We start from the raw sequence: 45,327 nt of genomic DNA, 5'->3' as shown, positions 1-45,327 counted from the left end.
GTTTATTTTTACCTTCTTCATGGCAGATCCTAACTCTTCAAAAACCGCCCTCTTCGGGGGCATTGCGGCCAACGTCGGCATTGCCATTTGCAAGTTCGTGGCGGCCTTTTTCACCGGCTCCTCGGCCATGCTTTCCGAGGGCATCCACTCCCTGGTCGACAGCGGCAACGGCGTGCTGCTGCTCTACGGCCTCAAGCAAAGCCAGAAGCCCGCCGACAAGCGCCACCCCTTCGGGCGCAGCAAGGAGCAGTATTTCTGGGGCCTAATTGTGGCCGTGCTCATCTTCGCCATCGGCGGGGGCATGTCGTTCTACGAGGGCATCAAGCACATCCTGGACCCTGAGCCCCTCACCGACGCGCGCTGGAACTACATTGTGCTCGGCGTGGCCATCCTGTTTGAGGGCTGGGCGTTCTGGCTGGCCGCCAAGGCCCTGACGGCGGGGGCCGGCGCCGGCGGACAAGGCTTCTGGGGGCAGCTGCGCACCAGCAAGGACCCGGCAGTGTTTGCCTCGGTGCTCGAAAACCTGGCCGCCCTGGTCGGGTTGCTGCTGGCTTTGCTGGGCGTGTACTTCGGTCACGCCCTGAACAATCCTTACTTCGACGGCGGCGCCTCGGTGGCCATCGGGCTGCTGCTGATGCTGGTGGCCGTGTTTCTGGTCAGCCGCACCCGCAGCCTGCTCGTGGGCACCGGCGTCGACGATGCCACCATCGACAGCGTGATGAGCATCGTGAGCCGGCAGCCGGGCGTGGAGCAGACCCGCCCGCCCCTGACCATGTACCTGGGCCCCGAAGACGTGGTGCTGGCCCTCGACGTGGACTTTCACGACCACCTCTCGGCCGTGGAGGTGGAAGTGGCCGTGGCTGCTTTGCAGGACGCGCTGCGCGTATCCCACCCCGAGTTCAAGCGGATTTTTGTTGAGGCCAAAAGCCTGACCGACAAGGACCGGGACACCCAGTTGCCCACCAACCAGGTGTCGCCGCAGATCTAGTCTCGGCCCCACCCGAGCCAACCTAATAGCTCGTTTGCGGGTACAAAGAGCGGTGGCGGCCTTTCAGCAAGGGCCGGCTGCCGCTCTTTTTTTGCTTACCAACCTTCTTGCTCATGGCCTCTAACGCTACTGCATCGAACCCTTTCCGCTCGTTTTGGATGGGGGGCTACGAATGCACGGACCAGCTCAATGCCTTTGGCAACCGGGTGGACTTTCTGACCCTGACCGGCCACCTGCAGCTCATCGACCAGGACTACCAGGACCTGGCGCCCTTCCAGGTGCGCACCGTGCGCGAGGGCATTCGGTGGAGCCAGGTCGAGAAAACCGCCTACCACTACGACTGGAGCACGGTGCAGGTGCTGCTCGACGCGGGCCGGCGCCACGGCATCCAGCAGGTCTGGGATTTGTGCCACTTCGGCTACCCCGACGACCTGACGCCCCTGCACCCGATGTTTGCCCGCCGCTTTGCCCACCTCTGCCGGGCTTTCGTGGCTTTCTACCGCAGCCAGCGCCCCGACGAGGAGCTGATTGTAACGCCCATCAACGAGGTCAGCTTTATGAGCTGGCTGGGCGGCGACGTGCGCGGCACTTCCCCCTACTGCGTGGGCCAGGGCTGGGAGGTGAAGCGCGGACTGATGCGGGCCTACATTGAGGGCGTAGCCGCCCTGCGCGAAGCCGACCCCGGCATCCGCATCCTGACCACTGAGCCGCTGATTCACATTGTGCCCGCCCACCACGCCACCCGCGGGCAGCGGGCCCGGGCCCGGGAATTCGACAACAACCAGTTTCAGGCCGTGGACATGCTGGCCGGCCGCCTCTGCCCCGAGCTTGGGGGGCGGGAAGAGTACCTCGACCTGCTGGGCTTCAATTACTACTACGACAACCAGTGGCAGCTCGAGCCCCACACCACCCTGCGCTGGGCCAATGAAGACCACGACCCGCGCCTGCAGCCCCTGAGCTTTCTGCTCAAGCGCGCTTGGCAGCGCTACGACCGGCCCGTGGTGCTTACCGAAACCAGCCACCCCGGCATCGACCGGCCCGCCTGGATGGACATGATTGGGCGGGAATGCGCCGCGGCCCTGCGCGCCGGCGTGCCGCTGTTTGGCGCCTGCCTCTACCCCATCATCGACCGGCCCGACTGGGACCACCTCGACAACTGGCACCGCGCTGGCCTCTGGGATGCGGATCTGGAAGCCGATGCCCTGCCCCGGCGGGTGCTGTACGAGCCCTATGCCGAGGCCCTACGCCGGGCCCAGCGGGAGGTGCAGCAAGCCCAGCCGGCTACGGTTCAGTTAGCGGAGCTTTCCCTACTTTAGCCCCATGCCCCAACCTACCGCCGCCGACTCCGCCGCCCTGCTTCGCCACTTTGAGCGCTCCTTCGCCGACGCCACTCTTTCCGCAGCTGAAGCCCAGGAATTGCGCCGCCGCCTGGCCGAGCACGGCCAGCAGGGCGCGGCCCTCGAGCAACTCCGCCACCAGCTGTTCAACCTGGCCCGGGAACGGTTCAACTCGTTTCAGGACAAGTCGGTGATTCAGTGGCTGGAAGCGGCCAGTGCCCTGCTGCTGCCCATGGTGGTGCCCTCCGGGGAGCAGGGTGCCATTCCGCACACCGAAGTCTTCTTCAGCCCCGGCGACGCCTGCGTGGACGCCATCCGGCAGTTTATCGGGCGCGCCGCGCACCGGCTCGACATCTGCGTCTTTACCATCTCCGATGACCGGATTACGGCGGCTTTGCTAGAGGCCCACCGGCGCGGCATTGCCATTCGCCTGCTCACCGACAACGACAAGCTCCACGACAAGGGCTCCGACATCAAGCAGCTGCAGGCCAGCGGCATCACCATCCGCACCGACCTGACCGACGACCACATGCACCACAAGTTTGCCGTGGCCGACAACCGGCGGGTGCTGACTGGCAGCTACAACTGGACCCGCTCGGCCTCGCTTTACAACATGGAAAACCTGCTCATCAGCGACGACCGGGCCGTGGTGCGGCGCTACACCGAGGAGTTTGAGCGCCTCTGGGGCCAGATGGCCGATTTCCGCTGAACCGAGCACAGGGTTGGCTCATAACGATGCCGCCTGATCCGCAGCGCCCGAAGGCAGCGCGGGTCAGGCGGCATCGTTATGGCTGGCCGGGTCAGGGCCAACAAACTTACTTGGTGGGTTCCTGCACGGCCGGGGCCTCCGCCGAGGGGCGGCGAATAAGCAGGGACTGTTTGGTAGTAGTAGCCCCCACGGTCAGGTTCAGGTTGTAGTCGCCGGCGGGCAGGCTGGAAAAGTCCAGCGTCTGGTGGTGCTGGCCCGAGGTCTGGCGGCGGTAGTCCGACACTTTTACGGCAATACCGCGCTGGTCGTATAGCACCCAGCCCAGGGGCATGTCCTGGTTAAGCTGGTAGGCCATCTGGAGCACGCCGGTACTGGGGTTCGGATACACACTCATCTTGTTGACGCCAATGGCGGGTACGTTGCCCATGGCGGCCGTCAGCTGCGGGGTGCTTTCCACGACCGGCGTGAGCTTCCACTGCTGGTTTTCCTTGCCCGAGTAGCGCCACTGCTGCAGGCCGCCGTCGATTGAGTCCTTGTAGGTCAGGCCCTTGCGGCTGTGCTTGGCAATGAGCTTGACGTAGCCGTCACCGACGTCTTCAATCTGCCAAATCTGGTTGTTGCCGCTGTAGTAGGGCCACAGTTCCAGCTGAGCGCCGTTGGAGGTGGAGCTGCCCAGCACTTCCAGCACCTTATTACCGCCGGGCACCATCAGGCGGAAGTTGCCGCTGCCCGCATTTTCGATGCGCCACTGCGCGGCCACCCGGGGCCCCGCCTGCTGGCCGGGAATGCGGCCCGTGCGGGTGTCGTCCACCACTTCCAGGGTCTTGCCGTTGGAGCGGGCCGTGAGCGTGTAGAGGCCGGGCGTGACGGTTACCGGCGGGGCGGGCTCGGGCTTGGGAGCTGGCTCCGGCTTGGGCGCGGGGACCGGCTTCACTTTCTTGGCTTTCGCGGCGGGCTCTACCATGGCAACGGCCGGCGCGGGGGCTGGTTTCGCAGCGGCTTTCGGGGCCGGAGTGGCGGGTTTGGGAGCCGGCGCGGCCTTGGGGGCCGCAGGTGCCCCGGCCACTACCGGGTCGGGGGTCATGGGAGAGCCTACGGGGTAGAGGTGCTCGGAAGGAATAATCTGAGCCGCCTGACCCGGCGGAATCCACTGGAGCTCCACGCGGGCGTCGCCTTCCTCGTCGTAATATTCCAGCTTGATGGTCGTCTTTTCGCCCGCGGCTAGGTTCACGCTGCCGCCCACGTTGTTGCCGCCGCCGTTGCCGTCCCAGGTATCGATAACCTTCTTACCGTTCACCCACAGGCGCAGCCCGTCATTGGACAAAATGGAGAAGCTGTAGCGGCCCGTAGCCGGAGCCGACAGCAGGCCTTCCCAGCGGACGGAGAAGTTGTCGACTGGCAGACCGGGCGCCGGGGAGCTCAGTCCCCACTGAAAGTCGACGGTGGAATCGAGGCGCTTAAGCGTGGGCGCGCCAGCCAGGCTGCCGTTGCTGAAATACAGGGCCGTCAGGCCGGTGCCGGCGCTAACCACTGGTGCCACCACTTTGCCAGCAGGCTGAGCAGCAGGCCCGTTCCCGGAGCCGGGAGCAGCCGAAGCGGGGGAGCCCGCCAGCATCCCGCCAGCTAGGCCGAGGCCAAATACAGAGCAGAGTAGAAGGTGTCGCACGGGATACAAAAGGTTGAATGAACGAATCAGGCGAAAGTTACGACAGTTCGGCGCGTGTTGGCGCGGAATTGCCGCAGCAATTCCAACTGTTGGGCGTGCCGATACCCGGACAATATAACTCATTCCGGCCGCATCTGCCGCACGGCGGCCGGGCATCGGGAAGGTGTTGCCCCCCTAACGGCGGGGCCAGGCTCCGGGTTTTTCGGCCAGCCGGTGGCCAAGCCGGCACTTCGTTGCATCTTTGAACAAGATTTTTGCCTGCCCATGTCCGACGCCGCCATTGCCATCCTTCCCTCCGCCCTGGGCCCCATCGAGTTGCGCGGCACCGACGCCGGCCTGAGTGCCGTCAGTTTCCTGGAGGCGGCCGTGCCGGCCACGCCCGCGGCGGCCGTGCCCGCGTGCCTGCGCGAGGCCCGCGCCCAAGTGCTGGCTTACTTCGGGCGGGAGCTGCGCACTTTTGAGCTGCGCACCCACGTGGAGCGCGGCACCGCGTTTCAGCGGCAGGTGTGGGCGGCGCTACTGGGCGTAGACTACGGCCGCACGGCTTCCTACCTAGACCTGGCCCGGCAGCTCGGCAACCCCGGCGCGGTGCGGGCCGTGGGCGCGGCCAACGGGCAGAATCCGCTGGGGCTGGTTTGGCCCTGCCACCGCGTCATTGGCGCCAACGGCACGCTGACGGGCTACGCCGGCGGGCTCTGGCGCAAGAAGTGGCTGCTGGCCTTTGAGCAACCCGCCGCCCAAACCGAGCTGTTCTAGCCCGCCACCGGCGCCCCGACCAGTTTCAGCAGCTCCCGATAAATGATGTTGTGCTGCCAATAGAGCTGCAACACCATCGGGATGTGCTTCTTGCCGGGCAGTACCGTGAACTTGGGCTCCCGGCCCAGCGCCCGCAGCCGCTGCCGAAACTTCTCGCTGCTGCTGCTAATCGAGGGGTAAGTTTCGCCGCCCACAAACAGCAGAAACGGTGGGCTGCCGGCCCCCACATGGTACATCGGCGACACGTCTTTCCACACGGCGGGCTCCCGACCGAAGGGCACCAGGTACTGCTCGTCGCCGGGGTACTGCATCTTTTGCAGATAGTCGTACATGTCGAGGCCGGCGGGGTCATCGAGGATGGCGCCGCGCACGGGGTTGCGGGCCAGGCCGCGGCGGCTGAACAGGCGGTTGTCGGTGGCCAGCAGCGCTGCCAGCCCGCCCCCGGCCGAGTGCCCCATTACAAACAGGCGGTTGGGGTCGCCGCCGTAGTCGGCAATGTGCTGCACCACCCACCCCGCGGCCCGGGCACAGTCGTCGGCCATGGCGGGCACCTGCACAGTGGGCGCCAGGCGGTAGTTGATGATAACGGCCACCACGCCCTGCTTGGCCAGGCGGCGGCCGATAAAGGAGTACAGGTTTTTGCTGCCGCTGTTCCAGCTGCCCCCGTGAATGAATATAACCACCGGCCGGGGCGCCGCGGCGGCTTGGCGCGGGGCGTACACGTCGAGCACGTGGCGGGCGGGGTCGAAGTCGGGGTCGGAGGCGGGCACGTAGGCCACGTCGGTGGTGCGGCGGCTGGGCCGGGCCACGGCATACTCGGTGGCGGCCAGCACCAGCAGCACAACGGCCAGCGCGGCGGGCAGCAGCAGCAAACGAAAGAAGGACATAGCAAAAAAGTCAGGTCGACGGCCGGGCAACAATCCGCCGGCCCGGCATATACCGCCCCGGGGCCCCGCGCGGATTGCCGGGGCTGGGACAAAGGCGGAGTTTTTCGCCAACGCCCCGCCGCAGACTAGGTTGCCGCGGCCGGCGTTATATTTGCCAATACCCGGCCCTGCGTCGGCGCGACTGTTCCTTCTTTTCTTCGTCTTTTTCCCGTTTCATGAAATATTACGTGTTGCTGCTGGCCGTGCTGCTGAGCGTTGGCACCGGGTCGGCCCAGGCCCAGCGCAAGAGCAAGGTCAAAATCAAGAACGGCGGGGCGCCGGTCAGTGCCGCCAACCGCCTGCAGCCGCTCTTCGGCGGAATCAGCGTGGCCCAGGCCGAAGCCCTGGTGGGCGCAGCTTTCCTGGCCGACATTGACCGCAGCTTCTCCTCGCGCCCCGAAGCCAGCAAGTTTTTCTCTACCAAGGGCTACGAGTACTTCACCGAGGGCAAGATTGACACGGCCCGCTACCGCTTCAACCTGGCCTGGCTGCTCGACCAGAAAAACCCCGATGCCTACCGCGGCCTGGGCGTTATCAGCAGCAGCAACCCCACGCCCGACGAGTCCATCAGCCTGCTCATCCAGGGCCTGACCGTGGACCCCAACAACGCGCTGATGCTCAGCGACCTGGGCGCCAGCTACCTCATCCGCTACCAGCAGACTCAGAAGAAGAAGGACTTGGAGCAGGCCATGACCTACCTACAGCAGGCCACCACGGCCGCGCCCACCAACGCCCAGACCTGGCAGGACTTGGCCCGCGGCTATTATTACCAGGGCGAGTATCCCAAAGCCTGGGAAGCCGTACACAAAGGGCAAAATCTGAACATAGCCAGCGTCGACATCGAGTTTATCGGGGAGCTGCAGGCCAAGCTGCCCGATCCGCAGGGCATGTTCAAATAATCCGCGGGCGGCCTCCGTTACGTAGCGGGAGGGCCGTTGCCAGTTCTGGCCCCGCGTTTCACCCCTAGAAGCCTGCCCGTGAAGTATAGTCCCGTTTTGCTCAGCACGCTGCTGCTGGCCTCCTTTTCCGCCCACACTGCCCTGGCCCAGGAAACGGCGGAGCGCCGCAAGCGCCACTACACCGCCCAGGCCCGTCCCTACTACCGCGGCCCGGTTCGGTTCACGCTCGGCGCGGGCGTGGGGCTCTACAACGGCGACCTGGCCGAGAATCTGACCAATAACCTGCCTGGCCCCAGCATCAGTCTGGGCGCGCTCTACATGATGCGCCCCCACTTGGTCGTCGGCGGCGAGTTCACCTATTTTCAACTCGGCGCCAAGGACCAGATACCCGAGCGCGGCATTGCCTTCCAGGGCCGCAACGAGTCGTTGGTGGGCTTCATCCGCTACGAATTCCTGCACGACGAAGGCGAGTTTGCCGGCGCCCGCAGCCCGGCGGCCCTGATTAAGCCCTACCTGAAGGCGGGTGCGGGCTTTCTGCTCTACAACCCCAAATCGTACCGGGGCACCGACCGGCCCCTGCCCACTACCGAATACCTGCCCCCGGAAGTGAACGACTACCCGGCCATGGCGCTGGTGGCCCCGGTCGGGCTGGGGCTGGTGTTCCGCCTTACCCCGCAAATCAATGCCACGGCGGAAGCCGCGTACTACTTCACCTCCACCGACCGCCTCGACGACGTGAGTCAGCGCGGCAACCCCAGCCTGAAAGACGGTTACGGATTGGTCGAGCTAAAGCTCGAATACGCGCCCTGGGGCCGGTAAGCCAAGCGGCCGCACTTACCTCAACCGGCCGACGCAGAACTGCTAAAACGCAAAAAAGGCCCGTCTTACGACGGGCCTTTTCTAGTTGGCGGAGGTAGCCGAAGCTATTCCTTGATGAAGCGCTGGTGGAATACTTTCTGGCCGTCGCTGACGGTCAGCAGGTACATTCCTTTGGCCAGGCCGGCAATGTTGACTTGACCGTTGCCTTCGTAGCGGGCTCCCACCGTGGCGGCGCCGCGGGCATCAAGCACTTGTACCGATACGGCCTCGGCGTTGCCGGGCAGGCTCAGGTGCAGCACGTTGGTGGCGGGGTTAGGATACAGGTTCAGCACCTTGGCCTGCTCGTTGCCGATGGCCGTGCCGCCGGTCAGCGTGTTGGTGCCCGTGATGCCAGCCAGGGCGGCACCGCCAGTGATGTTGACGGTGTAGTCTTCCGTTTCGCCGTAGCTGTAGGAGTTGCAGCTCGTGGTAGCCGAAGCGTCGCTCATAATTACGCGCATCCGGGTGTTGCCGTTCTTGGCCGTGGTCGGAACCGTGAAGGTGCCCGACAGCGTGGCGCTGCTGCTGCTCGAACCGCTTACGACCAGTTCACCGGCGTCGGTGAACACGCCGTTCTGGTTGTAGTCAATGTAGACTTTCCAGTATTCGGTGTAAGCCGTACCGGCGTAGCCAGCCGAGAAGCTAACCGTCTGCGAGGTGCCGGCGCCAATGCTCGGAGCAGCCAGGGCCGTACCGTTGTAGTAGCCACCGTCGGCAGCCGAAGTGCGGGCCAAGGTGCCCAACTTCACGTAGTCGATGTACTCGTAGGCCACGCTGGTGCCTTTCGAAGCGCAATACGTTACGCCGCCGGTTGGCGGAGGAGTGGTGCCGCCGTACGCAGCGCCCACGCCTACGGCGTACCAAGCGTTGGTTACCGTCTGCACCTGGGCCGAGCCAGCCCCGTAGAGGTCGGTGGCAGCTTGGATGGAAGCCGTGCGGGCCGAAGCGAAGGTCGACGAAGCCGTCAGGTACGTGCTTTCGGTGCGGTAAGCAATTTTAGCCGCCGCGTCGATGGTGATGCCGGTCACGTTGAAGGCGCTGCCGATGTCGTTGGTGCCGCTGCCGCCAACGCTTACCAGGTAGAACCAGTAGTTGAGTACGCCCGAGTTGGTGTGTACTCCGCCGTAGTCGTTAGCCGAGGTGGGCGAGGTGGTCGTAGCTCTCCAGTAGGTGCCTTTGTAGGTGTCGGGCTGGCCCTGGGAGTTGGGGTTGCTCATGGAGCGCAGGCCGGGCTGCTGCTTGTCGATGTCTTCGCCAATGAGCCAGGTCGACTTGGTCAGGCCCAGCTTGGCCGCGGTGTACTGCTCGATGGCGGCACCCCAGATGTCGGAGAAGCCTTCGTTCATAGCGCCCGACTCGTTCTGGTAGGTCAGGTTAGCCGTTTTCTCGCACACGGCGTGGCCGATTTCGTGGCCGCACACGTCGAGGGCGGTCAGGGGGCGGAAGCGGGAGGCGCCGTCGCCGTAGGTCATTACCGAGCCGTTCCAGTAGGCGTTTTCGAAGCCCACCCCGTCGCCGGGGGTGTCGTCGAAGTGCACGTAGCTCTTAATTTTGGCGTTGGCGTTGTCGTAGGAGCTGCGGCCGTGCACCAGTTTCCAGTAGTCGAACGTGGCTTGAGCGCCGAAGTGGGCGTCGCCGGCCACGTTGTCGAAGTTGGCGTTGTTGTACTCGGTCCAGCTGTTGTCGGCGTCGGTGAAGTCGACGGCGGCGGTGTAGCTGTTGCCTTTCTTGGCGTTGTAGGTTTCAATGCCTAGGCCGCGGGTGTACTCGCGCAGGCGGTACTGTCCGGCCACGACGGTTTCATTTTCCAACGAGCGGGTGCCGCTGTAAGCCGTGGCGAAGGTAGCGGTGGCGGCCGTGTGCTTGATGATGGCGTCCTGCATTACCACCTGACCGTTTTGGGCGTCCACGTACACATAGGCGCGGCTCAGGGGCTGCTGGGCGTAGATGTTGAACTTCCAGGCCAGCGTGGGCTTGCCGGTTTCGAGGGCATTAACGATAACCAGCTCACCCTGGGGCTTGTAGGTTGCCGCTGGGTTGTCTTCCATCACTTTCAGGCCGGCTTCCTCGCGGGCGTCCTGCCACATGTACTTGGTAGCACCCACAAACGACATGGCGCTTTTCAGGGCCGAAGCGGCACTCAGGGAAGGCGTTACGTTCAGGTTCGTGATGCGCTCAAAGTCGCCGCTGATGCTCTGTACGTTGCCCTGCCGGGCGTGCACGGTGTACATGCCGTGCTCCACTTTTACGCCCTTGTAGTACTGGTCGTATTTTTCATGCACGAACCCCAGCTGGTCGGCTTCCGTTTTAGCCTGCACCAACTGGTCGTCCTTGGTCAGCTGGAGCTGCTCGCGCAGTACCGTCGTGGCTTCGCTCATCTTGTAAGCGTTGCCTTCACTGCGAAACTGCACCATGAAGGGCGTTCCGTTGTCATTGAGCACCTTCGACTGCACGCGGGAGTAGTCCTGCGCGTAAGCACCGGAGGTAGCCAGGCCACCGAGCAACAGCAAGGCTGCAGCTGAGTAATGTTTGGTCATGTAAAGTGTGGTTTGTTGTGGGAAAGAAATGAGCGAAGTGCCCCGGCGAGCCGAAGCGTTTCCAAGGTAGAAATTTTTCAATTTTATTAGTCTTTTCACCGCAATACTTTCAGCATATCACTTCATATCATGCGAATATTTCAAAATATTACTTTCTCTTGATATTCCAGGATTCAGTTGAAATTTCGGTCAAAATGCCACATTCCCGGAATCTACCCGGACGTTGCGTTGCCCTTTCACCCCAAAATCTTACACGTCTTCCCGACCGGGCTAAAACCCCGTTATCTGCTCTGCTATGAACAACCGCTGGAATCTGAAGGGACAAATTGCGCTGGTCACGGGCGCTTCCAAGGGCATCGGGGCGGCGGCGGCGGAAGAGCTGCTGGGCTTCGGCGCCACCGTCGTTGCCGTGGCCCGCACTGCCGCCGACCTCGAAGCCCGGGTGGCCCAGTGGCGGGCCCAGGGCTTCGATGCTCACGCCCGCCCCGCCGACGTAAGCCGCCCCGACGAGCGCCAAGCCCTGCTGCTCGACGTGAGCCGGCAGTGGCCCAAGCTGGATATTCTGGTCAACAACGTGGGCACCAACATCCGCAAGGCCACGGCGGCTTACAGCCGGGAAGAGTTTCAGCACATCATGGCCACCAACCTGGAATCGGTGTTTGGCATGTGCCAGGCCGCTTACCCACTGTTGCAGCAGGCCGGGGGCGGCAGCATCGTCAACGTGGCCTCGGTGGCGGGCCTGACCCACGTGCGCACCGGCTCGCCCTACGGCATGAGCAAGGCCGCCATGGTGCAGCTGGGCCGCAACCTAGCCGTGGAGTGGGCGCCGGACCATATTCGGGTCAACACGGTGGCGCCCTGGTATATCCGCACGCCGCTAGTAGCCGGGGTGCTCAGCAACGAGGAGTTTTTACAGGGCGTACTGGCCCGCACCCCGCTCAAGCGCATCGGGGAGCCGGAGGAAGTGGGCGCCGCCGTAGCCTTTTTGTGCCTGCCGGCGGCGGCCTATATCACCGGACAGTGCTTAAGTGTGGATGGCGGCTTTACGGCCAACGGCTTTAGCTGAGGTGCTTTAGTTGTTCGTTGTCCGTTGTTCGTTGTTGAGTAATCGTTGAAGGACCTGACAACGGACAACGAACAACTCATACCCGACTCAGCGCGGCTTCGTAGCGGGCAAAGGCGTGCTCGTCGGAAGCCAGGTATAGAAAGGGCTCGATGAGCTCCAGCTCCATCAGCAGCAGTTCTCCGTTTACCTCCACCCCATCGACGCGGGCGTAGAGACAGTCGGGGGCGAAGCGGGCCACGAGCTGGTCGGCGGTAGCGCGCAGGTGGGCCGGGGCCGTCACGGGCTCGATGTGGCCGCCCAGGTAGTGCTGCACCCGGAAGTCGCCGGACTTGGGCGTTTTGAGCACGCAGTGGCTGAACTCCCCGCCGAAGTACAGCAACGACCATTCGCCCTGGGTCTGGATCTGGGGCAGAAACGGCTGGGCCAGGAAATCCTCTTCCTGCAGCAGCGCCTCAATCTGGGGCCGCGCGGCCTCGGCTTCGGCCCGGGAAAGGGCAAACGTGTTTTTGGCCCCGCCGCTGACGGCTGGCTTCACAATCAGCCGGTCGGTGCCCAGGTCGGCAAACAGCTCTGCGGGCTCAAACTGCGCGCCGCGGCTCAGCCAGCGGGTGGGCACAATCCGGGCCCCGGCCTGCTCCATATCGGCCAAGTACTTCTTGTCGGCATTCCAGCGCACCCGCGCCACGGGGTTCAGCAGCCGCACGCCGAGGGCTTCGATACGGTCGAGCCAGGCGTAGAACTCCTGCACCCGGTCGAAATAGTCCCACGGCGACTTGAGTACCACCACCTCGTAAGCCAGCCAGTCGACGGCCGGATCGGTCCAGATTTCGGCCGTTACGCGGTGGCCTTGCTGATGCAGGTAGCGGGTGAGCAGGGCATCCTCGTCGTCGACGGTGGGCGCGGCGTACTGGGCCAGACTTTGGCAGGTAACCAGGGCAATATTCATCAAAATACTAATTAGGCAGGGTGAAACGGCAAGGACTGAGTGATGCCGGCCAGCGTAGGCGGGCCATCCTCAGCCCTCCCCATGCGTCGTTATTTACGGCTGAGGTAGTCGGCGGCCAGGGTCGCCAGGGTTTTAACGCCCAGCGTGAGGCCGCTTTCGTCGATGCGGAAGCCGGCGGTGTGGTGGTCGGCGGCCGTGGCCGGATCCTGACCTTTGCTCATACCGCCCACGAACAAAAACAGGCCGGGCACTTTTTCCTGGTAGAAGGAGAAGTCCTCGGCCCCGGTCACGGCTTTCTGCTCCCTCACCTGGGCCGCCCCCGCCACGGCGCGCAGCGTGGGCAGCATCTGGGCCGTGAGCTTTTCGTTGTTGAATGTCACGGGCACGTAGGGCTCGATGCTGACCTCGGCCGTGGCCCCGGCGCTTTCGGCAATGCCCTTGGCAATGCGCCGGACGGAAGCCCAGATTTCCTGCTGCACTGCCGGGTTCAGGGCCCGGATGGTGCCGGTCAGCTCCGCGTCGGCCGGAATCACGTTGTGGCGCACCCCGGCGTTGATGGTGCCCACCGTCACCACGGCCGCGTCGTCGATGAGCTTCACCTGCCGGCTCACGATGGTTTGCAGCCCCAGCACAATCTGGGCCGCCGTCACGATGGGGTCTACGCTGTTCCAGGGGTAGGCGCCGTGGGAGCCTTTGCCGTGCACCTTGATGCTGAACCGGTCGGAGCTGGCCATTTCGCCCCCGGGCCGGTAGCTGAGCGTGCCCACTTCGGTCTGGGCCTGGATGTGCACCCCGAAGATGGCGTCGACCTTGGGATTTTCGAGCACCTTTTCCTTCACCATCAGCTTGGCGCCCCCTTCTTCGCCCGGCAAGGAACCTTCCTCGGCGGGCTGGAAGATAAACTTGACGGTGCCGGGCAAGTCTTTCTTGACTTGGCTGAGCACTTCCGCCGCCCCCATGAGCATGGCCACGTGGGTGTCGTGCCCGCAGGCGTGCATTACGCCCACGGGCTGGCCCAGGTAGGTGGTCTTCACCTTGGAGGCGAAGGGCAGGTTGTTGCTTTCCGTGACGGGCAGCGCATCCATGTCGGCGCGCAGGGCCACTACCGGGCCGGGCTTGCCCCCGCGCAGAATGCCCACCACGCCGGTGCGGGCCACGCCGGTCTGCACTTCCAGGCCCAGGCTTTTGAGGTGGGCGGCAATGATGCCGGCCGTCCGGGTTTCCTGGTTGCCCAGCTCGGGATGCTCGTGCAGGTCGCGGCGCCAGGCCACCACCTTCGATTCCTCCTGAGTGGCCAGCTGAGCAATGCGGGCGTCGAGGGCGGCATTCTGGGCCAGCAGCGGCGGGGCGGCCGTCAGCACCAGGGCCGCGGCGGAGTAGAGTTTCTTCATCGGGGAGTAGCGTAAAAAGCCGGCCAAAAGGTACGATGCGCGGCGGCATTGGCCGCATCCGGCGGGGCAGCGTATTTTTGCCCGATCTTCTCCCGCTTTTTCCCGCCCATGCCGCTTCTCCGTCCGGCTCCCGTTTTGCCCTCCGACTCCCTGCTTTGGCCCGAGGCCTGGGCGCGGCCGGCTTTTCGCCGCACGCTGCTGCTGGGCGTGGGGCTGCTGCTGGCACTGGCGGCCGGCATTCCCCACTTTTTCGCCTTTATCCAGCAGCGGGCCGGCGTCGTGCTCCCCGACCCGCTGCTGGCCGCCCTGCCCGCCCACGACGTGTCCGAGCCCACATTCGGGCTGATTTATTTGGGCATCGGGGCCACGCTCACTTACCTGTTGCCCCGGCCCGCGTTGCTGCTGCGCTGCATCTGGGCTTATCTGCTGCTGCACGCCTGCCGCGTCCTCACGCTCTGGCTCCTGCCCCTGGACCCGCCCGCGGGCCTGCTGCTGCTCCACGACCCGCTGGTGGACCGCTTCTTCTACGGCGGACCCGCGCCCGTAACCAAAGACCTGTTTTTCTCGGGTCACACGGCCACGATGTTTTTGCTGGCTCTGGCCGTACGGCCCCGGGGCGGGCGGTGGGCCCTGCTGCTGGCTACCCTGGGCGTGGGCGCGCTGGTACTGGTGCAGCACACCCATTACACCTACGACGTGCTGGCCGCCCCGCTTTTTGCGGCCGTTAGCTACTGGCTGGCGGGCAAAATAACCAGCCCGGCCACTGCCTCCCCCCTGTCAGTCTGAGCAGCACGCAGGACCGGCCTGCTTCTGCGCTGGTAACTCCTTTCAAAGTAAAAGCCCTTTACCAACGAGTGGTACAGGGCTTTTACTTTAGTACTCCGGGGTTGCAAGGCGAAGGCGGCGTAGGAAGACAGAGCGGCAGAACCCAATCTACTTCAGGTGCTTCTCGTAGATGCCGGCCGCAATTTTCTCGGTCATGGCTTTGGGGACGAAGCTGGTAAGCTTGGCCGAAATCCGGTTCAGGGCCCCGGGAATCACCTCGGCTTCTCCGGCCAGCATAGCTTCCACCCCCGCACGGGCCACTTCGGCGGGCGTCATGGAGAGCTTGGCGGCTTTTTCCTGCAGCCCGGCACTCATGCCGGCGCGGTCGGCGAAGTCGGTGGTGGTGGCGCCGGGGCTCAGGCAGGTCACCGACACCGGGGAGTCGCGCAGCTCGTAGCGCAGGCCGCGGCTGAAGGTGAGCAGAAACGCTTTGCTGGCCGCGTAGAGCGTAAGGGTCGGCACGGCCTGGTAGGCGGCGGTGCTGGCCACGTTCAGAATATACGCCTTGGGCTGCCGCCGCAGCTGCGCCACTAAGTGGTGGGTAAGCTCGGTGGGCAGCAGCATATTGAGCTGAAGCATGTTCTGCTGCTGGGCCAGGGGCAGCTCCTCAAACCGGCCCCACAGCCCGTAGCCGGCAGTGTTGACCAGCACCGCCAGCTCGGTGGTTTGCACGTTGGCCCACTCAGCCAGACGGGCGGCGGCCCCGGGCGCGGCCAGGTCGGCGGCCAGCACCTGGGCTTCTACCCCGTGCTGCTGCTTCACTTCGGCAGCCAGCGCCTCCAATTGGTCTGCGGAGCGGGCCGCAAGCAGCAGATTGTAGCCGCGGCGGGCCAGCTCCAGGGCAATGGCGCGACCAATTCCGCGGGAAGCACCAGTGATAAGGGCGTGGGGCATGTGGTGAGATGGTGAGTTAGTGAAATGGTGAGTTTGATGGTCTGGGGGGCCAGCCGTCGCAAACCGCGCACTTAGCGCCGTCTGAACGACAACTCACCAGTCCACCAGTTCACTATTTCACCAGATGGAGAAACCGCAGGTAGAAGGGCGTGGCGCTGTGGGCATTTTTAGGCTCGTACTTGCCGCTGATGATGGGCACGTACATGACGCGGCGGCGCGACACCTCACCCACCAGCGGGGAGCGGGCCACGCGGTGCCACATGCGGCCGTCGTGCACGGTCAGGTCGCCGGGCTCGGTCTCGACGGCAATTTCGTTCGGGTCGTGGCCCACGTCCTTGTAGTACTTCTTGCGGAAGAGCATCTCCCGCAGGGTCTGGTGGTGGGTGCCGGCCAGCAGGCGCAGGCCGCCGTTGGTGGCCGGCGTGCCGTCGAGGTGGACGCCCACGTTGAGCATGGGGCCGATGCGCTTGCCGTAGAACACGTCGCGCAACGAGTCGGTGTGCCAGCCCATCTGGCTGAACTCCGAGCCCGCCACGTTCACGTAGTGGTTGATAACCAGGCCGTCCTTTTCATTTTCCCCTACCCGCCCGTTGGGGGCTTCGAGCAGGGGAAACAAGGACTTAAAGCGCGGATCCTGGAGCAGCTCGCGCAGCACCGGGCTGTAGTGAGAGGCAAAGGCGAAGCGCTGCACGATGGGCGAGCCATCCACATCTTTGCCGTACTTGATGGGCACGCCGTTGACCTTCTCCACGCCCTCGGCCAGCCACTGGGCCTGCACGTCTTCGGTAGCGCGCAGCACCGTCTGAACCTGCTCCGGGGTCAGGAAGGGGCGAAAATGGAGAAAGCCGTATTTGCGAAAAAACTCCCTTTGTTCCTCCGTCAGGCGGTTGCCGAGGGTGAAACGGGGATAGTCTGAGTGTGGGGACATAGGGCGAAGGCGGTTAGTGAAAAACGCCTCTTGGGGTCAAAGATACGATTGCCGCGGCCGTACGGGTTACAGTCGAGCAACGAGGGTAAGAAGATAGACGCACGACGGCCGCCCAGACTTTAAAACTCGGGCAGCGCGGTGAAGAATGCGTGAATCAACCGCCAAACCGGGCGCAGGGTTTATCCGCGTTGCGTATCTTAGGCCCAATGCGCCGACTTCTTTTTCTTCCTGCCCCCGCCAAACGGACGCCCCGGCTGCTGCTGGCCGGCCTGCTGCTGCTGGGCCTGGGCGCCGCCCAAATCACCACCGCCCGCCTCGTGCCCTTCCGCCGGGGCAGCAAGTGGGGCTACGCCGACCCCAGCCGCCGCCTTGTGCTGCCCCTGCTCTACGACGAGGCCGGCCCCTTCGTGGGCGAGGTGGCCTGGGTGCGGGTGGGCCAGCTCTACGGCTACATCGACGGGGCCGGCAACCCCATTACGCCCGTGCAGTTCACCAAGGCCAGCAATTTCCACCGGGGCCGCGGCACCGTGGAGCTGAACGGCCAAACCTACGACCTCGACACCAGCGGCAACCGCCTGACGACCCCGCCCGACCCGGAACCCGAGTCCGACTTCCTGACCCAGGGCGACCTGACCCACAAAGACGGCAAAGTGGGCTTCCGCTTCACGGTGGGCGCCGCGCAGGTGCCGGCCATCTACGACGAGATTCGCGAAAACTACAACGGGCTGCTGTTCGTGCGCCAGGGGCCGAAGTGGGGCGTGCTCAACGACAAGGGCAAGCCCGTGCTGCCCCTCGAATTCGACGCCATCCAGGCCTCCGAAGCCAACGGCTTTGCCCTGCCCGTAGTGGAGCAGCAGGGCCGCTTCGGCTACCTCGCCGACGACGGCCACCTGCTCGTGGCGCCCAAGTACCAAGCCGCCGAGCCCTTCGTGGAGGGCGTGGCCCGGGTCACGACGCCCGACGGCCGCAGTGGCTACCTCGACACCCGCGGCCGGGAGTTTTTCGAGTAGCGGGGCACGTACTTGCGGCGGGTAGCCTCTAGCTTTTATTCCGCTCCGTACTCAGCAGGCCGATTCTCGACGTGCGTTTGCCCACCGGTAGTCACTGGCCTTGATTCCCGCCATTCCCCGAAAATTTCGCACTTTACCCACCTAACCTCCTACCTAACGTTCCCCCGCGCATGATCTTCACGCCCAGCCCCATGCTGCTCAAGCTGCTCTACACCCGCGGCAGCCTGCACAACACGCCCGAGGGCGTGGCCTTCAGCATCAAAAACCGCCTCGACACGGTGCGCCTGACCCGGATTGACCACGTGCAGCTCGACGGCGTGCAGGTGCCGGCCGAGCAGATTGCCCTGGACCTGGGCGAGGGCGACGTGCGGCCGGCCACTACGCTCAACGCCGACAACGCCGGCTTCACGCTGGCCGTGGGGCAGTCGGCCACGTTTCATTTGGCTACCGACCACCTCAAGGAAGGCATGCACACCGTGCGGGTGCAGTTTGCCGCCGACCCGTTCGGCGACCTGAACGTGGAGGTGGAAGACGCCATTGTCACCACTGCCGACAACCGCACCCGCATTCCGCGCCAGGACCAGGACGACTACTCCGAGGCCGCTATCCAGACCCGGCAGCGCTTCGCCGAGGACTTCACCGGCCAGGAGTTCAAGCACCTGAAGCACTACTCCTTCGACGCCCACGATTTGCAGGGCAACTGTGAGCATTTCACCGGCGTGGCCCAGATTCCGGTGGGGCTGGCCGGGCCGCTGCGCGTGAACGGGGAGCACGCCCAGGGCGACTTTCTCATTCCGATGGCCACGACGGAAGGCACCTTGGTAGCCAGCTACAACCGCGGCATCCAGCTGCTCAACCTCTGCGGCGGGGCCAAGTGCACCATCATCGGCGACGCCATGCAGCGGGCCCCAGTGTTCGTGTTCGACGACGCCCGCGGGGCCCGGGACTTCGGCAAGTGGGTGGAAGAAAACATCGATAAAATTCGCCCCGAGGCCGAAAGCACCTCGCGCGTGGCCAAGCTCCAGTACATCGATACCTACCTGAGCAACAAGTTCGCCTTCCTGCGCTTCAACTACAGCACCGGCGACGCGGCCGGGCAGAACATGGTGGGCCGGGCCACGTTTGCGGCCTGCTCCTGGATTCTGGAAAACTACAAGGGCGCCCCCATCCGCCACTTCTACCTCGAGTCGAACTTCGCCACCGACAAGAAAGCCTCCCAGATCAACGTAATGCGCACCCGGGGCAAGCGGGTGGTGGCCGAGTGCGTGATTAAGCGCGACATCCTGCAGCAGCGTATGCGCGTGACGCCCGAGCAGCTGGCCTACCACGGGCAAGTCTCCAACGTGGGCGCGTTTATGTCGGGAGCCAACAACAACGGGGCCCACTCCGCCAACGGCATCACGGCCATGTTCATTGCCACCGGCCAAGACGTGGCCAACGTGTCGGAATCCAGCGCGGGCATTCTGTACTCGGAAGTCACGGCCGAGGGCGACCTGTACATCAGCATCACGATTCCCTCCCTCATCGTGGCCACCCACGGGGGCGGCACGGGCCTGGCCACCCAAAACGAGTGCCTGCGGATGCTGGGCTGCGTGGGCCGGGGCACGGTGAACAAGTTTGCCGAAATCGTGGCCGGGGTGGTGCTGGCCGGGGAGCTCAGCCTGGGCGCCGCCATCAGCAGCTCCGACTGGGTGAGCAGCCACGAGCAGTACGGCCGCAACCGTTAGGCCGTAGCCCGCATTGATTTTTTATCGATATGCCGTTCTTAGCCCCCCTTATTCTATGTCTACTCGCCTTTCTCCCTGGTTGCTGACGGGCCTGCTGGCTGCGCTGCCCCTCGGTGCCGTTTGGGCTCAGACCCAGCCCGCCATGCTCACCCAGCAGCAGGTGCACGCCCTGGCCCAGGGCTACTACACGCCCTACGAGTACAACCGCACCGTCGAAAAAGCGGCCCTCACGCCCGAGCAGGCCTACTTCACCCCCGACTGGCAAACCGGCACGCTCTGGACCGCGGGCGGGGAAAAGCACTCCGTGGCGGCCCTGCGCTACAACATTGCCCTGCGCCTGGTGGAAGTGCGCGACCCGACCACGCCGGCGGGCGTGAGCGTGCTGCCGGTGGGTGGCCTGCGGGGCTTCACGCTGGGGGCCGAGGGCAAGCGGGGCAGCCACACGTTCGAAACCCGGACCGTGGGCCGCAGCGCCGACAGCCGCAACTTCTTCGAAACCCTCACCGCCGGCCCGCTCCAGCTGTTTTTGCTCCACACCATCGACGAGAAAGCCGCCAACTGGATTGCGGCCTACAACATCGAAACCCGGCCGGCTTCGGTCAGCCGCGGGGTGCAGCTGTTTGCGGGCCAGGCCGGCCAGGGCGCGGTGCAGGAGCTGGCGCTGAAGCGCAAGTCGGTGGAAAAGCTCTTTGGGGCCCAGGCTCCGCAGGTAGCCGCCTACGCCGCCGAGAAGAAGCTCGACTACGAGCAGGTACCCGACCTGGTGATGCTGGTTGACTACTTCAACAGCCTGGCCAAAACCACTCAGCCATGAGCAGACAGTTTTTGCCCCTGGTCCTGGTATTCGGCCTGGGTGCCTCGTCGGCGCTGCGGGCGCAGTCGGCCCACCCCAACGTGCTGGTCAGCACCATCAGCAGCCCGGAGGAAACGGCCATTGCCATTAATCCCAAGAACACCCGGGAGCTGGTGGCCGGGGCCAACATCAGCAACCAGTACTACAGCACCAACGGCGGCCAGACTTGGACCTGGCGGCCGCTGAGCTCGCCCTACGGCGTGTGGGGCGACCCGTGCGTGGTGGCCGACACGACCGGGGCGTTCTACTTTTTCCACCTTTCCAACCCCGGCGGCTCAGTCAACACCAGCTTCCCGTTCGTGGACCGCATGCAGGTGCAGCGGGCTGCCACGGCCGCCACGCCCTTCACGTTTCGCGGCTACTTCGGGCTGAACCCACCCAAGCAGCAAGACAAGGAGTGGGTGGCCGTGAACCGCAAAACCAACGCCCTCTACGCCACCTGGACCGAGTTTGACGCCTACGGCAGCCTGGCGTCCACCGACAGCAGCCGCATCGTGTTCAGCAAGTCCCGGGACCAGGGGCTGACCTGGACCGCGCCCAAGCGCATCAGCAAGGTGGGCGGCGACGCCGTGGACGAGGACAACACGGTGGAGGGCGCCGTACCGGCCGTGGGGCCCAACGGGGAAATCTACACGGCCTGGGCCGGACCGCTGGGGCTGACCTTCAACCGCAGCCTCGACGACGGGCTGACTTGGCTGCGCAGTGAGAAAGTTATTGCCAGCGTGCCCGGGGGCTGGGACTTTCCCGTGGCGGGCATTTACCGCGCCAACGGCCTGCCCATCACGGCCTGCGACGTAAGCCAGGGCCCGAACCGCGGCACGATCTACGTGAACTGGAGCGACCAGCGCAACGGCCCCTCCGACACCGACGTGTGGCTGGTAAAAAGCACCGACGGCGGTCAGACCTGGAGCGCCCCGCGGCGGGTCAACAACGACACGGCCGGCCACCAGCAGTTTTTCACCTGGATGACCATTGACCAGGCCACGGGCTACCTCTGGTTTGTGTTCTACGACCGGCGCAACTACCCCGCCAATGCCACCGAAACGCGCACCGACGTGTATGGGGCCCGCAGCACCGACGGCGGCCAGACCTTCCAGAACTTCCGCCTCAGCCAGTCGCCGTTTGTGCCCAACCCGGGCGTATTCTTCGGCGACTACACCAATATCACGGCCCACAACAACGTGGTGCGCCCCATCTGGACCCGCCTCGACAACCAGCAGCTCAGCGTCTGGACGGCCCTGATTGACGTGACGGTGCTGGCTAATAAGAATGCGGCAACGCTGCCCGGCCTGAGCCTGCAGGTGTACCCCAACCCGGCCCGGGAGGCCGTGCAGGCCGCCTTGCAGCTACCCCTGGCGGCCCCGGCCACCGTGCGCCTGCTCAGTCTGGAGGGCCAGCTGCTGCGCACGGTGCTCAACCACGAGCTGATTACGACCGGGCAGCGCCGCCTCACCAGTCCCGTGGCCGACCTGGCCGCCGGGGTGTACCTGCTCGAAGTACAGGTGGGCGAGTACAGCTTGCACCGCAAGGTACTGGTAGCGCATTAGCCGGGCTTACTCCAAACGCAAAGAAGGGCCGCTGACGAGTCAGCGGCCCTTCTTTAGGCTTAAACCAAACGCCTTACAGGGGGTCGGCGGTGACCTTGAAGCGGCTTTCCTCCTGCACCGTGATTTCGCGGGCCGTGGCCTGGCGCACGGTGGCCTTGGTGTAGAGCGTGTAGCTCGGGGCCTTGATGTAGCGGTCCAGCTTCTCGTTGGTCGAGGTCAGCTCGATGCTTTTGGCGCCCCGGGGCACGTCGTTCAGGTAAGCCATGACCACCTTGTCGTTCTGGTCGGTGCCGATGGAAATTTCGATGCTCTGCAGAAAGTCGAAGGTTTCGGTCGTCGGGTCCGTGACGGTGAGCGTGAGTTTGGTCAGCTTGACGTCTTTCACCAAGTCGGCGCTGGTGTTGTTGCTGCGGAAAGTTTCCGAGGCCTTGTTGGTCACGGGCACGGGCAGATTCAGCGTTACGGGCAGCCCGCTCACCAGCGGCGTGGCCGGAATCTTGAAGCTCTGGGTGTCCGAAAACTCGAAGGTCAGCAACTCGTTGATTTTTTTGCAGCTGAACGTGCCGAGGACCAGCAACAGCAGCAGGGGGGCAAACAGGAAGGACTTTTTCATACAAATCAAAGTTGGAAAAACAGCGGGGTCCGCGCCTCTAACGCCAACGCGGCGAAGTTGGTGCGCGGGCGCCTTGCCCAGCAAAAGTTAGTCCATCATGTCGGCGGCCCGGGGCGGCTCGTGCTTGAAGTCCGGGTTCCAGCTCATGGGGTACTTCTCATCGAGATAGGGCAGGGCGGCTTCGGTGAGGTAGAGTGGCCGGAACGTGTCGACCATGACGGCCAGCTCGTGGGTTTCCTTTTTGCCGAGGCTGGCTTCCACCGTACCCGGGTGCGGGCCGTGGGGAATCCCGCTCGGGTGCACCGTGAACGAGGCCAGATCCACGCCGCGCCGCGACATGAAGTTGCCCGCCACGTAGTACAGCACCTCGTCCGAGTCGACGTTGGAGTGATTGTAGGGCGCCGGAATGCTCAGCGGGTGGTAGTCGAACAGGCGGGGCACAAACGAGCAGATGACGAAGTTGTGGGCCTCGAAGTGCTGGTGCACGGGCGGCGGCTGGTGCAGGCGGCCGGTTATCGGCTCAAAGTCGTGGATGCTGGTGGCGTAGGGGTAGAAGTAGCCGTCCCAGCCCACCACGTCGAAGGGCGAGTGGGCGTACACGAGCTGGTGCAGGTAGCCCTCCTTCTTGATCTTGACCAAGTATTCGCCCGACTCCCGCACGTCGTCCACGATCAGCTCACTCGGCGGGCGGATGTCCCGCTCGCAGTAGGGCGAATGTTCGAGCAGCTGCCCGAAGTGGTTGCGGTAGCGCCGACAGGTTTCGATGGGGCTGAACGACTCGATAATCAGCAGCCGGACCGGGCCCTCGTCGAAGTGGAGCTGGTGGATGATGGTGCGCGGGATGATGACGTAGTCGCCGGGCTCGAAACGGACCACGCCCAGCTGGCTCCAGAGCTCCCCGCTGCCCTCGTGTACGAAGATGACCTCGTCGGCCAGGGCATTTTTGTAGTAGTACTGCATCCGCCGCTCGGTGGGGTTGCAGATGCTCAGCGTCACGTCGGCGTTGCCAAGCATGGTCTGCCGGGCCGCCAGATAGTCGCCGCCGGTGGTGGTTTGGGCCAGGGTGCGCAGGTGGCTGGGCGCCAGGGGCCGGTCTTTGAGCAGCTTGGGGCCGTAGGGCACCGGCTCCCCCACCTGCTTGATCTGGGTGGGCGGGTGAATGTGGTAGAGCAGGGACGAGACGCCGTGGAAGCCCAGCGTGCCCACGAGCTGCTCGGCGTAGAGCGTGCCGTCGGGCTGGCGGAACTGGGTGTGACGCTTGCGCGGAATCTGGCCGAGGCGGTGGTAGTAAGCCATGCGGAAGAAGCTTTTTCGGGTGGGAAAACGGGCCGGGTTGGAATGTGAAGGTACGCAGCCGCGCCAAGAAACGGATGAGGCCGCCGGCGGGCCGGGCATGAATCCTGGTGGCGGCCCGGCGGCCGAAGCGTCAACTCCGGGGCGGCATCCCGACTGAAAACTTATTTCGGCGAGCAGCTTACTCGGCGTTTAGCCGGCACAACCGGAATGCGGCCAACTGGTATCTTTAACGGCATGAGAAAATCCGCTATCCTGCTGACCTTATCCTTATTAAGCAGCTGCCGCGCCTTCGACCCCGGCCTGCTCAATCCCACCGCTGAAACCCTGGCAAGTCGCCTGCCCACGCTCACGCCCGAAGTGCAGAGCCAGCGCCTCGCGCTCAGCCTCGACCCAATGGCCGTGCCCACCGACGTGCGCACGCTCTTTGAGCGCGAAACCCGTGAGGTGCTGACCGAGCCCTACGGCAAGCCCCGGGGCTTTCTGGTACTGCGCACCCGCCGCGTCAGTGCCCGCGCCGGGCTGGGCTTCGCCGCCGTGTCGGGCCTGACACTGGGCGGGCTCAACCTGTTCGGCTTTCCCTGGGCCCGCTACCAGTACGTGGTGGATGTGCAGCTCGACGTGCTCAACCTGAAGCGGGAACTACTGGGCTCGTACCGGGGGCAGGGCCAGGCCAAAGCTACCGCCAGCCTCTACAGCTCCACCAACTACACCCAGCCCGACCGGGTTCTGTACCTACAGTGCGTCCGGCAGGGCCTCGACCAGATTATTCTCCAGTTGCGCCCCGAAACCGCCCGGCTGCAAGCCGCCTTGGCGCTCTAAGCCGAGGGGCGGCCGGACTAAATAACTCCCGGCGGGCACTCCCGCGCCTTCCCGTGTGTTGCCAACAACTGCGGCCACCTTTCCGGCGGCCGGCAAAACCGCTGTACCTTGCGGCCCAATTGGTTAGCCGCCCGGCTTGCTGCTGTCTACTTTTTCTCTACTTCCGTGCTCTTCCCCGCTCTCACCTGGCCCCTGCTGCTGGCCTTTGCCGCCGGCAGCCTCGCCCCTTCCGACAAAGCCCCGGCCGCCGCGCCCCTGCGAAGCCGCACGTTCTCGTTCGACTACACCGCCAAGGTGCACGACCTGCCCGCCGGCGCCAAGCAGCTCGACCTCTGGCTGCCCGTACCCCACCCCGACAAGTCGCAGGAAATTGATAGCCTGAAGATTACCTCGCCCTATCCCTACGAAATTCTGACCGGGCAGTATGGCAACAAGGTGCTGCACCTCAAAGTGAAAGACCCGCAGCCGGCCGGCTTTTCGGTCACGATGGAAGTGCAGGCCGAGCGGCGGGAGCACGTCAACCCGATGCTGAGCCCCGAGCCGGCCCGCAAGGCGCCCAAGGAAGCTGCCGACCCCAACATGCAGCGCTGGCTTCAGCCCGACAACCTGGTGCCCCTGGACCCCAAAATCAAGCTCTGGGCCCAGGAAGTGGTAGCTAAGGCCAACGCCAAAACGGATCTGGAAAAGGCCCAGGCCATCTACAACCACGTGGTTAGCACCGTCAAGTACGACAAGACCGGGCAGGGCTGGGGCCGCGGCGACATCTACTACGCCTGCGACGCCCGCCGCGGCAATTGCACCGACTTTCACGCCGTGTTTATCGGCTACTGCCGGGCGCTGAACATCCCGGCCCGCTTCAGCATCGGCTTCCCGCTGCCCGCCGAGCGCGGCACCGGCGAGGTGAAAGGCTACCACTGCTGGGCCGAGTTCTACACCAAGGAAACCGGCTGGGTGCCCGTCGATGCCTCCGAAGCGGCCAAGGACCCGTCGAAGCGCACCTACTTCTTCGGCGCCCACGACGAAAACCGGCTGGAATTCTCCCGGGGCCGCGACCTGACCCTGAACCCGCAGCAGCAGGGCTCCCCGCTTAACTACTTCATCTACCCCTACGCCGAAGTCGACGGTCAGCCCTTCGCCAGCGTCGACAAGCAGTTTCTGTACAAGGACCTGACCGGCGGCAAGAAGTAAACCAATCCGTCAGCTCCCGTGGTATGAACAAAGAAGGCCGAAACGCACGTTTCGGCCTTCTTTGTTATCATCTTGTTCCTGTTTTACTCCTGCTTCAGAGTAATGCCCTGCATCAGGGAGGCGTTGCCGTCCGTAACGGCGTGGAAGGCCTGCTGGAGCTCGTGGTCCTGCTCGCGCAAGACTTGGTAGTAGGCGGTTTTGCCGTAGGCGCTGCGGGCAATGTGGGCCTTGAGCTGGTTGCGGACCACGGCCGTGCACCGGCGCAGGCCGGCCGCGTCGGCCGGAATGCCGTCGGTGCTGGCTTTGGCGGCCAAGGCCTGGAGCTGGGCGTCGGAAATGCGGAAAGTGGCGTTGAACTGCTCAAAGCGCAGGGCTTCAAGCTCTTCGCGGTGGTCCTGGTAGAAGTTCAGGGCAAATTCCCGGACCAGGTTGTGGCTTTGCAGGCGGGTGTAGTAGGCCGAGTACGCCGACGTGTCGCGGGGCACGAACAGGTCGGGCATGATGCCGCCGCCCCCGTACACGGTGCGGCCCCGGGCGGTGCGGTAGCGCAAGGAGTCGGCGAAGTGGATGCTGTCGGCGTGGAAATACTCGCCGTGCTTCATGCGCTGGCTGAGCTCCTTCTCGTAGTCGGCCACCCCGCCGCGGTAAGATTTCTGAATCGAGCGGCCCGAGGGCGTGTAATAGCGGGCAATGGTCAGGCGCAGCTCCGAGCCGTCGTTGAGGGCAATGGGCTGCTGCACCAGGCCCTTGCCGAAGGTGCGCCGGCCCACCACCAAGGCCCGGTCGTGGTCCTGCAGGGCGCCGGCCAGCACTTCCGAAGCCGAGGCGCTGCCTTCGTCCACGAGCACCACCAGCGGGCCGTCTTCAAACTCGCCCAGGGTGCGGGAATAGGTTTGGGTGTCGTACTGGTCGCCCTTACCTTCGGTGTAGACGATTTTCTTGGTGCCGCTGATAAACTCGTCGGCCAGCTTGGTGGCCCGGTCGAGGTAGCCCCCGGGGTTGCCGCGCAAATCGAGCACGAGGCGGGTCAGGCCCTGCCGCTTCAGGTCGCCGAGGGCTTGCTTGAACTCGTCGAAGGTGCCGCTGGCAAACCGGCTCACCTTGATGTAGCCGGTTTCGTTGTCCATCATGTAGGCCACGTCCACCGACGAGTTGGGAATCCGGTTGCGGTTGACGGCCACGCTCATCGGCTTCGACTGGTGGCGGCGCTTCACCAGCAGCTGCACGCTGCTGCCGCGGGGGCCGCGGAGCTTGCCAAACATCTGCTCGTTGGTGATGTGCACGCCCGACACGGCCTCGCCGTTTACGGCCAGGATTCGGTCGCCAGGCTGCAGGCCGGCCAGCTCGGCGGGGCCGCCGCTCAGGGGCGAAACCACCGTCACGGTGTCGTGAAACAGGTTGAACTCCACCCCCACGCCGTCGAAGTCGCTTTGCAGAAAGGCGGAGGCCTGCTGCTGCTTGGCCGGGATGAACACCGAGTGCGGGTCGAGCCGCTCCAGCATGCGGGTAATGGCGTAGTCGGACAGGGCTTCGGCGTCCACGGAGTCCACGTAGTCGCGGTCGACGTAGCTCAGGATTTCCTTGAACTTTAGGTAGCCCCGGGCGGTACCGTCGGGGTTTTGCTCCGACGGGCGGAAGGGGTTGGCCCCCAGCAGCACACCGCAGGCCAGCACCAGCGCCAAAAGCAGCGGCTGCCGGATCTGGACTCGCGAGGTACGCGGGGCCGGAGAAGGGGCAACAGCAGGAAGCAGCGTCGGAGCTTCGTTCGGCTCGTCGGTCATAAGCAGTTGAGACAGTACTAGTTCAGTCGATACTACGCGCCTTGGGGAAAAGTAATCCTTCAAAAATATTGAAACTTTTCCAAGAAAACCAAGCCATACATCTGAGCATATCAATTTTCCAATAACAGTGCAATTTATTATTTATTAAACGCAATATTTGGCCGCTTTTACCCAAATAAAAGACGCCGAAAACAGCTTATATAAAAATATAAGTGAAAGATAATTTTATGATTTTACGAAGATACCCAACGTTAATCTCCCGGTGGTTTGGGCGCCAGAAAACGACGACCGGGTGGCCCGGCGGCCCGGAGCAAATTCACCTTTCCTTCTGCTGTCGTATCTTTGGGGCAGCAGCCTTCACCCGTGCCGGGCGCGGCGTAGTTGTCTTTTCTTTTCTCTTTTGCAATGGGCCGAATTCTTGCCATCGATTACGGCAACAAGCGCGTGGGGCTGGCCGTGACGGACCCGCTCCAGCTCATTGCCTCCCCGCTGGAAACCATTCACAGCCAAGACTTAGTGGCCTACGTGAAAAAATACCACCAGCAGGATCCGCTTGAGGCCCTGGTCGTGGGAATGCCCCGCACCTTGCTGAACGAGGATACCAACGTAACTAGCGCCGTCGTCGGATTGATCCGTACGCTGCGCCGGGAGTTGCCCGAGCTGCCCGTGCACGAGATAGACGAGCGGTTCACGTCCCGCATGGCCCACGCCGCCATGCTGGCCGGAGGGCTGTCCAAGAAAGACCGCCGCGACAAAGCCACCGTCGACCGGGTGAGTGCCGCCCTGATTTTGCAATCCTTCCTCGAATCCCGATGATTTACCCCATTGTAGCCTTTGGCGACCCGGTGCTGAAAGCCCACGCCAAAGACATTCCCGCCACGATGCCCGCCGACGAGCTCCAGCAGCTCATTGCCGACATGTACGACACGATGTACCACGCCAGCGGCGTCGGGCTGGCCGCGCCCCAGATCGGCAAGAGCGTGCGCCTGTTCGTGATTGACTCGACGCCCATGATGGACGACGAAGACGAGGACGGCGAAAAAGTGGAGCTCGACCCCACCGAGGCCCCCGTCAAGCGCGCGTTTATCAACCCGGTGATGGTGAGTGAAACCGGCGAGGAATGGGGCTTTGAAGAAGGCTGCCTGAGCATTCCCGGCGTGCGCGAGATGGTGTACCGCCACGAAACCATCGTGATTCGCTACGAGGACGAAAACCGCGTCCAGCGCGAAGACACCTTTTCGGGCATGACGGCCCGCGTGATTCAGCACGAGTACGACCACCTGGAAGGCGTGCTGTTTACGGACCTGATTTCGGGCTTTAAAAAGCAGCTCATCAAGGGCAAGCTCACCCGCATTACCAAGGGCGACGTGAACGCCGACTACCGCATGCGCTTCGTCGGCCAGGGCCGGCGCTAGGCGCCACCGGCTTAATTGCTAAACTCGTCTGTCGGGCTGCTGCGCAGTGGTCGGGCAGACGAGTTTTTCTTTACCTTCGGAGCCCGCTGAATTTACTTATTGGCAGTACCTATCAACTACTTACTTATGAGAAAATCGTTACTCTTCGGCCTGCTGGGCCTGCTAGTGCTGTTGCCCCACCAGCCCCGGGCCTGGGGCTTTTTCGGGCACCGGCTCATCAACCGGCTGGCCGTGTTTACGCTGCCGCCCGAAATGGTCGGGTTCTACAAAACCAACATCGACTACCTGACCGAAAACGCCACCCGGCCCGATTCCCGCCGGTCGGTGGTGCCCGGGGAGGCCCCGCGCCACTTCCTCGACGTGGATGCCTACGGCGACTCGGCCCTGACCCGCCTGCCCCACAGCTGGACTGACGCCGTGGCCCGCTACGGCGAGGACTCGCTGCTGCGCCACGGCATTGTGCCCTGGCAGGTGGCGCGCATGAAGTACCAGCTCACCGAGGCCTTCCGCACCCGCGACGCTGACAACATCCTGCGCCTCTCGGCCGACATGGGCCACTACATTGCCGACGCCTGCGTGCCCCTGCACACTACCCGCAACTACAACGGGCAGTTTTCGGGGCAGCGCGGCATCCACGGGTTCTGGGAAAGCCGCCTGCCCGAGGTGCTCAGCAGTGGCTATGACTTCTTCGTGGGTGCCCCCACCTACCTGGAAAAGCCCACCGAAACCATCTGGCAGACCGTGGGCCGCTCCCACGCCGCCCTCGACTCGGTGCTGCGCTTCGAGAAAGAATTGACCGGCAAGTTCTCCGAGGACCGCAAGTACGGCTTCGAGGAGCGCGGCAACGCCACCGTGCGCGTCTATTCCCGCGACTTTACCACCGAGTACCACCAGCGCCTCAACGGGCAGGTGGAGCGGCAGCTGCGGCTGGCCGTGCACCTGGTGAGTTCCTACTGGTACACCTGCTGGGTGGACGCCGGCCAGCCCGACCTCGACAAGCTGCCCCAGGCCGCCTCCGAAAGCGAGAAAAAGCGCCTAGCCCGGGAGGCCCTGGAGCTACGGAATGCGCCGGCCCAGGCGGCGGTACCGGGGCACGAGGACTGAGGATTCTCTGGGACCTTACGCCTTGTAGCAAGCTACTTCGGCCTGCTCCTGATTTCTCCCGGCCTTATCGAAAAGCAGCGTCAATTGTATTTCAAAGGCTGGAGCTGCTATTTTCAGGTTCCACTCACGAGGAACTGAGGGTATGTTTTCAGCTAGCCTATCCAAGAATTGATACCAGCCAGGCGTTGACTCTGTGAGCGTCAGGCGCGTTTCCTTGCTGAAAAACAGGTCCAGGCAGATTTCGTCCGTGGTATACAGGTCTACTTTGTAGCCGAAGGCCGTTTCGAGGTCCGTCCACTTATGATACCCTACACCTGACTTGGTTGCGTACTGAAATCCGCTTTCATCATACGCAAAGCCGCCCAGCGTTATCTGAGCTACCCCGGAATAGTCGGTTAAAACCTGTTTATTCAGCGCCGAAGCTGAATGATGCTTCAACATCCATTTCCGCAGCAGCTTAACAGCCTTGAACCTAGCCTGACGCATTGACTTGGAGAGCGAATCAGAAGAACTATAAACCTATCGAAGGTATTCGCTTTGCGTGCAAGTAGTCCAATGGTTCAGCTTTTGCCGTATGCCTTGCGGCGCAAACAGTAGCGCCGATCATCCTCTTGCTCCATGAAATCCCTCTACACCGTTCTGCTGCTCACCATTTCCAACCTGTTCATGACCTTCGCCTGGTATGGGCACCTGCAGTTCAAGAAAATCACCTGGCTGCACGGGCTGGGGCTGGTGGGCGTGATTCTGATTAGCTGGGGGCTGGCGTTTTTCGAGTACGTGTTTCAGGTGCCGGCCAACCGCATCGGGTTCGAGGAAAACGGCGGGCCCTTCAACCTGTTTCAGCTCAAGGTGATTCAGGAGGTCATTTCTTTGTCTGTGTTCACGCTCTGCGCCGTGTATGTGTTCAAGACCGACAAGCTGGGCTGGAACCACCTCGTGGGCTTCGGGCTGCTGATTGCCGCCGTCTACGTCATCTTCAAAAAGTGGTAAGCCGGCAACTGGCCGGTGGGGCGTAGCTTTATGGGTGCCGAAAGTCTGGCCCTTATCCGATACTTCGCCTTCTATTCTTGCTTTTGATGACCAAGCTTTTTTATGCGCTGCCCCTGGCAGTCCTGTCCCTGGGTGCCCGGGCCCAGGCCCCTACGCCCGCCGCCGACACCACGTTTTGCGTCATCGACAAGACCCTGAGCTTCGGCTGGGGCACGCTGCGCTTCGCCGACGGCCGCGCCATCCAGGCCTACCTGCCCATTCCCACCCAGTACCCGGGCATCGACTATCCGTTTAATTATTACTTCCGGCTGCCCAACCGCAAGCCCACCCCACCCCGGCAGACGGCCAAAGTAGAAGACGTGCTCAGCATGACAGCGGGTCCGTATTACTTTGAAACGATGCGCTTGGTCGGCACGAAAAAGCCAAAGATTCTGGCCGAGCGGGTGGCGGACGGGGCCGTAGAATTGTTTCTGCAGGCCGAGCAGCAGCGGGCCCCGCTGCCCATCCCGGTGCCCGGCGCCATGCTGCACACGGCTATTCCTTACACCAACAGCCACTTTTTCATTCGGCGGCGCGGCGGCGCGCTGGCCGAAGTAGACCGGGGCATGTTCAACGCCCAGGTAAGCCAGTTACTGATGGGCTACCCGGAGCTGGCGCAGAAAGTAGCCCGGCAGGAGAAAGACTACCACTACCGCAACTTGGTAGCCATCATCACGGAGTACAATGCTCACCTGGCGGCCGGCCCGGGCAGCAAGCCCTAGCGGCGCTGCGCACCTGAAGAAAAATTAATCCGGTCTTCAGGCCGGCCTCAGGGCGGGGGCGCAGCTTTGTAGCATCCTTCGGGAACAACCCCGCGGGCTTACCGACTCACTGCCATGTTTTTCTCCCCCAAATCGTTGAGTGTCCTGACCCTGGCCGCCCTGCTGGCCGGCCCGGCCCTGGCCCAGCAAACCACCACGACCACTAAAACCAAGACCAAGCGCAGCGCCGCCAAGTCGGCCGCGGCGGCGGGGGCGGGGGCGGCCGCCCCGGCCCTGCCCGACGGCACCCCGCCCCCGCCGCCCGTCCCCGGCCGCGGACCCCACGGCAAAGGTCCCCACGGCCCGGCCGGCCCAGGCCGCCCCGGCGAAGACCGCGCCCTGCAACCCGTGCAAAGCCTGAGCGGCACTCTGACTCGCTACGTCACCAACCCCGAAGGCCTGTACGACGGCTTCGTGACCACGCTCAACGGCACCGAAACGACTGTTCACTTTCCCCTGCACATGGCCAAGGCCGTGATGGCCGCCGCCAAGCCGGGGCAGACCATCAGCTTCGGGGCCGTGGCCGGCCGCCGGGGTCCTGCCGAAGCCGGTACCGCCACTGCCCAGCCCGCCGCCCGTCTGGAGCTGGTGAGCGTGCAAAACGGTAGCACACCCCTGCTGATGCAGCGCCCGGAGCGGCCGCGCGACCCGGAGGCCACGGCGCCGGCGGCCACCACTTGGAACGGCCGCATCAGTGAGCTGCGCCGTGACGACCGAGGCCAGGTCCGGGGCCTGGTGCTGACCGACAACACCCTGCTACTGCTGCCGCCCCACGTGGCCATTCAGCTCGGCGACAAGCTCAAGGTGGGTGAAACGGTCCAGGCCACCGGCTCGGCCCTCACCCTGCGCGAAGGCATGGTCGCCGCCACCGACGTACGCCGCGTCCACGCCCAGACCCTGACCGTGGGCGGCGTGCAGTACCTAGTGCACTAGCAGTTGGTAAAAGAACGACGTCATGCTGGGCGAGGCCGCGGCATGGCGTCGTTTTTTCTGCTCCTGACCCCACCTATCCGTTTTTTCGTAGCTGAGCGGTATGCGCATTCTGTTGATTGAAGATGAGGTTCGGCTGGCCAGCTTTGTGCAGCAGGGCCTGAGCCAGGCCGGGCACGTGGCCGACGTGGCCCACAGCGGCCCCGAGGGCCTGGAGCGGGCCGCCACCACGGCTTACGACGTGATTCTGCTCGATATGATGCTGCCCGGGCAGAATGGCCTCGACGTGCTGCGCAACCTGCGCGAGTTTGGCCTCGCCGCCGTGCCCGTCATCATCCTCAGCGCCCTGGCCGACACCACCCACGTCATTCGCGGCCTCGACGCGGGTGCCGTGGACTATTTGCGCAAGCCCTTCGAGCTGGACGAGCTGCTGGCCCGCCTGCGCGCCGTGGACCGGCAGCGGGCCCAGCCCGGGGCCGCCCCCCTGCGCCTGGCCGACCTGGAACTGGACCCGCTGCACCGCGCCGTGACCCGGGCCGGGCAGCCGGTGAGCCTCACCAACCGCGAGTTTGCCCTGCTTGAGCTGCTGCTGCGCAACGCCGGCCGGGTGGTGCCCAAAACCCGCATTGCCGAGAAAGTCTGGGAAGTAGACTTCGATATGGGCTCCAACGTCATTGAGGTGCATGTTTCCCAGCTCCGCCGCAAACTTGACAAAGCCTTTCCTGAGCTTCCGCCCCTGCTCGAAACCGTCGTCGGCCACGGGTACCGGATTAAGAACTAAGAATGTGAACCAGGTTAAGGAACCGCAATGCTGGAAAAGGAACGTCATTCCGAGCTTGTCGAGGAATCTCGCGTGCTGCCGTATGATTGGTAATCCAGCGGCAGCACGCGCGACGTTTCTGTTTCGCTCAGAACGCCATTCCGTTTGCCTTCAACATTCAGCACTCAACGAAAATGCTCCGCCCCGCCTCCCTGCGCGCCCACCTGCTGCTTGCCTTCACGGCCGTGGTGCTGCTGACGACGCTGCTGGGCGGAGGCTGGCAGTACCGGCGGCTGCGCACCCTGCTCACGGCCGCCGACGACGACCGGCTTCGGGCCCGCGCCGCCCTCTTGCTGGCCCGCACCGACCTGAGCGGAGCCCTGCCCGTGCTGCCCCTGCCCGACCAGACCGGCGAAACCATGCGCGTGCTCTACCAGCGGCCCGGGCAGCCGGCCCTGGAGCTGTTCCGCTCGGCCCGTTGGCCCCACTCCCGCGCCCGGGGCTGGCGGCAGGTGCGCGTGGCCCGCAGCCCCGGCCTGTTTCCCGACGACCAGCTTACGCTCTGGCTGGCCCATCCGGCCGCCCCCCTCAACCACGCCCTGGCCCAGGTGCGCGCCGGGCTGGCGGCGGCCGCGGCGGGCAGTCTGCTACTGGCGTGGCTGCTGGCCCCGGTGCTGAGCCGGGTGGCTCTGCGGCCCCTGCGCCGCATCAGCCGCCAGGCCCGGAGCATGGGCAGCAGCGCGGAACTGGCGTCCCTGCCCGTGCCCGCCACCGGCGACGAGGTGCAGGAGCTGGCCGAAACGCTCAACCAGCTGCTGACCCGCTTGCGCGAGGGGGCCCAGCTCCAGGACAACTTTCTGGCCGCCGCCGCCCACGAGTTGCGCACCCCGCTGGCCACTTTGCAAACCGGCCTCAGCGTGGCTGCGCAGGCCCCCGACCTGCCCGCCGCCGCCCGCGTCCAGCTCGCCGGGCACCAGGACGAAATTCGCCGCCTGAGCCGGCTGGTCGACGATTTTCTGCTCGTGAGCCGGCTGCGGGCCGGGGCGTTGCCTCTCACCCTTCAGCCCCTGGCTTTTGAGGAACTGGTGCTCAGCCTCGCCGACCGGCTGCTGCCCCGCTTCCGGGCCGCCGGCCGCCCTCTGCTCCTGCACATCGACGAAAATGCCCCCGGCTTCCGGGTGCAGGCCGACGCCGACAAGCTGACTACCATCGTGCTCAACCTGCTGGAAAATGCCCTGCGCCACGCCCCCGCCGGCGCGGCCGTGACGGTAACCGTGGACTGCGCCGCGGATTCCGGCTGGCCCACGCTCACGGTCACCAATCCGGTGCGCGCCAGCCTCGGCGACCTTTCCCGCCTGACCACTGCCTACTACCAGGCCGACGTGCTCAGCGAGGGGGCGGGCCTGGGGTTGTGGCTGAGCAGCCGCCTGGCCGAGCTGCACGGCACTACCCTCCGGCTAAGCGAACAAGACGGCATTTTTCATGCTGCCCTGGCCCTGCCGCCGGCACCCTGATCGGGCTCCGGTGGCCGGGAATCGGGTTTATATTACGGTTGAGCTATATCCGGCGCAACTCCCCCTTGCGCCTTGCGTAGGAAAGCCGCTGCCCTGTTCGGGGCCTTACTTTCCCACCTATGCGCAAACTCTACTGCTGGCTCCTGCTCCTGCTGGTTTCGGTCTTTTCCATTTCTCCCGTTTCGGCCCAGAAGGTGGGCCTTGTTCTCAGTGGCGGCGGCGCCAAGGGCCTGGCCCACATCGGCGTGCTGAAAGTGCTGGAAAAGAACCGGATTCCGATTGACTACATCGTCGGCACCAGCATGGGCGCCATCGTGGGGGCCCTGTACGCGGCGGGCTACTCGCCCCGGGAAATCGAGGAAATCGTGGTTAAGCCCGACTTCCAAAACTGGGTGTCGGGCCAGCCGCTGGAAGACAAAGTTTACAACTACTACGACGCCGAGCCTACGCCCGCGGCCCTGCACCTGCGCCTGGCCGTCGACTCGACCCTGAAAACCCGCGTGACGCCCAAGCTGGTCAACGACGTGACGCTGAACTACGTGCTGGCCACCATGCTGGCTCCGGCCGGCGCCATTTCCGGCTACGACTTCGACAAGCTGATGGTGCCCTACCGCAGCGTGGCTTCCGAAATCTTCACCCGCGAAAAGGTGGTGCAGCGCAATGGCTCCCTGTCGGACGCGGTGCGCAGTTCCATGGCCTTTCCGCTGGCATTCCGCCCCATCCGGGGCCTCGATGGCCGCTACCTCTTCGACGGGGCCGTGGTCGACAACTTCCCCACCGGCGTGATGCGCCAGGAATTTAAGCCCGACATCATCATCGGAGTGAACGTGGGCGACGTGGCCTTCAGCAAATACCCCAAGGACAAGGACGACCAACTGCTGACCAGCACCCTGATTTTTCTGGGTTCCAACGTGGCCGATACCGTATCGGTGGGCAAGAACGGCATCTTCATCCAGCCCACCCTCGGCGACATCACGGCCGCCGACTTCGGCAAGGTCAAGCAGCTGATTCAGCTCGGGGAGCAGGCCGCCGACCGTAAGCTCGACCTGGCGCTGAGCCGGATTCCGCGCCGCGAAGACACGCTGGCCCTGCAGCAGCGCCGCCGGGAGTTTCAGAACCGGGCCCCCAAGCCGGAGTTCAGCCAGATAACCGTGCAGGGTCTGCCGCGGCAGCAGCAGGACTTCGTACGCCGCTTTTTCCAGAAAAACGGCTCCAGCTACTCCCCCGGCGACATTGAGGAAGGCTACTACCGCCTCGTCAACAACGACTTCTTCAACAACGTGTACCCGCGCATCCGCTACGACCAGAAGCAGAAGGGCTACGTGCTGGGCATCGACGCGCGTCAGAACAGCAACCTGACCACCGACCTGGGCGTGCTGCTCTCGACCCGCTCGATGAGCAATTTCTACCTGGGCCTGGCCTACCGCTACCTCAACCGCTACCTCTACACCGTGAAGGCTGACGCCACCATCGGGCGCTTCTACAACGGGGCCCGGGGCTCGTTCCGGCTCAGCATTCCGGGCCGCACGCCGCTGTACTTCGAGCCCACGGTCACGTTCAACAACTTCAACTACCAGGACACCGGCGGCCTGCTAGGCTCCTCGGCCCAGAACACTCAGCTCCAGCAGCGCGACGTGAAAGCCGAGTTGCAGGTGGGCCTCAGCCCCAATTTTCGCAGCCGCTACACCCTGACGGGCGGCGTGTTCACCAACCGCGACCGGTACGCCAACACTGCCGACATCAGCTCTAACGCCATCCTCGACCAGGACCGGCTCGACGGTATCACGGCCGCGGCCCGCTTTGAGCGCAACTCCCTGAACCGCCGGCAGTACGCCGTGAGCGGGCGGCGGGTGGAGCTGACCCTGCGCGGCGTGACGGCCCAGGAAACCTACGAGCCCGGCTCCACCGCCGTCGGCCTATCCAAGCTGACCCGTAACCAGCAGTTTGTGAAGGTTGACCTGTTCAATGAGCAGTACTTCACCTTCAATAAAGTGGACTCGGTGGGCAGCCGCGTCAACGCCTGGGGCTACATGTTCCAGGCCGTTGCCACCACCCAGGGCGAGTTTGCCACCTACCGCGCCTCCCTGACCATGTCGCCGGTGTTTCTGCCCCTGCCCGACTCCCGCACCCTGTTTCTGGACCGCTACCGCGGCACGGCCTACGCCGCCACCGGCCTGCGCTACGTGCGGGCCATTGTGGGCTCCCTGGAATGGCGCACCGAAGCCTACGTGCACCTGATGGTGCGTCCCTTCGAGCGGCAGGCTAGCAACGAGCTGCTGGCCGGGCGCGGCCCCACCTTTAGCCGTCCCTACTTCACGGCCATGACCGGCTTCGTGTACCAGACCCCCGTCGGCCCCGCGGCCCTGCAGTTCATCCGCTACGACGACCCCAACCACCAGTTCGGCGTGTTTGCCCACATCGGCTACGTGCTCTTCCGCGACCGGTCCCTAGACTAGGTGGTGAAATGGTGAGCTGGTGAAATAGTGAGGTTGACGTTCGGGCGGCGCTACTGGCGCGCCTGGAACGTCAACCTCTTTGTTGTAGTAGCGCCCTAGCTACTTGGCGGAGGCGGCTTGGGACTTGACCGGGGCGGCTTTGGCTACTGCTGGCTCGGGCAGGCGCTGGGAGGCAAACTCCCGCAGCAACCGGGCCACGTCCTGGGGCGCTTCGTAGGGCAACAGGTGGCCGGCGCCGGGCAGGATGGCCAGGGGCGTGCCTTCGGGCAGGTGGGGCAGGGTTTCGAGCCCGTGCACCGAGGGCGACATAATCGGGTCGGAGGCGCCGGCAATAATCAGGCAGGGGAGCTGCAGGCAGGCCAGGCGGGCCACAATGTTTTCCCGGCTGCCGTGCCGCATCCAGGCTTCCCAGGCCGCTTTGGTGCTGCGCAGGCTGTCGGCCACAATCTGCTGGTGGGCCGCTTCCGGCACGGGCAGAGTCACAATCTTGCGAAACGTTTTTTCGGCCTCAGCGCGCTTGCCCCAGGCTTTGAGGCTGGCCTGCCGGTCTTCGTCGGTCATGGGCTCGGGGCTGGGCGGCGACGGATTCAGCAACACCAGCCCGACCAAGCCCGCGGGCTGCCGGGCCGCCACGGCCATGGCCATCTTGCCACCCATGCTGTGGCCCACCAATACGTAATTGCTCAAGTGCCGGGCCCGGATCTGCTCCTCCACCTGGTCGGCGTAAGCATCCACGGAGTAGCCCCCGGCTGGTGGCGGCGCTTCGCCGAAGCCGCCCAGATCGAGGCCCAGCACGGCGAGGTCGGTGGGCAGCTCGGCGGCCACGGCCTGCCATTCGAGGCCGGAACCCGCCCAATAGTGCAGACAAACGAAGGTGAGCGGGGCAGCGGACATGGGACGGATACAGGTAAGGCCGCCGCCCGGTAGCGGCGCGGCTCCAACCTCAACCATTGGCCGGCCGAAAAGTCTGCTACTTCCACCGAATTTTCTGCCCCGCCCGGCCCACCTGCAGCTGAGGCGGCAGCTTGGCCAGAATGACGTCGCGCAGGGTGTGCAGCAACGGCAGCCGTACGAAGCCGTGGTGCACCACCAAACTCACTTCGCGCACCGGCTCGGGCGCGGCAAAGCGCTTCACCATCGGACTATCCAGCTCCTGCTGCACCGACAGCTCGGGCACCAGGGTGTAGCCGTGGGTGCGGCGCACCAGCTCCTTGAGCGTTTCGATGGAACCGCTTTCGTAAGTGTAGGGCCGGGCCGCCGTCGGGGCCGGCGGATTGCAGAGGTTGAGCACCTGGTGGCGGAAGCAGTGGCCCTGCTGCAGCAGCCAGAGCCCCTCGGCGTCGAGGTCGGCGGGGTGCAGCTCGGCTTTCTGGTAGAGCGGGTGGCCTGCCGAAACGTAGCCCAGAAACGGCTCTTCTAGCACCGGAATTTCGCGCAGGCTCCGGTCGTCGAGGGGCGTCACGAGCAGGCCGACATCGAGGGTGTGGTCTTTCAGGCGCTGCATGATCTGGGCCGACTGCAGTTCTTCGACGTGCACGCGCAGCTGGGGGTGGCGCGCCACGAGCTCGACCAGAAACAGCGGTACGAGGTAGGGCGCCAGGGTCGGGATGATGCCTAGGCGCAGCTCCCCCACTACGTCGCCCTTCTCGAGCTGCACCACTTCGCGCAGCTGCTGCACCTCGCGCAGTACCTGCCGGGCCTGGAGCACAACTTTGGCCCCGGCGGCGGTGGGCTGCAGGCCCTTGCTGGTCCGGTCGAAGAGCAGCAAGCCCAGCTCTTCCTCCAGCTTTTGCACCTGCATGCTGAGCGTCGGCTGACTGACGAAGCATTTTTCGGCGGCCAGTACAAACTGCCGGTGGCTGTCGAGGGCCACCAGGTATTCGAGTTGCTGCAAAGTCATGGCGCAATATAAACAAGCTCTATACCTTTATCACAATTATCGATTTTCATTATAACTACGCAAGCTCAACCTTTGAGCCCAGCTAAGCCCGCCGATTGGCCGGTACCGGAGCTGGCAGTCCTTCTTTCTTTACCTCACCCGCTGTTTACCATGGAAGAATCCACCCAACCCAAGAAGCTGACAACGGCCGCGGGCCGCCCGATTTTTGACAACCAGAACACCCAGTCGGCCGGGCCGCGTGGGCCGCTGCTGCTCCAGGACTATTTCCTGCACGAGAAGTCGGCCCACTTCAACCGGGAGCGGATTCCGGAGCGGGTGGTGCACGCCAAGGGCTCGGGCGCCTACGGCACGTTCACCGTCACCCACGACATCACCCACCTGACCCGGGCCAAGCTGTTCGGGAAGGTCGGCAACCAGTGCCGCATGTTTGCCCGCTTCAGCACCGTAGGCGGCGAAAAAGGCTCGGCCGACACGGAGCGCGACCCCCGCGGCTTCGCCCTGAAGTTCTACACCGAGGACGGCAACTGGGACTTGGTCGGCAACAACACGCCGGTGTTCTTCGTGAAGGATCCGCTCAAGTTCATGGACTTCATCCACACCCAGAAGCGCGAGGCCCGCTCCAACCGCAAAAGCCCCACAATGATGTGGGACTACTGGAGCCTGAACCCGGAGAGCCTGCACCAGGTCACGATTCTGATGTCGGACCGGGGCACGCCCTACGGCTACCGCCACATGCACGGCTACGGCTCCCACACCTTCTCTTTCATCAACGCGGCCAATGAGCGGACCTGGATCAAGTTTCACTTCCGCACCGAGCAGGGCGTGAAAAACTTCTCCGACGAGGAGGCCCGCCTGATGAAGGCCGAAGACGCTGACTTCGCCCAGCACGACCTGGTGGACGCCATTGACAACGGCCAGTTTCCGCGCTGGAAGATGTTCGTTCAGACTATGACCGAGGAGCAGGCCCGGGACTTCCGCTGGAACCCGTTCGATTTGACCAAGGTGTGGCCCCAGGGCGAGTTTCCGCTCCAGGAAGTGGGCGTGATGGAGCTGAATGAAGTGCCCAACAACTACCACGCCCACGTGGAGCAGGCCGCGTTTGCCCCCGCTCACGTGGTGGACGGCATCGGCTACTCGCCGGATAAGATGCTCCAGGGCCGTATTCTGAGCTACCCCGATGCCCAGCGCTACCGGCTCGGCGCCAACTACGAGCACCTGCCGGTGAATGCCTGCCCGTTTGGCTTCTCCAACTACCAGCGCGACGGCCGCATGGCCCTCGGCGACAACGGCGGTCCCGGTCCGAACTACTTCCCCAACTCCTTCGACGGCCCGGTGGAAGACAAGAGCCAGGGCGAGCCGGCCCAGGCCCTCGACGGCTTCGCGGCCCGCTACGACCGGAACGAGGGTCCCGGCCACGACGACCACTACACCCAGCCCGGCACCCTGTTCCGCCTACTCGATGCCCAGGCCCAAAAAAACCTCATCGACAACATCGTGGGGGCCATGAGTGGCATCGAGGGCCCGAAGAAGGACCTCATCATCCAGCGTCAGCTCTGTCACTGGTTCCGCGCCGACATCCGCCTGGGTATGGCCGTGGCCAAGGGCCTGGGTGTGGACGCCGAGATGCCCGCCCAGCACGCCCCGGCCGCGGTGTAGAGGCCGCCTTGCTTTTCGGGCACCAAAAAAGCCAGCTTCGGGGGGAGCTGGCATTTTTGCGTATCGGGGTGGGCAGTTATTTCTTCTGGAACGTGAGCAGGAACCCATCGAACACATCTTCCCGCAGCACTAGCTCCGCGGAAGACAACCGGTCTACCAAGTAGCGCATCGAATGCTCCAGGGTGCCCGAGGGAGTCACAATCCGGTAGTTGACCGTAATAATGTCGCGCTGGTCGTTGTAGAGCAAGCTGGTGCCCTGGCCGCGCACGTAGGTGGCGCGCTGCACTTCCTGGCCATTGTCGTACTGAATAAAGGTGCCGTCGGCCCGGAACACGTACTTTCTGGTGACGCCCGTGGTAGCCGGCGTGGTAATCTGCTTGCCAGTGATGCCGCCCACGCTGGAGGTCCATTCCCAGTCCGTTTCCAGCGTCGCGGGGGCCGGGGCTTCCACGGCGTCGTTTTTCTGGCAGCTCACGCTGGCCGCCGACAATCCACTCAATACAAGGTAGAATACTAGCTTTTTCATAAGGCAACCAGATTAGGTAAGAGGAATAAGAAAGCACGGCCACGGCCATCTACATGAGCGCGGCCGCGGCGCGGAGGTTGCATTCCGGCAATAAACTATCGTCTTCGGGAAAGAGCGAAACGCTAGATTTCCACTTTCAGCGTGGCCGGCTTGCGGGTTACTTCAAACAGCTCGCCGTGGGGCACGATAGTAATCTGACCGTATTCCTGGAGCAGCATCTTGTATGCCTCCGCCACTGGGCGGGGCTTGCGGTCCAGGTCAAACAGCCCGCAGGCGTTGACGCGGCCCAGCTTTTCGCCCAGCCCGATGTGCCAGTCGACTTGGTCGATGAGCGAATACCAAGTGAAGCCCAGCACCGGCACGCCCTCCTTACGCATGCGCAGGATGTTGACCCACTGCTTCCAGAGCCAGGCCGGGGCTTCGTTGGCCTCGAAGACGTTGGTTTCGGTGTGCATCACCGGCTTGAGGTAGCGCTGGTAGTAGTCGTGGGTGATGTTGTACCAGCCCAGAATGTCCATGCTGGTTTGCCAGGTGCCGTCGGGCAGCACTACCTTCTCGTTGCGGCCGTAGTAGTCGTTGCCCATAATCTGGTAGCCCGGCGGCTCCCCGGCCATAAACCAGTCGTACTCGCGCCGGGTCAGGCCATTGTCGAGCAGGTAGTTGAGCACCTCGGCGTCGGGGTGGTGGGCGTAGAGCAGGTCCAGGGCCAGAAAGCGCAGCTTGTTTTCGATCTGGATGGCGGGCGTGTGCGTGGCGCGCAGCTCATGGGTGAACTCGGCCGACTCGCTCTGCACGATGATGCAGTCGGGCCGGTGCTGGGCAATCTGCTGGGTGCCCATGATGCTGGCCGCCACCGTGTGCTTGAGCGCCGTCACGAAGGCCTTGTCGGACTTCAGCTGCTCGTTCCAGACCCCGTCTTTGGCGCTGAGCTTGGCCGTGACGTAGATTTCGTTGACGGGCGTGTAGTAGCGCACCCAGGGGTAGCGCTTGGCCACGGCCCCGGCGTACTCGGCAAAATGCACGGGCAGCTCCGGGTTCTGAAAGTTGCCGATAAAGTCGGGCACGCCGAAGTGCATCAGGTCCAGAATCGGGGTGATGCCCAGGCGCTGCATTTCGGCCATGGCCAGGTCGGCAAACTCCCAGTCGTACTTACCCGGGGCCTTCTGAATGTTGTAGTAGGGCAGGCCATAGCGCAGCACCTTCAGCCCCATTTCCTTCACCAGGCCCAGGTCTTCCTTGTAGCGGCCGTAATGGTCGCACTCGGCCAGCAGGTCGCGGCGGGTTTTGCCGTGGTCGATGGTAGGGTAAGAGCACTCGATGCCGGTGGCAAACATGAAGTTGCCGGCCTCGCCGGTGGGCAGGCCGCTGCCGTCCTTGCCGCCGGCGCCGCCGTACTCATCCCCGGCGTAGCCGCCCTCGCCGAAGCGGTCCTTAATCTGGGTTAAAAAGCTCTTAGCCATAGCCATGTAGTTATATCCCGAACTCGCGCAAGACGGACGGGAGGTTGCGCTTTACTTGAGGTTTTCCAGGAATTTGTCGGCCGTGCGCAAGCTCAAGGCCATAATTGTTAGGGCCGGGTTTACACTCAGCGCACTCGGAAACACGGAGTTGTCGCAGATGTAGAGGTTGGGCACGTCGAAGGCCCGACCGTTGGCATCCACCACCGCGTCGTCGCCGCTCAGTCCCATCCGGGCCGTGCCGATAACGTGGGCATTGCGCGCAAACGACCAGATATCGGTGGCCCCGGCGGCCTCCCAGATCTGGCGCATCAGTTTCTCGGCGTGGTCACTCAGGCGCTGTTCGTTGGGCTGGGTGGTGAAGTGCAGCCGGGGCTTGGGCAGTCCGCGGGCGTCCTTCTCCTCGGCCAGTTCCAGGAAGTTTTCGGCCGCGGGCAGGCAGTCACCCAGGATGTTGATGCCGGCCACGTGGTTGTACTGGCGCATGTAGGCCCGCAGCTTTTCGCCCCAGTAGCCCCGGCCCCGGGCCACCTGCCCGGCAAACGTGACGGGCATGATGCCAATGCTTTGCAGCAGGTAGCCCCCGGCGAAATCAGCACCTTTGGGCCGGTGGGTGTCCTCCGAAATCAGGGCGCCAGGAATGCCCTTGAAGGGGCGCACCGATTCCTCAAACGTGCCGAACACCTGCACGCCGGGGTGGGCCATGAAGTTGCGGCCGACGTGGCCGCTGCTGAGGGCCAGCTCGTTGAGCAGCAGCAGGCGCGGCGTTTCGATGGCGCCGGCGCACAGAAACAGGTGGCGGCAGCGCTGACGTAGCTCCGTGCCGTTTTGCTGGTACACCACGCCCGTCACGCGGCCCGAGGCGTCGCGCTCAATTTCGGTGACGTAGCTGCCCGGCCGGATTTCGGCGCCGTGGGCCACGGCCAGGGGCAGAAACGTGACGTCCATGCTGGCCTTGGCGCCGGTGCTGCACCCGGCCTGGCAGAAGCCGCGGTTGGTGCAGGCCTCGCGCCAGCCCACGCCCTCCTGGTAGTAGCGCGCCGACAAAGCCGCGTTGGCCGCCGGCGAGGTGCGGATACCAAGCTTTTCGCAGCCCCGCTGCATGAGCTGGGCGGCGCCGTTCAGGGGCAGCGGAGCCAGGGCGTAGCCTTTGCGACGGGCGGGCCCCCAGGGGTAGGGAGTGGGCCCCGAAACGCCCAGAAACTGCTCTACTTCTTCCAGGTAGGGCTCCAGCTCCTCGTAGCCGAAGGGCCAGTCCTGGCCCACGCCGAAGTCGCGGTGCAGGTGCAGGTCGGCGGGCTGGGGGCGGGGCGTGTAGGCCGTGTAGTGCAGCGTGGAGCCGCCTACGCCGGTGCCAGAGTTGTTTTTGCCGTAGGCCAGCGGGTTTTTGCCCGCCGACAGCCGCTCGTCGTTCCAGAACAGAAACTCCTGGGCTTTTTCGTCGGTGGCGAAGTCTTTCTTCGGGTCGTGCCAGGGGCCGGCTTCCAGCGCCACCACCTTCAGGCCGGCCATGGCCAGCCGGGCCAGCAGCGGGGCCCCGCCGGCGCCAGTACCGATAACCACGCAGTCGACTTCGTCGGGCGTCACCGGAATTTCCAGCTTTTCTTCCAGCTCAGTTGGGGCCGTAGGGGCGGCCGCTTCGGCCAGGATACTTTGCAGCAGCGGGTCCTGCACTTCGGGCTTCACGGGGTCGAGTACCCCTTCTTCCAGCGTTTCTTCGTCGGGCATGTGGTGAAATTGTGAAATGGTGAGGTGGTGAGGTGGCAGCAGGGTGAGAAGTGAATCGTTCGTCATACGCCGACAAAGGCAGCAGAACAACTCACCGTTTCACAACTTCACCATCTTACCGCTCTTCCGGCTCCCGGTCTTCTTTTTCGTTGAGGCCAATTTTCGCCCAGCCGGGTACGTCGGCCATTCCCACGTAGCCGATTTCTTCCTGGGCCAGCGGGTGGGCATAGTAGGTTTCGGTCATCTCGGCCAGCATTTCCTCGAAGAAGCGGGGGGCAGGCACGGTCTGCCAGATGTCGCCGGGGGCGGAGCCGGCCTGCACGGCGTGGAGCACCGCGTCCTGCTGCTCGGGCGCCAATTCCAGAAAGCCGCGGCCGTGGAGCAGCTCCGCGCTTTGATTTAGCCCCCCCAAACCCAGCCGAAACGCCTCCCGGTCGGGTGGCAGCGCATCGTAGCGCCAGCCGTCAGACAGCCCCTGGAGCAGGCGCTGGTCGATGGCGGCGGCCAGCTCAATGGGCTCGGCGCGGTCGG

Annotated in this window: 41 protein-coding genes; 24 read left to right on the top strand and 17 right to left on the bottom strand. The window is 64.3% G+C overall.

The features are described from left to right. The 3 genes from EWM57_RS16000 to EWM57_RS15990 all read left to right on the top strand — a co-directional run. Window positions 1–988 (top strand): cation diffusion facilitator family transporter (locus EWM57_RS16000; protein ID WP_242510103.1); only part of this gene is annotated, 988 nt, incomplete at its 5' end. Between the two features lie 113 nt (window positions 989–1,101). Beyond that, complete coding sequence (locus EWM57_RS15995) at window positions 1,102–2,304, top strand: glycoside hydrolase family 1 protein (protein WP_129922164.1); 1,203 nt, start codon at window positions 1,102–1,104, stop codon at window positions 2,302–2,304. 4 nt (window positions 2,305–2,308) lie between these two features. Beyond that, window positions 2,309–3,034 carry a phospholipase D-like domain-containing protein gene (locus EWM57_RS15990; protein WP_129922163.1) on the top strand — a complete coding sequence of 242 codons (726 nt, stop codon included), beginning with the start codon at window positions 2,309–2,311 and terminating at the stop codon, window positions 3,032–3,034. A gap of 106 nt (window positions 3,035–3,140) precedes the next feature. Here EWM57_RS15990 and EWM57_RS15985 read toward each other — a convergent pair whose 3' ends face one another. Continuing rightward, window positions 3,141–4,700, bottom strand: coding sequence for a PA14 domain-containing protein (locus tag EWM57_RS15985; RefSeq protein ID WP_165370544.1), 1,560 nt, complete (start codon window positions 4,698–4,700; stop codon window positions 3,141–3,143). Between the two features lie 264 nt (window positions 4,701–4,964). On the opposite strand from EWM57_RS15985, the gene EWM57_RS21810 reads away from it, so the two are divergent. Further along, complete coding sequence (locus tag EWM57_RS21810) at window positions 4,965–5,456, top strand: methylated-DNA--[protein]-cysteine S-methyltransferase (protein WP_129922161.1); 492 nt, start codon at window positions 4,965–4,967, stop codon at window positions 5,454–5,456. On the opposite strand, the gene EWM57_RS15975 is transcribed toward EWM57_RS21810, so the two are convergent. After that, entirely contained in the window at window positions 5,453–6,343 is an 891-nt protein-coding gene (locus EWM57_RS15975) for an alpha/beta hydrolase (RefSeq protein WP_129922160.1), read from the bottom strand. The two genes, EWM57_RS21810 and EWM57_RS15975, sit on opposite strands and share 4 nt — an antisense overlap. A 215-nt stretch (window positions 6,344–6,558) precedes the next feature. Between EWM57_RS15975 and EWM57_RS15970 the strand changes: the two genes are divergently transcribed. Both EWM57_RS15970 and EWM57_RS15965 read left to right on the top strand, forming a co-directional pair. Then, entirely contained in the window at window positions 6,559–7,281 is a 723-nt protein-coding gene (locus EWM57_RS15970; protein ID WP_129922159.1) for a tetratricopeptide repeat protein, read from the top strand. A 78-nt stretch (window positions 7,282–7,359) separates the two neighbouring features. Beyond that, window positions 7,360–8,100 (top strand): hypothetical protein, encoded by a 741-nt coding sequence (locus EWM57_RS15965; RefSeq protein ID WP_129922158.1) that lies wholly within the window; start codon window positions 7,360–7,362, stop codon window positions 8,098–8,100. Window positions 8,101–8,204: 104 nt separating this feature from the next. On the opposite strand, the gene EWM57_RS15960 is transcribed toward EWM57_RS15965, so the two are convergent. Further along, the gene (locus EWM57_RS15960) at window positions 8,205–10,676 is read right to left on the bottom strand and encodes a M4 family metallopeptidase (protein ID WP_129922157.1); all 2,472 of its coding nucleotides are present in this window, start codon (window positions 10,674–10,676) and stop codon (window positions 8,205–8,207) included. 295 nt (window positions 10,677–10,971) lie between these two features. Between EWM57_RS15960 and EWM57_RS15955 the strand changes: the two genes are divergently transcribed. Further along, window positions 10,972–11,742 (top strand): SDR family oxidoreductase, encoded by a 771-nt coding sequence (locus tag EWM57_RS15955; RefSeq protein WP_129922156.1) that lies wholly within the window; start codon window positions 10,972–10,974, stop codon window positions 11,740–11,742. Between the two features lie 76 nt (window positions 11,743–11,818). Here the strand turns inward: EWM57_RS15955 and EWM57_RS15950 are convergent, their stop codons facing one another. Together EWM57_RS15950 and EWM57_RS15945 are read right to left on the bottom strand one after the other, a co-directional pair. Beyond that, the gene (locus tag EWM57_RS15950) at window positions 11,819–12,688 is read right to left on the bottom strand and encodes an ATP-grasp domain-containing protein (RefSeq protein WP_129922155.1); all 870 of its coding nucleotides are present in this window, start codon (window positions 12,686–12,688) and stop codon (window positions 11,819–11,821) included. Between the two features lie 89 nt (window positions 12,689–12,777). Continuing rightward, window positions 12,778–14,079, bottom strand: coding sequence for an amidohydrolase (locus tag EWM57_RS15945; protein WP_129922154.1), 1,302 nt, complete (start codon window positions 14,077–14,079; stop codon window positions 12,778–12,780). 108 nt (window positions 14,080–14,187) lie between these two features. Between EWM57_RS15945 and EWM57_RS15940 the strand changes: the two genes are divergently transcribed. Next, window positions 14,188–14,865 (top strand): phosphatase PAP2-related protein, encoded by a 678-nt coding sequence (locus EWM57_RS15940; protein ID WP_129922153.1) that lies wholly within the window; start codon window positions 14,188–14,190, stop codon window positions 14,863–14,865. Window positions 14,866–15,012: 147 nt separating this feature from the next. Here the strand turns inward: EWM57_RS15940 and EWM57_RS15935 are convergent, their stop codons facing one another. Continuing rightward, window positions 15,013–15,798 carry an SDR family NAD(P)-dependent oxidoreductase gene (locus EWM57_RS15935; RefSeq protein ID WP_129922152.1) on the bottom strand — a complete coding sequence of 262 codons (786 nt, stop codon included), beginning with the start codon at window positions 15,796–15,798 and terminating at the stop codon, window positions 15,013–15,015. Window positions 15,799–15,910: 112 nt separating this feature from the next. Further along, window positions 15,911–16,726 (bottom strand): phytanoyl-CoA dioxygenase family protein, encoded by an 816-nt coding sequence (locus EWM57_RS15930; protein WP_129922151.1) that lies wholly within the window; start codon window positions 16,724–16,726, stop codon window positions 15,911–15,913. A 206-nt stretch (window positions 16,727–16,932) separates the two neighbouring features. Here EWM57_RS15930 and EWM57_RS15925 point away from each other — a divergent pair, with 206 nt between their 5' ends. From EWM57_RS15925 to EWM57_RS15910, 4 genes are all read left to right on the top strand, one after another. Then, on the top strand, window positions 16,933–17,736 hold the full coding sequence (locus tag EWM57_RS15925) for a WG repeat-containing protein (RefSeq protein WP_129922150.1): 804 nt from the start codon (window positions 16,933–16,935) through the stop codon (window positions 17,734–17,736). A gap of 170 nt (window positions 17,737–17,906) precedes the next feature. After that, window positions 17,907–19,463 carry a hydroxymethylglutaryl-CoA reductase gene (locus EWM57_RS15920; protein ID WP_129922149.1) on the top strand — a complete coding sequence of 519 codons (1,557 nt, stop codon included), beginning with the start codon at window positions 17,907–17,909 and terminating at the stop codon, window positions 19,461–19,463. 55 nt (window positions 19,464–19,518) lie between these two features. Then, window positions 19,519–20,277 (top strand): hypothetical protein, encoded by a 759-nt coding sequence (locus EWM57_RS15915; protein WP_129922148.1) that lies wholly within the window; start codon window positions 19,519–19,521, stop codon window positions 20,275–20,277. Beyond that, window positions 20,274–21,863 carry a T9SS type A sorting domain-containing protein gene (locus tag EWM57_RS15910; RefSeq protein ID WP_129922147.1) on the top strand — a complete coding sequence of 530 codons (1,590 nt, stop codon included), beginning with the start codon at window positions 20,274–20,276 and terminating at the stop codon, window positions 21,861–21,863. Before EWM57_RS15915 ends, EWM57_RS15910 begins: the two co-directional genes overlap by 4 nt. 73 nt (window positions 21,864–21,936) lie before the next feature. Here the strand turns inward: EWM57_RS15910 and EWM57_RS15905 are convergent, their stop codons facing one another. Both EWM57_RS15905 and EWM57_RS15900 read right to left on the bottom strand, forming a co-directional pair. Further along, entirely contained in the window at window positions 21,937–22,476 is a 540-nt protein-coding gene (locus tag EWM57_RS15905) for a hypothetical protein (protein ID WP_129922146.1), read from the bottom strand. A gap of 87 nt (window positions 22,477–22,563) precedes the next feature. After that, window positions 22,564–23,772, bottom strand: a complete 1,209-nt coding sequence (locus tag EWM57_RS15900; protein ID WP_129922145.1) for a homogentisate 1,2-dioxygenase — start codon at window positions 23,770–23,772, stop codon at window positions 22,564–22,566. 234 nt (window positions 23,773–24,006) lie between these two features. Between EWM57_RS15900 and EWM57_RS15895 the strand changes: the two genes are divergently transcribed. Both EWM57_RS15895 and EWM57_RS15890 read left to right on the top strand, forming a co-directional pair. Further along, complete coding sequence (locus tag EWM57_RS15895; RefSeq protein WP_129922144.1) at window positions 24,007–24,591, top strand: hypothetical protein; 585 nt, start codon at window positions 24,007–24,009, stop codon at window positions 24,589–24,591. Window positions 24,592–24,756: 165 nt separating this feature from the next. Continuing rightward, window positions 24,757–25,779 (top strand): transglutaminase-like domain-containing protein, encoded by a 1,023-nt coding sequence (locus EWM57_RS15890; protein WP_242510102.1) that lies wholly within the window; start codon window positions 24,757–24,759, stop codon window positions 25,777–25,779. Between the two features lie 83 nt (window positions 25,780–25,862). Here EWM57_RS15890 and EWM57_RS15885 read toward each other — a convergent pair whose 3' ends face one another. Continuing rightward, window positions 25,863–27,560 carry a S41 family peptidase gene (locus tag EWM57_RS15885; RefSeq protein ID WP_129922143.1) on the bottom strand — a complete coding sequence of 566 codons (1,698 nt, stop codon included), beginning with the start codon at window positions 27,558–27,560 and terminating at the stop codon, window positions 25,863–25,865. Between the two features lie 405 nt (window positions 27,561–27,965). Between EWM57_RS15885 and ruvX the strand changes: the two genes are divergently transcribed. From ruvX to EWM57_RS15870, 3 genes are all read left to right on the top strand, one after another. Then, on the top strand, window positions 27,966–28,376 hold the full coding sequence (ruvX, locus tag EWM57_RS15880; protein ID WP_129922142.1) for a Holliday junction resolvase RuvX: 411 nt from the start codon (window positions 27,966–27,968) through the stop codon (window positions 28,374–28,376). Continuing rightward, complete coding sequence (gene def / locus EWM57_RS15875) at window positions 28,373–28,975, top strand: peptide deformylase (RefSeq protein WP_129922141.1); 603 nt, start codon at window positions 28,373–28,375, stop codon at window positions 28,973–28,975. Before ruvX ends, def begins: the two co-directional genes overlap by 4 nt. A 126-nt stretch (window positions 28,976–29,101) precedes the next feature. After that, window positions 29,102–30,079 (top strand): zinc dependent phospholipase C family protein, encoded by a 978-nt coding sequence (locus EWM57_RS15870; protein WP_129922140.1) that lies wholly within the window; start codon window positions 29,102–29,104, stop codon window positions 30,077–30,079. Between the two features lie 15 nt (window positions 30,080–30,094). On the opposite strand, the gene EWM57_RS15865 is transcribed toward EWM57_RS15870, so the two are convergent. Continuing rightward, window positions 30,095–30,565 carry a hypothetical protein gene (locus EWM57_RS15865; RefSeq protein WP_129922139.1) on the bottom strand — a complete coding sequence of 157 codons (471 nt, stop codon included), beginning with the start codon at window positions 30,563–30,565 and terminating at the stop codon, window positions 30,095–30,097. A 132-nt stretch (window positions 30,566–30,697) separates the two neighbouring features. Here EWM57_RS15865 and EWM57_RS15860 point away from each other — a divergent pair, with 132 nt between their 5' ends. From EWM57_RS15860 to EWM57_RS15835, 6 genes are all read left to right on the top strand, one after another. Beyond that, a complete protein-coding gene (locus EWM57_RS15860; protein ID WP_129922138.1) occupies window positions 30,698–31,069 on the top strand; it encodes a DMT family protein in 372 nt (123 codons plus the stop codon). An 86-nt stretch (window positions 31,070–31,155) separates the two neighbouring features. Then, window positions 31,156–31,830, top strand: coding sequence for a hypothetical protein (locus tag EWM57_RS15855; RefSeq protein WP_129922137.1), 675 nt, complete (start codon window positions 31,156–31,158; stop codon window positions 31,828–31,830). Between the two features lie 114 nt (window positions 31,831–31,944). Next, on the top strand, window positions 31,945–32,802 hold the full coding sequence (locus EWM57_RS15850) for a hypothetical protein (RefSeq protein ID WP_129922136.1): 858 nt from the start codon (window positions 31,945–31,947) through the stop codon (window positions 32,800–32,802). A gap of 100 nt (window positions 32,803–32,902) precedes the next feature. Beyond that, window positions 32,903–33,580, top strand: a complete 678-nt coding sequence (locus EWM57_RS15845) for a response regulator transcription factor (protein WP_129922135.1) — start codon at window positions 32,903–32,905, stop codon at window positions 33,578–33,580. A 173-nt stretch (window positions 33,581–33,753) separates the two neighbouring features. After that, the gene (locus tag EWM57_RS15840; protein ID WP_129922134.1) at window positions 33,754–35,073 is read left to right on the top strand and encodes a sensor histidine kinase; all 1,320 of its coding nucleotides are present in this window, start codon (window positions 33,754–33,756) and stop codon (window positions 35,071–35,073) included. Between the two features lie 119 nt (window positions 35,074–35,192). After that, window positions 35,193–37,529 carry a patatin-like phospholipase family protein gene (locus EWM57_RS15835; RefSeq protein WP_129922133.1) on the top strand — a complete coding sequence of 779 codons (2,337 nt, stop codon included), beginning with the start codon at window positions 35,193–35,195 and terminating at the stop codon, window positions 37,527–37,529. A gap of 99 nt (window positions 37,530–37,628) precedes the next feature. Here EWM57_RS15835 and EWM57_RS15830 read toward each other — a convergent pair whose 3' ends face one another. Continuing rightward, on the bottom strand, window positions 37,629–38,423 hold the full coding sequence (locus EWM57_RS15830) for an alpha/beta fold hydrolase (RefSeq protein ID WP_165370543.1): 795 nt from the start codon (window positions 38,421–38,423) through the stop codon (window positions 37,629–37,631). A 76-nt stretch (window positions 38,424–38,499) separates the two neighbouring features. After that, window positions 38,500–39,429, bottom strand: a complete 930-nt coding sequence (locus EWM57_RS15825; RefSeq protein ID WP_129922131.1) for a hydrogen peroxide-inducible genes activator — start codon at window positions 39,427–39,429, stop codon at window positions 38,500–38,502. A 150-nt stretch (window positions 39,430–39,579) separates the two neighbouring features. On the opposite strand from EWM57_RS15825, the gene EWM57_RS15820 reads away from it, so the two are divergent. After that, window positions 39,580–41,085: a catalase gene (locus EWM57_RS15820; RefSeq protein WP_129922130.1), complete on the top strand. Its 1,506-nt coding sequence runs from the start codon at window positions 39,580–39,582 to the stop codon at window positions 41,083–41,085. Between the two features lie 76 nt (window positions 41,086–41,161). On the opposite strand, the gene EWM57_RS15815 is transcribed toward EWM57_RS15820, so the two are convergent. The 4 genes from EWM57_RS15815 to EWM57_RS15800 form a co-directional block, all read right to left on the bottom strand. Continuing rightward, the gene (locus tag EWM57_RS15815; protein ID WP_129922129.1) at window positions 41,162–41,611 is read right to left on the bottom strand and encodes a cyclin family protein; all 450 of its coding nucleotides are present in this window, start codon (window positions 41,609–41,611) and stop codon (window positions 41,162–41,164) included. Between the two features lie 122 nt (window positions 41,612–41,733). After that, window positions 41,734–43,071 (bottom strand): family 1 glycosylhydrolase, encoded by a 1,338-nt coding sequence (locus EWM57_RS15810; RefSeq protein WP_129922128.1) that lies wholly within the window; start codon window positions 43,069–43,071, stop codon window positions 41,734–41,736. A gap of 51 nt (window positions 43,072–43,122) precedes the next feature. Beyond that, window positions 43,123–44,862 (bottom strand): GMC family oxidoreductase, encoded by a 1,740-nt coding sequence (locus EWM57_RS15805; protein WP_242510101.1) that lies wholly within the window; start codon window positions 44,860–44,862, stop codon window positions 43,123–43,125. Window positions 44,863–44,911: 49 nt separating this feature from the next. Then, the coding region (locus EWM57_RS15800; protein WP_129922127.1) for a gluconate 2-dehydrogenase subunit 3 family protein at window positions 44,912–45,327 on the bottom strand (416 nt) is incomplete at its 5' end.

The organism is Hymenobacter persicinus (assembly GCF_004167665.1).
GTDB lineage: Bacteria > Bacteroidota > Bacteroidia > Cytophagales > Hymenobacteraceae > Hymenobacter > Hymenobacter persicinus.
This window is presented reverse-complemented; position numbering and strand designations above follow the sequence as displayed.

Excerpts from the sequence above, each read along its gene's own strand:
- EWM57_RS15940 (WP_129922153.1), top strand. The coding sequence starts at position 14,188 with ATGCCGCTTCTCCGTCCGGCTCCCGTTTTGCCCTCCGACTCCCTGCTT.
- EWM57_RS15870 (WP_129922140.1), top strand. The coding sequence starts at position 29,102 with ATGAGAAAATCGTTACTCTTCGGCCTGCTGGGCCTGCTAGTGCTGTTG.
- EWM57_RS15975 (WP_129922160.1), bottom strand. The coding sequence starts at position 6,343 with ATGTCCTTCTTTCGTTTGCTGCTGCTGCCCGCCGCGCTGGCCGTTGTG.
- EWM57_RS15930 (WP_129922151.1), bottom strand. The coding sequence starts at position 16,726 with ATGTCCCCACACTCAGACTATCCCCGTTTCACCCTCGGCAACCGCCTG.
- EWM57_RS15995 (WP_129922164.1), top strand. The coding sequence starts at position 1,102 with ATGGCCTCTAACGCTACTGCATCGAACCCTTTCCGCTCGTTTTGGATG.
- EWM57_RS15950 (WP_129922155.1), bottom strand. The coding sequence starts at position 12,688 with ATGAATATTGCCCTGGTTACCTGCCAAAGTCTGGCCCAGTACGCCGCG.
- EWM57_RS15820 (WP_129922130.1), top strand. The coding sequence starts at position 39,580 with ATGGAAGAATCCACCCAACCCAAGAAGCTGACAACGGCCGCGGGCCGC.
- EWM57_RS15990 (WP_129922163.1), top strand. The coding sequence starts at position 2,309 with ATGCCCCAACCTACCGCCGCCGACTCCGCCGCCCTGCTTCGCCACTTT.
- EWM57_RS15935 (WP_129922152.1), bottom strand. The coding sequence starts at position 15,798 with ATGCCCCACGCCCTTATCACTGGTGCTTCCCGCGGAATTGGTCGCGCC.
- EWM57_RS15945 (WP_129922154.1), bottom strand. The coding sequence starts at position 14,079 with ATGAAGAAACTCTACTCCGCCGCGGCCCTGGTGCTGACGGCCGCCCCG.
- EWM57_RS15835 (WP_129922133.1), top strand. The coding sequence starts at position 35,193 with ATGCGCAAACTCTACTGCTGGCTCCTGCTCCTGCTGGTTTCGGTCTTT.
- EWM57_RS15900 (WP_129922145.1), bottom strand. The coding sequence starts at position 23,772 with ATGGCTTACTACCACCGCCTCGGCCAGATTCCGCGCAAGCGTCACACC.
- EWM57_RS15895 (WP_129922144.1), top strand. The coding sequence starts at position 24,007 with ATGAGAAAATCCGCTATCCTGCTGACCTTATCCTTATTAAGCAGCTGC.
- EWM57_RS15955 (WP_129922156.1), top strand. The coding sequence starts at position 10,972 with ATGAACAACCGCTGGAATCTGAAGGGACAAATTGCGCTGGTCACGGGC.
- EWM57_RS15855 (WP_129922137.1), top strand. The coding sequence starts at position 31,156 with ATGACCAAGCTTTTTTATGCGCTGCCCCTGGCAGTCCTGTCCCTGGGT.
- EWM57_RS15845 (WP_129922135.1), top strand. The coding sequence starts at position 32,903 with ATGCGCATTCTGTTGATTGAAGATGAGGTTCGGCTGGCCAGCTTTGTG.
- EWM57_RS15830 (WP_165370543.1), bottom strand. The coding sequence starts at position 38,423 with ATGTCCGCTGCCCCGCTCACCTTCGTTTGTCTGCACTATTGGGCGGGT.
- EWM57_RS15860 (WP_129922138.1), top strand. The coding sequence starts at position 30,698 with ATGAAATCCCTCTACACCGTTCTGCTGCTCACCATTTCCAACCTGTTC.
- def (WP_129922141.1), top strand. The coding sequence starts at position 28,373 with ATGATTTACCCCATTGTAGCCTTTGGCGACCCGGTGCTGAAAGCCCAC.
- EWM57_RS15910 (WP_129922147.1), top strand. The coding sequence starts at position 20,274 with ATGAGCAGACAGTTTTTGCCCCTGGTCCTGGTATTCGGCCTGGGTGCC.
- EWM57_RS21810 (WP_129922161.1), top strand. The coding sequence starts at position 4,965 with ATGTCCGACGCCGCCATTGCCATCCTTCCCTCCGCCCTGGGCCCCATC.
- EWM57_RS15865 (WP_129922139.1), bottom strand. The coding sequence starts at position 30,565 with ATGCGTCAGGCTAGGTTCAAGGCTGTTAAGCTGCTGCGGAAATGGATG.
- EWM57_RS15805 (WP_242510101.1), bottom strand. The coding sequence starts at position 44,862 with ATGACGAACGATTCACTTCTCACCCTGCTGCCACCTCACCACCTCACC.
- EWM57_RS15825 (WP_129922131.1), bottom strand. The coding sequence starts at position 39,429 with ATGACTTTGCAGCAACTCGAATACCTGGTGGCCCTCGACAGCCACCGG.
- EWM57_RS15885 (WP_129922143.1), bottom strand. The coding sequence starts at position 27,560 with ATGACCGACGAGCCGAACGAAGCTCCGACGCTGCTTCCTGCTGTTGCC.
- EWM57_RS15840 (WP_129922134.1), top strand. The coding sequence starts at position 33,754 with ATGCTCCGCCCCGCCTCCCTGCGCGCCCACCTGCTGCTTGCCTTCACG.
- EWM57_RS15970 (WP_129922159.1), top strand. The coding sequence starts at position 6,559 with ATGAAATATTACGTGTTGCTGCTGGCCGTGCTGCTGAGCGTTGGCACC.
- EWM57_RS15850 (WP_129922136.1), top strand. The coding sequence starts at position 31,945 with ATGTTTTTCTCCCCCAAATCGTTGAGTGTCCTGACCCTGGCCGCCCTG.
- EWM57_RS15810 (WP_129922128.1), bottom strand. The coding sequence starts at position 43,071 with ATGGCTAAGAGCTTTTTAACCCAGATTAAGGACCGCTTCGGCGAGGGC.
- EWM57_RS15815 (WP_129922129.1), bottom strand. The coding sequence starts at position 41,611 with ATGAAAAAGCTAGTATTCTACCTTGTATTGAGTGGATTGTCGGCGGCC.
- ruvX (WP_129922142.1), top strand. The coding sequence starts at position 27,966 with ATGGGCCGAATTCTTGCCATCGATTACGGCAACAAGCGCGTGGGGCTG.
- EWM57_RS15925 (WP_129922150.1), top strand. The coding sequence starts at position 16,933 with ATGCGCCGACTTCTTTTTCTTCCTGCCCCCGCCAAACGGACGCCCCGG.
- EWM57_RS15920 (WP_129922149.1), top strand. The coding sequence starts at position 17,907 with ATGATCTTCACGCCCAGCCCCATGCTGCTCAAGCTGCTCTACACCCGC.
- EWM57_RS15905 (WP_129922146.1), bottom strand. The coding sequence starts at position 22,476 with ATGAAAAAGTCCTTCCTGTTTGCCCCCCTGCTGCTGTTGCTGGTCCTC.
- EWM57_RS15915 (WP_129922148.1), top strand. The coding sequence starts at position 19,519 with ATGTCTACTCGCCTTTCTCCCTGGTTGCTGACGGGCCTGCTGGCTGCG.
- EWM57_RS15960 (WP_129922157.1), bottom strand. The coding sequence starts at position 10,676 with ATGACCAAACATTACTCAGCTGCAGCCTTGCTGTTGCTCGGTGGCCTG.